At 60.7% G+C, this 45,773-nt stretch carries 47 protein-coding genes and 4 pseudogenes (1 of these 51 cut by a window edge); 28 read left to right on the top strand and 23 right to left on the bottom strand.

Annotation, left to right across the window (positions count from 1 at the left end; genetic code table 11):
• On the bottom strand, positions 1-654 hold the 5' portion of the coding sequence (locus tag HX855_RS12050; protein ID WP_177085487.1) for an oxidoreductase. The gene continues 192 nt to the left of window position 1, outside the view; only the first 654 of its 846 coding nucleotides appear in the window; its start codon is at positions 652-654; its stop codon lies off the left edge, out of view.
• Positions 655-764: 110 nt separating this feature from the next.
• Between HX855_RS12050 and HX855_RS12055 the strand changes: the two genes are divergently transcribed.
• The 9 genes and pseudogenes from HX855_RS12055 to HX855_RS12095 all read left to right on the top strand — a co-directional run bounded on the left by HX855_RS12055 (position 765) and on the right by HX855_RS12095 (position 8,984).
• Positions 765-1,697: a LysR family transcriptional regulator gene (locus tag HX855_RS12055; RefSeq protein ID WP_177085489.1), complete on the top strand. Its 933-nt coding sequence runs from the start codon at positions 765-767 to the stop codon at positions 1,695-1,697.
• A pseudogene (locus HX855_RS12060) lies at positions 1,658-1,945 on the top strand (FecR domain-containing protein); the annotation flags it as partial. The gene HX855_RS12055 and the pseudogene HX855_RS12060, both read left to right, overlap by 40 nt.
• A gap of 533 nt (positions 1,946-2,478) precedes the next feature.
• Positions 2,479-2,631, top strand: a complete 153-nt coding sequence (locus HX855_RS33880; protein WP_375140080.1) for a ParB N-terminal domain-containing protein — start codon at positions 2,479-2,481, stop codon at positions 2,629-2,631.
• 415 nt (positions 2,632-3,046) lie between these two features.
• Positions 3,047-3,300 (top strand): annotated as a pseudogene (locus HX855_RS33035) (GAD-like domain-containing protein); the annotation flags it as partial.
• 3 nt (positions 3,301-3,303) lie between these two features.
• Positions 3,304-3,627, top strand: a pseudogene (locus HX855_RS12075) (polymorphic toxin type 15 domain-containing protein); the annotation flags it as partial.
• A 12-nt stretch (positions 3,628-3,639) separates the two neighbouring features.
• Positions 3,640-4,257 (top strand): GAD-like domain-containing protein, encoded by a 618-nt coding sequence (locus HX855_RS12080; RefSeq protein WP_177085491.1) that lies wholly within the window; start codon positions 3,640-3,642, stop codon positions 4,255-4,257.
• 77 nt (positions 4,258-4,334) lie between these two features.
• Positions 4,335-4,451: pseudogene (locus tag HX855_RS33885) on the top strand (TonB-dependent receptor plug domain-containing protein); the annotation flags it as partial.
• Positions 4,452-4,648: 197 nt separating this feature from the next.
• On the top strand, positions 4,649-8,074 hold the full coding sequence (locus HX855_RS12090; RefSeq protein ID WP_177085495.1) for a hypothetical protein: 3,426 nt from the start codon (positions 4,649-4,651) through the stop codon (positions 8,072-8,074).
• An 85-nt stretch (positions 8,075-8,159) separates the two neighbouring features.
• Positions 8,160-8,984 (top strand): AraC family transcriptional regulator, encoded by an 825-nt coding sequence (locus HX855_RS12095; RefSeq protein WP_177085497.1) that lies wholly within the window; start codon positions 8,160-8,162, stop codon positions 8,982-8,984.
• A gap of 1 nt (position 8,985) precedes the next feature.
• Here the strand turns inward: HX855_RS12095 and HX855_RS12100 are convergent, their stop codons facing one another.
• Entirely contained in the window at positions 8,986-9,573 is a 588-nt protein-coding gene (locus tag HX855_RS12100) for a LysE family translocator (RefSeq protein WP_177085499.1), read from the bottom strand.
• Between the two features lie 102 nt (positions 9,574-9,675).
• A complete protein-coding gene (locus HX855_RS12105; protein WP_177085501.1) occupies positions 9,676-10,386 on the bottom strand; it encodes a FadR/GntR family transcriptional regulator in 711 nt (236 codons plus the stop codon).
• Between the two features lie 289 nt (positions 10,387-10,675).
• Here HX855_RS12105 and HX855_RS12110 point away from each other — a divergent pair, with 289 nt between their 5' ends.
• Together HX855_RS12110 and gudD are read left to right on the top strand one after the other, a co-directional pair.
• Positions 10,676-12,025: an MFS transporter gene (locus HX855_RS12110; protein WP_177085503.1), complete on the top strand. Its 1,350-nt coding sequence runs from the start codon at positions 10,676-10,678 to the stop codon at positions 12,023-12,025.
• Positions 12,026-12,035: 10 nt separating this feature from the next.
• Positions 12,036-13,385, top strand: coding sequence for a glucarate dehydratase (gene gudD, locus HX855_RS12115; protein ID WP_177085505.1), 1,350 nt, complete (start codon positions 12,036-12,038; stop codon positions 13,383-13,385).
• 2 nt (positions 13,386-13,387) lie between these two features.
• On the opposite strand, the gene HX855_RS12120 is transcribed toward gudD, so the two are convergent.
• Positions 13,388-14,275, bottom strand: a complete 888-nt coding sequence (locus HX855_RS12120; RefSeq protein WP_177085507.1) for an NAD(P)/FAD-dependent oxidoreductase — start codon at positions 14,273-14,275, stop codon at positions 13,388-13,390.
• Positions 14,276-14,419: 144 nt separating this feature from the next.
• Here HX855_RS12120 and HX855_RS12125 point away from each other — a divergent pair, with 144 nt between their 5' ends.
• Together HX855_RS12125 and solA are read left to right on the top strand one after the other, a co-directional pair.
• Positions 14,420-14,869 carry an Rrf2 family transcriptional regulator gene (locus HX855_RS12125; RefSeq protein ID WP_177085509.1) on the top strand — a complete coding sequence of 150 codons (450 nt, stop codon included), beginning with the start codon at positions 14,420-14,422 and terminating at the stop codon, positions 14,867-14,869.
• A 35-nt stretch (positions 14,870-14,904) separates the two neighbouring features.
• Positions 14,905-16,077, top strand: coding sequence for an N-methyl-L-tryptophan oxidase (gene solA, locus HX855_RS12130; protein WP_177085511.1), 1,173 nt, complete (start codon positions 14,905-14,907; stop codon positions 16,075-16,077).
• On the opposite strand, the gene HX855_RS12135 is transcribed toward solA, so the two are convergent.
• Positions 16,074-16,691, bottom strand: coding sequence for a TetR/AcrR family transcriptional regulator (locus HX855_RS12135; RefSeq protein ID WP_177085513.1), 618 nt, complete (start codon positions 16,689-16,691; stop codon positions 16,074-16,076). The two genes, solA and HX855_RS12135, sit on opposite strands and share 4 nt — an antisense overlap.
• A 143-nt stretch (positions 16,692-16,834) precedes the next feature.
• Here HX855_RS12135 and HX855_RS12140 point away from each other — a divergent pair, with 143 nt between their 5' ends.
• The gene (locus HX855_RS12140) at positions 16,835-17,275 is read left to right on the top strand and encodes a hotdog fold domain-containing protein (RefSeq protein ID WP_177085515.1); all 441 of its coding nucleotides are present in this window, start codon (positions 16,835-16,837) and stop codon (positions 17,273-17,275) included.
• 164 nt (positions 17,276-17,439) lie between these two features.
• On the opposite strand, the gene HX855_RS12145 is transcribed toward HX855_RS12140, so the two are convergent.
• Both HX855_RS12145 and nudK read right to left on the bottom strand, forming a co-directional pair.
• Entirely contained in the window at positions 17,440-18,642 is a 1,203-nt protein-coding gene (locus HX855_RS12145) for an alpha/beta fold hydrolase (protein WP_177085517.1), read from the bottom strand.
• Positions 18,642-19,229 (bottom strand): GDP-mannose pyrophosphatase NudK, encoded by a 588-nt coding sequence (gene nudK, locus HX855_RS12150; protein WP_177085519.1) that lies wholly within the window; start codon positions 19,227-19,229, stop codon positions 18,642-18,644. Before nudK ends, HX855_RS12145 begins: the two co-directional genes overlap by 1 nt.
• A 252-nt stretch (positions 19,230-19,481) precedes the next feature.
• On the opposite strand from nudK, the gene HX855_RS12155 reads away from it, so the two are divergent.
• The 3 genes from HX855_RS12155 (at position 19,482) to HX855_RS12165 (ending at position 22,654) form a co-directional block, all read left to right on the top strand.
• A complete protein-coding gene (locus HX855_RS12155; protein ID WP_177085521.1) occupies positions 19,482-20,423 on the top strand; it encodes an alpha/beta hydrolase in 942 nt (313 codons plus the stop codon).
• Positions 20,424-20,770: 347 nt separating this feature from the next.
• Positions 20,771-21,559, top strand: coding sequence for a DeoR/GlpR family DNA-binding transcription regulator (locus HX855_RS12160; RefSeq protein WP_177085523.1), 789 nt, complete (start codon positions 20,771-20,773; stop codon positions 21,557-21,559).
• Between the two features lie 39 nt (positions 21,560-21,598).
• Entirely contained in the window at positions 21,599-22,654 is a 1,056-nt protein-coding gene (locus tag HX855_RS12165; protein WP_177085525.1) for a D-isomer specific 2-hydroxyacid dehydrogenase family protein, read from the top strand.
• Between the two features lie 120 nt (positions 22,655-22,774).
• Here HX855_RS12165 and HX855_RS12170 read toward each other — a convergent pair whose 3' ends face one another.
• A complete protein-coding gene (locus HX855_RS12170; protein WP_177085527.1) occupies positions 22,775-22,999 on the bottom strand; it encodes a hypothetical protein in 225 nt (74 codons plus the stop codon).
• Between the two features lie 202 nt (positions 23,000-23,201).
• Here HX855_RS12170 and HX855_RS12175 point away from each other — a divergent pair, with 202 nt between their 5' ends.
• Positions 23,202-23,762, top strand: a complete 561-nt coding sequence (locus HX855_RS12175) for a type 1 glutamine amidotransferase domain-containing protein (protein ID WP_177085529.1) — start codon at positions 23,202-23,204, stop codon at positions 23,760-23,762.
• Positions 23,763-23,816: 54 nt separating this feature from the next.
• Here HX855_RS12175 and HX855_RS12180 read toward each other — a convergent pair whose 3' ends face one another.
• A complete protein-coding gene (locus tag HX855_RS12180) occupies positions 23,817-24,038 on the bottom strand; it encodes a PLD nuclease N-terminal domain-containing protein (protein ID WP_010171737.1) in 222 nt (73 codons plus the stop codon).
• Positions 24,039-24,194: 156 nt separating this feature from the next.
• Here HX855_RS12180 and HX855_RS12185 point away from each other — a divergent pair, with 156 nt between their 5' ends.
• The 4 genes from HX855_RS12185 (at position 24,195) to HX855_RS12195 (ending at position 26,090) form a co-directional block, all read left to right on the top strand.
• The gene (locus tag HX855_RS12185; RefSeq protein ID WP_177085531.1) at positions 24,195-24,752 is read left to right on the top strand and encodes an ATP-dependent Clp protease proteolytic subunit; all 558 of its coding nucleotides are present in this window, start codon (positions 24,195-24,197) and stop codon (positions 24,750-24,752) included.
• Between the two features lie 190 nt (positions 24,753-24,942).
• Positions 24,943-25,419 (top strand): hemerythrin domain-containing protein, encoded by a 477-nt coding sequence (locus HX855_RS12190; RefSeq protein WP_177041641.1) that lies wholly within the window; start codon positions 24,943-24,945, stop codon positions 25,417-25,419.
• Positions 25,420-25,523: 104 nt separating this feature from the next.
• Positions 25,524-25,700 carry a general stress protein gene (locus HX855_RS33270; RefSeq protein WP_256348026.1) on the top strand — a complete coding sequence of 59 codons (177 nt, stop codon included), beginning with the start codon at positions 25,524-25,526 and terminating at the stop codon, positions 25,698-25,700.
• Positions 25,701-25,769: 69 nt separating this feature from the next.
• Entirely contained in the window at positions 25,770-26,090 is a 321-nt protein-coding gene (locus HX855_RS12195) for a hypothetical protein (protein ID WP_177085533.1), read from the top strand.
• A gap of 5 nt (positions 26,091-26,095) precedes the next feature.
• On the opposite strand, the gene HX855_RS12200 is transcribed toward HX855_RS12195, so the two are convergent.
• Together HX855_RS12200 and HX855_RS12205 are read right to left on the bottom strand one after the other, a co-directional pair.
• A complete protein-coding gene (locus HX855_RS12200) occupies positions 26,096-27,295 on the bottom strand; it encodes a lysozyme inhibitor LprI family protein (protein ID WP_177085535.1) in 1,200 nt (399 codons plus the stop codon).
• A gap of 68 nt (positions 27,296-27,363) precedes the next feature.
• Positions 27,364-28,410, bottom strand: a complete 1,047-nt coding sequence (locus HX855_RS12205; protein WP_177085537.1) for a YhcG family protein — start codon at positions 28,408-28,410, stop codon at positions 27,364-27,366.
• A 190-nt stretch (positions 28,411-28,600) separates the two neighbouring features.
• On the opposite strand from HX855_RS12205, the gene HX855_RS12210 reads away from it, so the two are divergent.
• On the top strand, positions 28,601-29,254 hold the full coding sequence (locus HX855_RS12210) for a metalloregulator ArsR/SmtB family transcription factor (RefSeq protein WP_177085693.1): 654 nt from the start codon (positions 28,601-28,603) through the stop codon (positions 29,252-29,254).
• Between the two features lie 122 nt (positions 29,255-29,376).
• Here HX855_RS12210 and HX855_RS12215 read toward each other — a convergent pair whose 3' ends face one another.
• The 3 genes from HX855_RS12215 to HX855_RS12225 form a co-directional block, all read right to left on the bottom strand.
• Positions 29,377-29,877 carry a DUF2165 family protein gene (locus HX855_RS12215; RefSeq protein ID WP_177085540.1) on the bottom strand — a complete coding sequence of 167 codons (501 nt, stop codon included), beginning with the start codon at positions 29,875-29,877 and terminating at the stop codon, positions 29,377-29,379.
• Between the two features lie 126 nt (positions 29,878-30,003).
• Positions 30,004-31,020, bottom strand: coding sequence for a hypothetical protein (locus HX855_RS12220; RefSeq protein WP_177085542.1), 1,017 nt, complete (start codon positions 31,018-31,020; stop codon positions 30,004-30,006).
• A 92-nt stretch (positions 31,021-31,112) separates the two neighbouring features.
• Entirely contained in the window at positions 31,113-32,018 is a 906-nt protein-coding gene (locus HX855_RS12225; RefSeq protein WP_177085544.1) for a LysR family transcriptional regulator, read from the bottom strand.
• 168 nt (positions 32,019-32,186) lie between these two features.
• Between HX855_RS12225 and HX855_RS12230 the strand changes: the two genes are divergently transcribed.
• Positions 32,187-32,954 (top strand): helix-turn-helix transcriptional regulator, encoded by a 768-nt coding sequence (locus HX855_RS12230; protein ID WP_177085546.1) that lies wholly within the window; start codon positions 32,187-32,189, stop codon positions 32,952-32,954.
• Between the two features lie 6 nt (positions 32,955-32,960).
• Here the strand turns inward: HX855_RS12230 and HX855_RS12235 are convergent, their stop codons facing one another.
• From HX855_RS12235 to HX855_RS12250, 4 genes are all read right to left on the bottom strand, one after another.
• Entirely contained in the window at positions 32,961-34,277 is a 1,317-nt protein-coding gene (locus HX855_RS12235; protein WP_177085548.1) for an OprD family outer membrane porin, read from the bottom strand.
• A gap of 176 nt (positions 34,278-34,453) precedes the next feature.
• On the bottom strand, positions 34,454-34,882 hold the full coding sequence (locus HX855_RS12240; protein ID WP_177085550.1) for a hypothetical protein: 429 nt from the start codon (positions 34,880-34,882) through the stop codon (positions 34,454-34,456).
• Entirely contained in the window at positions 34,879-35,382 is a 504-nt protein-coding gene (locus HX855_RS12245; protein WP_177085552.1) for a FadR/GntR family transcriptional regulator, read from the bottom strand. Before HX855_RS12245 ends, HX855_RS12240 begins: the two co-directional genes overlap by 4 nt.
• A gap of 73 nt (positions 35,383-35,455) precedes the next feature.
• Positions 35,456-37,588, bottom strand: a complete 2,133-nt coding sequence (locus HX855_RS12250; protein ID WP_177085695.1) for an FUSC family protein — start codon at positions 37,586-37,588, stop codon at positions 35,456-35,458.
• A 255-nt stretch (positions 37,589-37,843) separates the two neighbouring features.
• On the opposite strand from HX855_RS12250, the gene HX855_RS12255 reads away from it, so the two are divergent.
• Positions 37,844-38,791, top strand: coding sequence for a LysR family transcriptional regulator (locus HX855_RS12255; RefSeq protein WP_177085556.1), 948 nt, complete (start codon positions 37,844-37,846; stop codon positions 38,789-38,791).
• Here the strand turns inward: HX855_RS12255 and ispC are convergent, their stop codons facing one another.
• On the bottom strand, positions 38,792-40,033 hold the full coding sequence (gene ispC, locus HX855_RS12260) for a 1-deoxy-D-xylulose-5-phosphate reductoisomerase (protein WP_177085558.1): 1,242 nt from the start codon (positions 40,031-40,033) through the stop codon (positions 38,792-38,794). It lies immediately after the preceding gene.
• Positions 40,034-40,316: 283 nt separating this feature from the next.
• On the opposite strand from ispC, the gene HX855_RS12265 reads away from it, so the two are divergent.
• Positions 40,317-41,060: an SDR family NAD(P)-dependent oxidoreductase gene (locus HX855_RS12265; RefSeq protein ID WP_177085560.1), complete on the top strand. Its 744-nt coding sequence runs from the start codon at positions 40,317-40,319 to the stop codon at positions 41,058-41,060.
• Positions 41,061-41,165: 105 nt separating this feature from the next.
• Here HX855_RS12265 and HX855_RS12270 read toward each other — a convergent pair whose 3' ends face one another.
• Positions 41,166-42,188 (bottom strand): NAD(P)-dependent alcohol dehydrogenase, encoded by a 1,023-nt coding sequence (locus HX855_RS12270; protein WP_177085562.1) that lies wholly within the window; start codon positions 42,186-42,188, stop codon positions 41,166-41,168.
• A 149-nt stretch (positions 42,189-42,337) separates the two neighbouring features.
• Here HX855_RS12270 and HX855_RS12275 point away from each other — a divergent pair, with 149 nt between their 5' ends.
• Positions 42,338-43,264 (top strand): LysR family transcriptional regulator, encoded by a 927-nt coding sequence (locus tag HX855_RS12275; protein WP_177085564.1) that lies wholly within the window; start codon positions 42,338-42,340, stop codon positions 43,262-43,264.
• Here HX855_RS12275 and HX855_RS12280 read toward each other — a convergent pair whose 3' ends face one another.
• The gene (locus HX855_RS12280) at positions 43,265-43,669 is read right to left on the bottom strand and encodes a helix-turn-helix domain-containing protein (RefSeq protein ID WP_177085566.1); all 405 of its coding nucleotides are present in this window, start codon (positions 43,667-43,669) and stop codon (positions 43,265-43,267) included.
• Positions 43,670-43,759: 90 nt separating this feature from the next.
• Here HX855_RS12280 and HX855_RS12285 point away from each other — a divergent pair, with 90 nt between their 5' ends.
• Positions 43,760-44,689 (top strand): aromatic alcohol reductase, encoded by a 930-nt coding sequence (locus HX855_RS12285; RefSeq protein ID WP_177085568.1) that lies wholly within the window; start codon positions 43,760-43,762, stop codon positions 44,687-44,689.
• On the opposite strand, the gene HX855_RS12290 is transcribed toward HX855_RS12285, so the two are convergent.
• A complete protein-coding gene (locus HX855_RS12290) occupies positions 44,664-45,218 on the bottom strand; it encodes a putative natural product biosynthesis protein (RefSeq protein ID WP_177085570.1) in 555 nt (184 codons plus the stop codon). The genes HX855_RS12285 and HX855_RS12290 overlap by 26 nt on opposite strands.
• A gap of 62 nt (positions 45,219-45,280) precedes the next feature.
• Positions 45,281-45,664, bottom strand: coding sequence for a DUF2946 domain-containing protein (locus tag HX855_RS12295; RefSeq protein WP_177085697.1), 384 nt, complete (start codon positions 45,662-45,664; stop codon positions 45,281-45,283).
• Positions 45,665-45,773: the final 109 nt, after the last annotated feature.

The raw sequence follows: 45,773 nt of genomic DNA on the forward strand, positions 1-45,773 counted from the left end.
CTTGGCCAGCTTGCGCACCTCCCCAGAGGTGGCGGCGTAGTCTTCAATGACCAGGGGCGACTCCACCAGGGAGTTACCGTCCAGGAAGTCGGTACGGAAGTATCCCGGCTCCACCACGGTGACCTTGACGCCCAAGGGGGCGAGTTCTGCGTGCAGCGCCTCACTCAAACCCTCGACGGCAAACTTGGTCGAGCAATAGGTGCCAAATCCAGCACCGGAGCGGAAGCCGCCCACCGACGAGATATTGATCACATGCCCACTGCGCGCCTGGCGCATGAACGGCAATACACCCCGCGTGACGTTAAGCAGGCCGAACACGTTGGTTTCATACAGCCGACGAATCTCATCGGCAGACGCCTCCTCCACCGCACCCAACAAGCCGAAACCGGCGTTATTGACCAGCACATCGATACGCCCGAAGTGCTCGACTGCGGCGCGGGCCACGTCAGCGGCCTGGGATTCATGGGTCACATCCAGTTGCACCGCCAGCAAGCCGGGCTGCTCGCCAAATCGTTCAATCACCGCTTGAGCATTGCGGGCCGTCGCCACTACCGCGTCGCCGTGGGCCAGCGCCGCCGCGACGATTTTTGCGCCGATGCCCCGGGAAGCCCCGGTCACCAGCCAAACACGCTTGAAGGAATGTGCCGTTGTCATGATCCGTACCTGATGGAGTGAAAGTGAGGTAAAGGTACGCCTCCGCATTAGCCTGAAAAACCCGCTCGTGCTACAAGCACTATGAATCTGAATTTCATAATGGAAATCCGATGAACCTTGATCCATTCAATGGCTTGACCGAATTTCTCGCCGTCGCCGAACTGAAGAGCTTCACCCAGGCCGCCGCACGCCTTGGGGTTACGCCGACGGCCGTCAGCCACGCAATAAAAACCCTGGAGACGCGCACGGGCGTGGTGTTGTTCCAGCGCACCACACGGCGGGTGGCGCTGACCGAAGCCGGGATGACGCTTTACGCCCGCTTGCGCCCCGCCGCCGGGGAAATCGACGACGCCCTGGCAGCCCTCAGCGGCTACCGTGACCGGCCCATGGGCACCCTGCGCCTCACAGTGCCGCGCCTGTCCGGCAAGCTGCTGATCGAGCCATTGATCCCACGCTTTCGCGAGGCATTTCCGGATGTAGTGCTGGATATTTCCCTGGATGATGCTGCCGTGGATCTGGTGACCCAGGGCTTCGATGCCGGGATTCGGCTGGGGGAATCCATCGACAAAGACATGGTCGCCGTGCGCCTCACGCCGGACTTGAACTGGTCGGTGGTGGGTGCTCCCGCCTACTTCGCCAAGGCTGGCACCCCGGCGACGCCCGAGGCGCTGACCGGCCATCAAACCATCGGCTATCGCTTCCTCACCGCCGGCACCGCGCACCGTTGGGAATTCGCGCGGGCGGGCCGAGTGTTCACGGTCGGCGTTCAGGGCGGGCTGATCGTCAATGATCGCAACCTGATGATCGCCGCCGCCCGGGCCGGCCAGGGCCTGGCCTATGTGAGTGACTTTGAGGTGGTGGATGACCTGGCATCGGGCGCCCTGGTGCAGGTCCTGCAATCTTTTGTGCCACCCAGCAGCGGGCTGTACCTGTATTTTCCCTCCCGTACCCAGAACCAGCCGAAACTGCGGGCCTTTATCGATTTGGCGACCGCCTGGGTCGCCTCGAGACCGCCCGGGATCCAGGCCGCCCGTTCCTGGTAGACACCGAACAGGGCCGCCTGCGGGCGCTGGGCACCCGGTTCAGCGTGTTGCAGGACGGCGACAGCACGCTGCTCAATGTGTTTGAAGGGTGAGTCGAAGTGCGCACCGCCGCGAGCCATCAGGTGCAAATCACCGAGGCCGGGCAACAAGTGTTTTTCACCCGTGACGGGTTCACTGCCCGCTTACCGGCGTCCGCCACCCGCGAAGCCTGGGGCCGTGGCGTGTTGCTGGCGGACAACCTCCCGCTATAAGACTAGCGAACGAAAAACCTTGGAAGAAACTTAGTATAGGCAGACCGAAATGGTACGAACTCGAAAAGTCGAACGCGATTTAAACACGGATGAAAACTTTGAATTTAACTACATCAAGGACAATAGCCCTGTAAGTGGGATTGTTCTTAAAGAAAACTCCTACATACACCTATAACTTTCAAAAACAAAACAACATCAAAAAAAGACTCGGTGCCATTGGGTAACTGTATAAAACGACTAGCCTATCAATCCACTCCTTATCTTATCTGCCGTATCTATTGATTTATCACTCCATTATTCCCCATACTCCGACGAGGTGATGATAAACACATTATCAGGGATAAAGGCTGAAACGCGTAAAGGGGCGATAGGCTCACAAGAAACACCTGCCCCAGCGCCGTCACCTCGCTCTGATACTCATTCTCCAAGGGGTCTTAAACCGAGGAGATCATACGAGAATCCTGGGAATCTGATTTCAACACAAACCAAGTCTGAGATGTCCGGGTCGCAGATTAATCGCCTCACGAAAGATATGGAAAAAAAATGGCTTCGATCCAAATCATCCCGTTGATGTCTGGAGGAATCCCGGCACGGAGCGACTGGAAACTCAGGACGGACACCATCGGGCGGCGGCAGCAAAAAAAGCGGGTATTGAAAAGATTCCGGTCGACATTTGGGAGTGATGTAATGACTAAAAAATATAAAGCTGCGTTTATAGTCCCTATCCGGGCCAGCAGGATGCTCGGAGAGGATGGTTGGGAGTTTGAAAGCTCTGTGCGTCTATCAAAAAATATTGGCGATGACTTAATAGAAACCCTGAGGCTTACGTTTCTAGAAGAGTATTCCGGGATAAGGAAATATGCAGGCGAAGGCATAGGGATGTCTATAGTGTTCGACGATAACCAAGAGGTGGAAATGATTTATTTTCAGTTGTCGGACGGGGCATTAGCATCGCTGTCCGAGATATGCCAACGCATTGATGTCTCGTCTGAGGCAGAGATTTTCGTGCCTTGAAAAAGCCAATATTTTTGGCTGACTCTAAAGGGTATAAGCTGCGCGGAATGAATTACCGGGTCGCTGACATTGGGTAGGTGTCGTTTGGACAAGGTATTTTCTAGATTCCTAAAAAGTTTGGTGGCCCAGTTGATCGTCAGGAAGTGCCAGCGTCGAGTATCGAGCGTTATAGGGGGAAACTGCCCAATCAGCTTCTGGAATATTGGGCTGAGCACGGCTGGTGCGGATACGGTGATGGAATTTTCTGGATAGTTAATCCTCAAGAGCACGAAGGAGTAGTTGCATCTTGGCTTGAAGGGACAATCCTTGAAGAACGTGACACGTACCACTTAATTGCTCCAGCCACACGAGCCAGAAAGGATTTACAAGATAAATTACAAGGACGGTTTAACGAAGAGTTTTTACAAACTCTGACCCCCAAAGATGCGAGAGTAGAGAGTCTAAAAAAAGCTAAAGAAACGATGTCAAACCTTGCTGGCCTGCATAACCCCGACTTGAGCGCTGGCGGCAAGGACATTATTGCAGACTTTGGTGACAGACAGGTGAATTCAAGCATTGGTCCACAGTGGAAAAATAAAATAGAAAACCTGAAAAGTGTAGCTGAAAACATATCAAAACCAATGAGAGAATCAACCTTCCTCAATGTAAGGCTCCATAAGTATTAAAGGTGATGAATAATGGATGAAGTATTTTCAATTTTTTTAGAAGAGTTCGGCAATATCATTGACCGACAGGAAGTGCCACCGTCAAGTATCGAGCGATATAAAGGCAAATTGCCCAATCAACTTTTTGAGTATTGGGCTGAACATGGCTGGTGCGGTTACGGCGATGGCATCTTCTGGTTAGTGAACCCGCAAGAGTACGAGGGGGTGATAGGGGCTTGGCTTGAAGGAACGAAATTTGAAGCCTTTGATACCTACCATCTGATTGCCCGTAGTGCCTTTGGCGATCTGTATCTTTGGGGTGAAAAAACGGGGGCGTCCCTTAAAATAACTAGTATCCTTTCTCGCTATACAACACATTCATCTATATATACAGGGGAGCAAATGGACAAAGGGCTCCGCTCTTTTCTACTATCCAGAAATTTTGACTCTAACGATTATGGCGATCTGTTCAAACCAGCGAAGAGAAAGCTGGGGGTTTTGCGTCATGACGAGATGTATGGCTTTGTTCCAGCGTTTATGTTGGGCGGGTCAGACACCCTTGGTCATCTTGAAAAAGTAAAAGCAGTGGAGCATTTGATACTGCTTTCACAGATTACAGAGCTTCAGCCTTACAGTTTTTCAGACCTTTAAGACAAGGGTATCAATACCAACTCGCAAGGGAGGTGGTGACTTATCTGGCATGATGGGTAAATTGACGAATGTACTTTGTTATGGTCATCACCCGCCAGCAAATGGACGACCAAGGTTCCAACAGCATCGCCGACACCCTGCGCCGCGCGCCCGGTGTGAGCGTGCAGAACTACGACAGCGAACGCTGGGAGTTTCCAGCCCCTGCAATTGGCGACCCGCTGGGACTTTTGAGTGAGCCACGGCAACGCCGTCGTGGCCCCCACCACGGCGGTTGATTGAAACTACACGGCATCAGGAAGGTACCTCTTTTGTCGCCCCCCAGGGGCGCGGGACGATGCAGGTTCTGGCCGCGCGAAGACTCTCGGGCGGCCTCACACCGAGCACGACTGCCATGGATGACCAGCCTTTCCTTTCCCATATGCTCAAAAGCATATCCCCTTCAGCCCTCAATCTGATCCGGCGCGAAGCCTTGCGCCTGAAAGACGACGAGGTATTGCTCGCCGAGTTGATCGCCGGGTTGTCGACACTTGTCGAACAACGCGCTGCGGCGTCCGCCGAAGCCCCCAGGATTCAGGTTCCGGATTACACGATGCTGGGACAATGGTCAGCGATTTACTGCAAGGCGCTCCATCGCCCCGCGTTCGTCAACTGGGCCGCCAGCGAACATCTGCAACTGAGCAGCCTGACGCTGCGCCACGGCACACTGCAAGCCAATGCAAACACCAACGGCGCCTCAACCTTGAAGACCTTCGTACTGAGCAACGACTCAGGTTGGTGGGAAGTCAGCGCGCCGCTCATTGATGCCGCCAGCGTGATCGACACCGGCAACGTCGGTTTACCCTATTTGCCGGAGCTCACCGACCATCATCACCGCGAACTGCCGCTGGCCCTGGTACTGCCTTTTTATGGCTACCCCGTGCCCGGCAATCACTTCCAGGCCCAGGTGATCCTGGACGAAATCATCGCCCTGGAGACGTTACCGAGCATTGATGACAGCGGCCGGATCAAGTCCACCCTGCGCGATAAACTGGCCGGGGAATACCAGGACCATCAAACATTGCTGACGACGCTGGAAAACTGGCTGGCCGAACCGGCTGAAGCGTTCGACTGGTTGCAGGTATACAGCCGACGCCTGGTGCTGGACACCGGTTCAATGCTCTCGATTACCCTCAAGAGCGCCGCACAACTGTTGACGGCGGTGACGCAAGAGGCCGAGTTTCTCAGCCTCAACCCTATCGACCCGACGTTTCCCCGGTCTTATGTCTATTCCCTGGCGGACCACGCCATCGTTTCAGGCGAGCTCGGCCACAAAGTGATGACGGTGCCCATCGACCGCTCCACGGATTCCGCGCTGAACCGGCAGTGGGACGAGCTGAATCGCCTTTCTACGTTGTTGCAGATGGACATCGTGCTGGATGCCTCCCTCAGCCTCGCGGCGCTGATGAGCGCCTACGGGTATCCACGCCCCATAACGCTCCTTGAAGTCAGGGCCCTGGTCGATCAATTGCGCCAGCGACCACACCCCTCCTTTCCCTATGTCAACGAAGTGGCGTACTCGGTCGTTGCCGCAGGCAAACATCAAAAATACGTAGCGGTACTTAACGACCGCTACACCCTGCAACAGGGCCTCCACTCTACGCTCCCCGGCCCGTTGAACGACAGGGCCTTTGATATACCCCTGAACCTGGACCCTGATTCCCCCTTCTGTGAACTGGTGAACAAAGGTACCCGGCAGTTGCTGGACATACTTCAAGACCCGGCGTTTCAGGAGGCACGAACCGAACACCGCGTCGACACCGGGCACCGCGTCGTGGTGACCGCCAGCGGGCGAATCATTGCGTATGGCGCCGAGGGCAAGCCCACGACCCTGGCAGTCCGGCTCAAGCAGATCACAACCGGCAGCCAGCGCGGTTTGCTGATTGGGTTGGCCAGACAGTCCGGCGGTGAGGTCAGCAGCGACGGACGAGTCAGCCTGCGACAGATGCTCAACCTGTACAAAGTCCTGATTCCGGACAGCATCGACAACGTGCGCGTTACCGCTCGCCTGCTGGCCATTCCCGCTCTCAAGGCCCCTACCCACGGCAACTACTGGACTGCCCTGCAAGTCATGCCGCTTCAGCCAAGCCAGCGACGACAAATCCTCCAGGCGCTCGCGACCTTCCTGCCGAACCCGTACGTCACGCTGTTTGATTACCTGGGCGAGGGCATCGTCGGCGAAAAAACCAAAGACACCGTGCGCGCCGAAGCCGACCTGTTGCTGGGCCAGTTGCTGGCATCGCCCCGCGCGCAGCTACTCGCGACCACCCTGTCACACAACGTGGCCTGGTACGGCGAGCACGCCAGCGCGGCCAACACCCGAGCCAGTCGCAGCGCGCTGGTACTTGCCGCATTGATCCTGAGTGTCGACCCGCAGGCCGGGATAAAGCGCGCCCACGTCCTGACCTACGACCTGACGGATCAATACAACTGGGGGTTGAGCTTCAGCGAGGTTCGACGCGTGGTGGAGGCGATGGTGCAGATAAAGGTCAACCGGTCGAATCTCGTGCCGCTGGCCACGCACCTGCTGCTGGCCGGGGTGGCACCAGAGTTCCTGGTGCGGGGCATTCCCGAGCAGATGCCTTACATGAGTTCGCACACCTGGGTGCATTTCAAACAATACGTCGACGTGCTGGAGCAGGACACACCAGGCGCTTCGCGGGCCATGACCTTCAATGATTTCATCAGCCTGATTTACCTCATTCCCCCGGCCAGGCGCGTGCGCCGGGGCAATGTCCCGATTGTCGACTGGGCGGTGGCCAACGGTGTTTTGCCCAAGAGCGAAAAGGCCCGCAGCTCCGGCGAGACAAACCGTGCAATTGCGGCACTAAATGAGCAAATCGGCCTGTTGCACAGCACAGCCGACATCATCAGCGCACCTGAAATCAGCCTGCGGGAGGCGGCTCTGCAGGACTTGCGCAAGGTGTACCCCAACAGCCAGCACCTCGAAGACCTCATCTGGATGTGGACACCCGATGACCGCACGCCACAACCGTCCTCGACGGACCGCATCGTGATCGGCAGAGCCTTTTCACTGGTCGAACTGCACATGGCCGGTCGGCTGGATAGGACCTCGGAAAATTGGCATTCAAGCAATCCAGCCATCACCTGGGCAGCACTGGCACAGGGTTTTTCCCAACTGGCCGACCTGCCGACGGTGTTTGGCACCATGTTCGACACCCGGGTCGCAGCCTTGCATGGCGCCCATGTCCTGGCGACCCGGTATTGGCTTTCGCAACTGACCCAACCCAGCCGAGAAGCACTGGAATATGGCCGCCTGGAATTCTTCCGGCTTTATCCGCCCCCCCTCCCGGCTGTGGTCGGCAGCGATACTCCGGAAACAGTCGGCCGGTTTGGCACTCTGGTGTGCTGTCACTACCTGGGAGATGTGCGCTTCTATGAGTTTTTCCCCAAGCCCATGCTGATCATTCCTCGCAACGATCTGACGCTGGAGGCGCTGCAGGCCGGCACCGGCCCGGGGTTCGATTGGGAGGCCTACAACATTGGACTGACACCGACTGTGGCCCGCCGAGCCGGACTGGTTGCCGAAAGTTTTGCACGCCTCCCCAGGGTGTATGGCGACAACCCGCAGGTGCCCTGCACCTTCACGTCGGCCAGAAGCCTGGAGATTGCATCGACCCTTGTTGCCAAGCAACTGATGCAGGGTAGCGCCGAGCTGAGCCTGTCGGCGAAGCGGGTGGCGTCCCTGGCCACGGCCATCAGTGGCCGTGACCCATGGTCGGAGTTTCTCTCCCGGTTGGTGCCGCAACACATCAAATGATCACGTGCGGGGGCAGCCCTGGCGCACATTCTGTGCAATCATCGTCCACGTCGTGCCCCGCGCATGCTTCTGTAAACGGTCGATCATGGCACTGAACCCGCAACGTACTGCCCCCGCTTTCTGGCGCGACGAACACCTGCCGTTTATCGAGGCGCGCACCATCGCCGACGGGCGCAAGGTCTGCTACACCCGCCACTCCCACGAGCATTTCTCCATCGGGGCGATCACGGCGGGGCGCAGTTTGTATATTCATGGCGCGTCCACCTTCCAGATCAGCGCCGGCACCGTGGTGCTGATGAACCCTGGCGATGTCCACGCCTGCAACCCCCTGTACGATCAGCCCTGGTCGTACCACATGCTGTACATCGACACGGCCTGGCTGACGGACCTGCAGCACCAGTTGGGCTTCAGTACCGAGCTGGGTTTTCGCCCGTTTACGGCCACGCATACCCGCGACGTCGTGCTGTATAGCAGCTTGATCGAGCTGTATGAGGTATTGGTGGACGCGCAGGCCGAGCACCTGCACAAGCAAAGCGCGGTGGTGAGTTTTTTCACCGAGGTGCAGCAACGGCTCAACCCGCCCACAACACGGGTGCGCGAGGTGAATCACAAGCTGGAACGGGCCGCCGAGTACATTCGTGAACACTGCACCGAGGCCTTGAAGCTGGAGGACATTTGCCTGGCCGCCGAACTGTCGCCGTCGTACCTGATCCGGGCATTCAAGCAGTATTACGGCATGACGCCCCATGCCTTCCTGGTCAACCGGCGCGTCCAGTTTGCCCGTACCCAGTTGCGCAATGGCGAGCTGATTGCCGACGTGGCACTGGCCGCCGGGTTTGCCGACCAGGCGCACTTCCAGCGCACGTTCAAACAGCACCTGGCCGCCACGCCCGGGCAATACCGCGGCTGACTCAGGCCAGCAGCAAATACCCCACGCTGGCCACCAGCAACGCAGCCATCGAGCGATTGAACAGGCGCACGCCCTGAGGGTTGCTCAGGTAGCGCCGCAGGAAGGTCCCGGCGTAAACCCAGCACGCCACCGACAGGTAGCAGATCACCAGGTAAATCGCCGCAAACAGCCAGACCTGCTGCGGATCGCCATCGGCCACGAACAACCCCATGCCCGCCACGCACGCCAGCCAGGCCTTGGGGTTAAGCCACTGCATGATCGCCCCATAGAGCATCGACGGCGCCGTGGCCGTGCCGTCAGCCTCCAGGCGCCCGTCGTCCACCGCCAGTTTCCAGGCCATATACAACAGAAACGCCACCCCGCCCCATTGAATCAACTGGGTCAGCAGCGGCCAGCGCACCAGCACCTCGTGCAGTCCCAACCCGATCAGCACCAGCAGCAAGGTGAACCCCAGTGCGGCCCCGGCCACATGCTTCTGGCTGGCGGCAAACCCGAAGCGCGCCCCGGAACTGATGGCCACCACATTCACCGGTCCCGGCGTGATGGACGTGGCCAGGGCGAAGGCAGCCATGGAAATGATCAAGCTCATTGCAGTTCCTTTTTGTTGTGCAGGTATGAGCTGAACCTTAAGGGGAAGAGTGACCCAGGTATTGAAGAAAATGCCCCTGGCCAGAACGTGTTTTGGGTCTGGCTACTCCCCTGTCATGCGCTCCAGGCTGTTGCTCAAGTGCAGCAGCATGGCCGCCCTCGCCGCATCCGGGTCCTGGCGGCGGATGGCTTTCAGGATCGCTTCGTGCTCGAGGTTCGCCACACGCCCCAACTCCATCAAGTCCACGTCCCCGCGCTCTTCGGCGTTGATCCGGGTGCGCGGAATCACCGAGTTGCCCAGGTGATAGATCACGTCGGTGAAATAGGTATTGCCGGTGGCCTGGGCGATCAGGCGATGGAAACGCACGTCGGGCTCCACCGCGCTGTCGTTGTTGGCCAAGGAATCCTGGTAGTCATCCAGCGCCTGTCGCATCTGCTGCAATTGTTCATCGGTACGGCGCAAGGCCGCCAGGGCGGCTGCCTGGGTTTCCAGGCCCAGGCGCAACTCCAGGATGCCGCGCACGCTGGCGGCGGTGTCGTGGGTCAGGTGCAGGCCCTGGCGTTCGTCGCGCTCCAGCACGAAGGTGCCGACACCGTGGCGGGTTTCCACCAACCCGGCCGCCTGCAATTTGGAGAGCGCTTCGCGTACCACGGTGCGACTGACGCCGTACTCGCCGACGATGGCGGACTCGGACGGCAGCTTCTCACCCGGCGCCATCTGCCCCAAAAGAATCTGCTGGGTCAGCGCGGTGACGATGTCGTGGGCAAGGCCTGGGGAGCGCTTGCGATGAGGTGCCGAGGTTGGGTTTTGCATCTGGAATTCCATTCAGGGGCGCCTGGCGATACTAGCATTTTTATGCACACCAACTTGTATGACAACAAGCGAATACCTGTAGGAGCGAGCTTGCTCGCGAAAAAACCGACTGCACCGTAATTCTTCAACATAACCGCGTAATCGTTGACGTTTTTCGCGAGCGAGCTCGCTCCTACAAAGTGTTGCTATCTGTGAAATTGCAGTTGTATGATGTCTATCAAGTTGTCAGACAACTCCGGCAACCCGAGCCTATCCCCCGCACAACAATAATCAGTGGGAGTTTTACCTCGTGACCCCTTCAAGCCCTGCGACAGCTGCGCCTGCCACCGACCCGGTCCTGGCCCGCGCGATCAAGAAAGTGAAGAGCCATGTGCTCCCGCTCTTCGTGATCATGTTCATCGTCAACTACATCGACCGCGTCAACATCGGCTTTGTGCGTACCCATATGGAGCACGACCTGGGCATTGGTGCGGCCGCGTACGGCTTCGGCGCCGGGTTGTTTTTCATCGGCTACGCGCTGTTCGAAGTGCCGTCCAACATGCTCCTGCAAAAAGTCGGCGCGCGTATCTGGCTGACCCGCATCATGTTCACCTGGGGCATCACCGCCACGCTGATGGCGTTTATCCAGAACGAAACCCACTTCTACATCCTGCGCTTCCTGCTGGGAGTGGCCGAAGCCGGGTTCTTCCCTGGGGTGATCTACTACTTCACCCGCTGGTTGCCCGGTGTCGAGCGCGGCAAGGCGATTGCGATTTTCCTCAGTGGCTCGGCCCTCGCCTCGCTGATCTCCGGCCCGTTGTCCGGCGTGCTGCTGCAAATCACCGGTTTTGGCCTGCATGGCTGGCAATGGATGTACATCATCGAAGGCATGGCCTCGGTGCTGCTGTGCTTTTTTGTGTGGTTCTGGCTGGACTCAAAACCCCATGACGCCAAGTGGCTGAGCCTTGAAGAGAAGGACGCCCTGGTGGGCGAGATCGACCGCGAACAGCGCGAGCGTGATGCCGCCACCACGGTCAAGCCGACCCTGGGCAAGTTGCTCAAGGACCGCCAGATCATGCTGTTCTGCGGCCTGTACTTTTGCATCCAGCTGACGATCTACGCCGCCACGTTCTGGCTGCCGAGCATCATCAAGAAGATGGGCGACCTGAGTGACATCCAGGTGGGTTTCTACAACTCGATCCCGTGGCTGATCTCGATCATTGCGATGTACGCCTTCGCCGCGCTGGCGGGCAAGTTCAAGTTCCAGCAGGCGTGGGTCGCCGCCGCGTTGTTGATTGCCGCAGTCGGCATGTTCCTTTCCACCACCGGCGGGCCGATCTTTGCCTTTATCGCCATCTGCTTTGCGGCGATTGGCTTCAAGTCGGCGTCCTCACTGTTCTGGCCAATCCCCCAGGGTTACCTGGATGCACGGATCGCCGCCGCCGTGATCGCGCTGATCAACTCCATCGGCAACCTCGGCGGGTTTGTCGCGCCTACCACCTTTGGTTTTCTGGAACAAACCACCGGTTCGATCCAGGGCGGTTTGTATGGCCTGGCAGGCACGTCGATCCTTGCCGCGATCCTGGTGTTTTTTGCCAGGACCCTGCCCGCGCCAAACACCAGCAGCGTGCTGCAACCCGCACCCGTCTTGAGCAAATAAGGAATACACCATGAACACAGAACACCAGCACCACGCCCAAGGCGCCCCGGTCGTCACCGGCCTGCAAGTCATCCCGGTGGCCGGCCACGACAGCATGCTGCTCAACCTCAGCGGCGCCCACGGGCCGTTTTTCACCCGCAATATCGTGATCCTCACCGACAGCGCCGGCCGTACCGGGGTCGGTGAAGTGCCCGGTGGCGAGTGCATTCGCGAGACTCTGGAAGACGCGCGCAGCCTGGTGATCGGCAAGCCTATCGGCCAGTACCAGAGCATCCTCAATGCCATGCGCCAGACCTTCGCCGCGCGGGATTCGGCCGGTCGGGGTTTGCAGACGTTTGACCTGCGCATCACCATCCACGCCGTCACCGCGATGGAAGCGGCCCTCCTGGATTTGCTCGGCCAGTTCCTTGAAGTCCCGGTAGCTGCCCTCCTCGGCGAAGGCCAGCAGCGCGATGCGGTGAAGATGCTCGGCTATCTGTTCTACATCGGTGATCGCCAGCAGACCGACCTGGCCTATCGCAGTGAAGCGCACGCCGAGGATTGGTTCCGCCTGCGGCATGAACAGGCCATGACGCCCGAAGCCATCGTGCGTCTTGCCGAGGCTGCCAAGGCGCAATACGGGTTCAATGACTTCAAGCTCAAGGGCGGTGTACTGCGCGGCGCTGAAGAAATCGAGGCGGTCACTGCGCTGGCCGAACGCTTCCCCGACGCACGCATCACCCTGGACCCCAACGGCGCCTGGTCTCTGAAAGAAGCCATCGCCCTGTGCCGCGACCAGCATCACGTACTGGCCTACGCCGAAGACCCCTGCGGTGCCGAAAACGGCTACTCCGGGCGCGAAGTCATGGCCGAATTCCGCCGTGCCACCGGGCTGCCCACCGCCACCAACATGATCGCCACCGACTGGCGAGAAATGGGCCACGCGATCCAGTTGCAGTCCGTGGATATCCCCCTCGCCGACCCGCACTTCTGGACCATGCAGGGTTCGGTGCGGGTGGCGCAGATGTGCCACGAATGGGGCCTGACCTGGGGCTCTCATTCCAACAATCACTTCGACATTTCCCTGGCGATGTTCACCCAGGTGGCCGCCGCCGCACCGGGTGAAATCACCGCCATCGATACCCACTGGATCTGGCAGGACGGCCAACGCCTGACCAAGGCGCCGCTGAAGATTGTCGACGGTCATATCAAGGTCCCGGGCAAACCAGGCCTGGGTGTGGACATCGACATGGACGCCGTGGCCCACGCCCATGAGCTGTACAAAGGCATGGGCCTGGGCGCGCGCAATGACAGCGTGGCGATGCAGTTCATGATTCCGGGCTGGACGTTCGATAACAAGCGGCCGTGCCTGGTGCGCTGATCTCAGCTGAAGATCATTGAGAAGTGCGCGCCCACCCCGGCGCGCACGCCCTCGCCTACCGCCAGCGCCACCGAGCCCCCGGCCAGGTTGGCATCACCGCAGGCGAACACGCCGGGCACGGTGGTCTGGCGAGTTTCGTTGGTGAGGAGATAAGGCCCGGTAGGTCCTTCGACAAACTCACACCCCAATTGCTCAGCCAACGGGCTGGCCATGCGCGTGCGGGACATCGTGAAAATGCCGTCCAGTGCGATCACCCGACCGTCTGCCAATTCCACGTCCGCGCACTCACCGACAATCCGCCGCACCGCGTGGTTTTCGACGCGAACGCCGCGCCGATCCAGTTGTGCCTGCTGCTCGGCATCCGGCATAAATACGCCGTTGGTGAACAGCGTGGTGGTGCCCCAGTCCGGCAGCAGCATGGCGTGATGCATCGCCAGCGGTGAAGTCGCCAACACGCCGATGCGACCTTGATCCAGCTCATAGCCGTGGCAATACGGGCAGTGGAATACGGACTTGCCCCAGCGCTCTTGCAGGCCTTCAACCTCGGGCAACTCATCCACCACTCCGGAGGCCAGAATCAGCCGCTGAGCGTTAAAGCTGCCATTGCACCGGGTTTGCACCACAAAACCCTGCAGGCCCTGAGTCGCCTCTACCGCCGTGTCCTGCACCCAGGTAACCGTCGGGTACTCCATCAACTGCCCTCGCCCTTCAGCCGCGATCATCTCCGGCGGCTGGCCGTCCTGGCTGAGGAAGCCGTGGGAGGTGGCCGCAAAACGGTTGCGCCGCTGCCCGGCGTCAATCACCAGCACCTGGCGCCGGGCCCGCGCCAGTTGCAGGCCAGCCGACATTCCCGCGTAGCTGCCGCCCACGATAATCACGTCGTAAACCATGAAGATGACCTCTCTGGTGGCCCTTGCATCGGTTGCCGGGCATTCACGACACACCATAAGTTACATAAAAATACTTCGTCAAGCATCTCGCAACTCCAATCGTTACGAACGATACTTTCGCGCAGGAATTCCTGAGGCTTGCATATGAGAAACGACACCCGGCTTTCGCGCATGCTCCATGTGCTGATCCACATGGGCCGCCACGAGGAACGCGCCACCTCGGAAACCATCGCGCAGATGCTCGGCACCAACGCGGTGGTGGTGCGCCGCACCCTGGGCCTGCTCAAGGAAAAGGGCTATGTGCGTTCCGAAAAAGGCCATCAGGGCGGCTGGATGCTCGGCAAACCCTTGGATGAAATCACCTTGCTGGACATCCACAACGCCCTTGGCACGTCGTCGATCTTTGCCGTCGGCCTGTCCACCGATCACCCGCAATGCCTGGTGGAACAAGCCGTCAACGCCGCGCTGAACCAGGCCTTTGATGACGCCCAGGCGTTGTTGCTGCAGCGCCTGGGCGAGGTGACGCTGGCGCAGTTGGCGGATGACTTCGACCTGCGCTATCAGGTGGCGATGACGCCGGCGCCCTGTGCGTGATACGTTCGGCTCCCCCCTTCTGATGGAGCCAGAACATGCCAGCGCAGCACTACGACGTAGCCGTGATCGGACTCGGCGCCATGGGCGCTGCCACGCTCTATCAACTGGCCCGGCGCGGTGTTCGCGCCATCGGCATCGACCGCTTTGCGCCACCCCATGACCAGGGTTCCAGCCACGGCGACACGCGCATCACCCGCCAGGCCGTCGGCGAAGGGGCGGCCTACGTCCCGCTGGTGATCCGCTCGCAACAGATCTGGCGCGAGCTGGAAGCCGAACTCGGCGTGAGCCTGTTCGAGCAATGCGGTGTGCTGGTCATGAGCAGTGGCGAGCCCGCTGCGCCGCAGCACGGCGTTGCCGACTTCACCCGCCAGACCCTCGCGCTGGGCAAGGCCTATGGCATCCCCCATGAGGTGCTGAACGCCGAACAGATCCGCGGGCGCTTCCCGCAATTTGCCGGTGTTGAAGATAACGCCGTGGGCTATTTCGAACCGGGCGGCGGCTACGTCAAGCCGGAACGCTGCATTGACGCCCAACTGACCCGCGCCCGCCAACTGGGGGCCGAGACGCTGACGGGCGCGGTGGTCAGCCAGCTGCAATCGGCCAACGGCGAAGTGACCATCAACACCAATGTGGCCAGCGTGCGTGCGCGCAAGGTGATCGTCTGCGCCGGTATGTGGAGTGCCCAGTTGCTCGGTGCACCCTTCGATACACTGCTGACGGTCTGCCGCCAGAACCTGTACTGGTTCAAGCTGGCGCAGCCGTCGGTTTTCCCCGCAGGCTCACCCACCTTCATCCTTGCCCATGGCTCGGGCGAGGACGACAACTGCTACGGCTTCCCGCCGATTGCCGGGGAACACAGCATGAAGGTCGCCTGCGAGCAACGCGCCGTCGCGACCACGCCCGACGCCGTGAATCGTCAAGTCAGCCCGGCCGAGTGTGAAGCCATGTTCAGCACCCATCTCGCGGGCAAGGTTGCCGGTGTGACCGCCCAAGTACTGAAAACCGCCGTGTGCACGTACACCCTGACGCCGGACCACGGCTTCATCATCGACCAGCATCCCCACCTGGAAAACGTGACGGTGGTCAGTGCCTGCTCCGGGCACGGTTTCAAGCACTCGGCCGCGATCGGCGAAGCGTTGGCGCAGCAGCACGTCGAGGGTAAAAGCGCCCTCGACTTGTCGGCGTTCTCGCTGCGCCGGTTTACCTAATGGCCGCCCACCGAACGCCAGGCTGCCTCGGCCAGGGCCTCGCGGTAAACCCTCGGGCTGCTGGTCACGCGCCCGGCCAACCAGGCACGGCAGTAGCTGTCGGCCTGGCCGATGATCAGTGACGTCAACAGTTCAGCGGGTACCTGACTGAGCTGGTCGCCACGCCCGGGCAGCGCCATCCAGTCCTTCAGCACGGCATTGCGCGACTGGTTGCGGCTGTCCAGTTCTGCGGCAAACGGCCCCTTGGTCACGGCAAAACGCGCGTGGTATTGAAAGCGTGCCCATTGCGGTTCGCTGTCTACCCAATCCACGTAGCTGTGGACCAGCGCGTACACGCCCTCCTTCGCGGTTTTCGCCGACTCAAGATAGCGCCCACGCAACTCGGCCTGATCCTCCAGTGCGGTAAAAAACAGCGCGGCGACCAAGCCTTCCTTGTTGCCGAAGTGGTGGTAGATGGCGCCAACGCTGGTGTCGCACTGTGCGCGAATCATCTCGATGGTGGTGGCTTCAAGGCCTTGCTCGTTGAACAGATCGAGCGCGGTCTTGAAGATATCGCGCTTCAATTCGGCCCTTCGACCGGGGAAGCAGCGCTGAAGCAGATCCGGGGTTTGCATACTGAACAGGCACTCAATCAGTGAGAGGGATGCGTCGGGGCAGCTTGACAGATTTCCCACGGACAGAATACTGTTCCGTTACAGAACATTATTCTGTAACGGAACAACATTCCGTAAATCCGAACCACCAGCGAGGCACTTTCATGAGTCAGTTCCTGAGTATGTTCAACAGCGCCGGCCCCGAAGCGTTCAGCAAACTGGCGTGCCAGATGGCGCCCTACTTCAGCACGATCAACCCGCTGATCACCCAACTGCGCCCGGGTTTGGCGTCGGTGGAGGTGCCCTTCAGCAAGAGCATCACCAACCATTTGGGGACCGTGCATGCCATCGCCATGTGCAACGCTGCGGAGTTGGCGGCGGGCACCATGACCGACGTGTCCATACCGCCGGGAGCGCGGTGGATTCCCAAGGGGATGACCGTGGAGTACCTGGCCAAGGCCAAAAGCAGTGTGACGGCCACCGCCAATGGCGAGGGGATTGACTGGCACACGCCGGGGGACAAGATCGTGCCGGTGGAAATGCTGGATGCCGAGGGGAAACGGGTGTTTACCGCGCGGATTACCATGGACGTCAAGCTGGGGTGATGGTGGTTGCACGGCCCTGATGTGGGAGCGGGCTTGCTCGCGAAGGGGGTTAACGATAACGCGGGCATCCTGAATAAACACGGCGCCCTCGGGTTATTCGCGAGCAAGCCCGCTCCCACATAAGGCGGCTCTGCTGTTGGTTTTGACCCAACCGCCTGCGACCCTCAGTCCCCACAATTCCCGGTAATCACCTCACCGGCAAACGCCTTGCGCACGAACGGCGTCGAGTCCGCCAGCGAGCCATTTACCGTGGCCGAATGATCAAGCTCGGGATAGAAATGCCATTCGATCCGGTCGCCTGCCTTGCACGCGTCCCTGACCAACGCCTTCTGCCCCGGCACAAACACATCCCGGTCCTGGCCGCCGGTGCCGACGAACACCGGAATATCGGTCTTCAGCGTTGGATACGCCGACTCGCGATAGACCCTGTCGAGGGCTGCTTTGGGCGAGCGCTTGAAGCTGTCGTTGAAGGTAAGTTTATCCGCCACCACCCGCTGCTCGATGGCATGCAAGCAATCGCGCTGACTGATCTCAAACGCTGGCATTGCGCGCTCGCTCAAGTAGTCGGCAGGGACAAACGACGGATCAAACAAGGTGGCCGTACTCAGCCGCAGCAGGTTATAGGCAAAGGTCGGCACCACCGAGCTGCGGGCCTTTTCCAGTTCGGCACTGTCACCCGTTTTATGGGTGGCGGCGTAAGGCGTACCGGTTGCCACTACGCCGACGATGTTCAATTCCGGCGCGTAGTCTTTGGCGTAGACCGCTGTGGCAAACGCGGCGCGCCCGCCCTGGGACTGGCCGAACACCACGATGTTTTTGGAGAGTTCAAACTCATCCGCCATCACCGCACGAATGCTGTCGAGCACACCGTAAGCCAGCGGGCTGGTCAGCCCGTAAGGGTGCGGGCCGGGCGTCCCGAGCCCTTGATAATCGGTGGCGACGATGGCGTACCCCTGCTCCAGCCAATAATTGAGATAGCGGGTGTCCCGCAGGCTGCGCGCGGTGAACGATGGCGCGCAGATGTCGGCACTGCCCACGGTGCCATGGGCCCACGCCATCAGCGGCCATCCACCCGGCGGCGGTGTGCCTTCGGGCAGGAACAACGCACCGGAGACCACCACCTGTTTGCGGGAGTCGAGACCGTCGGTGGACGTGTACAGGATCCGGACATTCTGCCCCGCCTCGGCCAGGCTTTGCGCGGCCGTCAACGGCTCGCTGCGCAGCATCTGCCCGGGTGACGCGGGCATCTTGTCGGCCCAGGTATAGAACGCGGGAACGCCACCGTCGCCGACCTGCGTTTGCGCAGCACTCGCACCACCGCATCCGGCCAAAAACACTGCCAGCACCACCGACAACCGACGCGACATCACCAGCCCTCTTTCAACATCCGCAATTCAAGATACTGCAACAGCATGATGGTCTTGCCGTCGACAATCTCGGCGCTTTGTACCATCGCCAAAGCGGCCTCAAACCCCAGCTCCAGCACCTCGATATCCTCGCCCTCCTCTTCCAGCCCGCCGCCCTCACTGACCCGGTCGGCCGGCTGATATTCGCCGATGAAAAAGTGGATGCGCTCGGTCACCGAGCCCGGGCTCATGAAGGCCGAGTAGATTTTTTCCACGTGGCCCACACGGTAGCCCGTCTCTTCTTCCGCTTCGAGACGAATGCGTTCCTCGGGGCTGGCATTGTCCAGCAGGCCGGCGGCGGATTCGATCAGGTAGCCGTGGTAGCCATTGACGAAGGTGGGCATGCGGAACTGGCGAATCAGCAACACCGTGCGCCGCTCGCGGTTGTACAGCAGGATGGTCGCACCATTGCCCCGGTCATAGATCTCGCGGGTCTGGGACTGCCAACTGCCGTCGCGGCGGCGCAGGTCGAAAGTGTACTTTTTCAGCACGTACCAGTTATCCGAGAGCAATTCTTCGGTGTGGATGCGAACCGGGCTGTTTTCCATGGCAGGGCCTCTTTTCGGAAGGGCGCCGAGCATGTCTCTACCCCGGCCTATCGTCAAGTTCAGGGCATTGATGCGGGTCGATACCTCACTGCTCCTTTATGGCGCCCCATGCAGCCGCTGCGTAATCGGCATGGGGCGTCTTGACCCGCCGTAACACTTTGCAAGCAATACCCGGTGACGACTGTCTAAATATTTCCTGCACGGCCAGGGCATCTGTTAAAACCCGTGCTTTGCCCCTGTCCTGGAACCTTCATGCTTTCACGTTTTATGTCCCGTCTCGGCCTGCGCTGGTTTCCCCTGCTGTGCATGGCTGCCGTGATCATCGGCCTGCCCGTGGGTTGCGCCGTGCTGCAGCACAAAGAGCGCGAGCTGCTGTTTCGTGTGGAACCGGGTACTGCCAGCTGGTACAGCGGATTGCCCCGGGACGTGCAGGAGTTCGACCTGAAACCCGCAAGTTTCAAGTCCGGGCAAAACATTCATGGCTGGTGGTGGCCGGCTGCGCAGAAGGACGCGCCAGCGATCCTCTATTTGCACGGCGTACGCTGGAACCTCACCGGCCAGCTGTTTCGCATTGAGCAACTGCGGGCCCTGGGGTTCTCGGTACTGGCCATCGACTATCGCGGCTTCGGCCAGAGCCAGGGCGACTTGCCTTCCGAAACCAGCGTGTACGAAGACGCGCGCATTGCCTGGGAACGCTTCCAGATGCTGCAACCCGACCCCGCCAAACGCCTGATCTACGGGCACTCACTGGGCGGCGCGGTGGCCATCGATCTTGCGGCAGAGCTGGGCAAGCAGGCCGCGGATAACCATATGCCGCCGCCGGTGCGCGGGTTGGTGATCGAGTCCACATTCACCTCATTGGCGGATGTGGCCACGGCGGTGGCCAACACTTCACTGCCGGTGCGTTGGCTGCTGTCGCAGAAGTTCGACTCCATCGACAAGATCGCCGATATCCATATGCCCCTGCTGGTGGTCCACGGCCTCGCCGATGCCTTTGTGCCACCCCGCTTTAGCCAGCAACTGTTTGATGCCGCACAAGAGCCCAAACACCTGTTGCTGGTGCCCGGAGCCAGTCATAACGACAGCATGCGACTGGGCGGCAGCCGCTATCGCCAGGCACTCGACAGCCTGATGCAAACGAAGCGGCCCGCACAGATCGCCGGGCCCTCTACCCTGCACCCAAACAACTCGTAGTTTTGTATTCCGGCACCGGTTTCGCCGGTGCCTGTCAAGGCGAAAAGCCTGCCCATACTGGCTATAAACAGCCACTGATCAAATATTAACCGCGGGTTAAATCGCCATACCCGCCGGGCTCAAGGGAAGTTATCCACAGAGATACCCACGGTTTTCGTGGACAACTCTTTTTACTTTTTTACGATTTTTTTGCTGAGGAACGTCCTGCCGTAACGGTCCCACACAGCAAAATCTCCCGCGTCACCCCGGCATCACGGAGCACCCTCAGCTCGTACAAACGCGGCACCCATTGCGTTTAATCCTGCGCCTGATTAATCTTGCACAAACACGCACTAACGAGCAAAAACATGCATAACACCCACGCCGCCATCGACCTGCCCTCTTTGCGCAAACAGAAAATCCTGTTGCTGCTGGAGCGCGATGGCAAAGTCACCGCCTCGGACCTGGTGGAGCATTTCGCCGTTTCCCAGGACACCATCCGCCGCGACCTTGGCGAGCTCGCCTCCGCCGGCCTTCTGCAACGGGTGCATGGCGGCGCGTTGCCGAGACCCAAGGACACCGGCAAAGACTTCTTCACCCGTTTTGGCGAAACCACGGCGACGAAACGCCACCTGGCGCAACTCGCTGCCGATCGCGTGGAAGACGGCCAGATCGTGCTGTTCGATTCCGGCACCACCACCCTGCAAATCGCCCAGTCCTTGCCGCACGGCATCAGGCTGACCGCGGTTACCCACTCACCGATGATCGCCATTGCACTGTCCGAACACCCCAATGTGACGGTGATCCTTGCCGGTGGCCAGCTCAACCCGGTCACCATGGCCGCCAGCGGGCACGAGGCGCTGCGGCTGGTTCAAGGCATCAAGGCAGACCTGCTGTTCACAGGCGTGTGCGCACTCCACCCACAGGTGGGCATCAGCTCGTTGCACTTCGAAGAAGTTGCGGTGAAACAGGCGATGCTCGACAGCGCTTCCCACGTGGTGGCTGTCACCCTGGCCGACAAGCTGGGTGCCGTAGAGCCATTCGTGGTAGCGCCGTGCAGCCGTATTCACACGCTGATTACCGAGTGGCACGTGCCGCCGGGCAGTGTCGAGGCTTATGAATGCCTGGGGCTGGAAGTGATGCAAGTGGATGCGTGAGACAGGCTCGGCCCGATAGCTTTGCAGAGGAATAGACCCATGGCGTTTCCCGTCCTGATTCTGGATGCACCCAACCCGCCCTTGCTGCATGACGAAATCGAGCGATGCCTGGCATACGGGCTGGAAATCACCCTCAACCTGCACTACTTCGCCGACCAGGACAGTATCCAAACGCACTACGCCGGGCGCATTCAGTTCGTGGATATCAATTGCCACGACACGTCTTCACTGATCGGTGCCGTGGTAGAGGCCGGCGGCTACAGCGTGCTCAAGACCCGTTTGAACATTCCGCTGGGGGCTGCGCTGATCAACGCCGCCGCGTCGCCGGATCTAGGCAGCCCGTTACAGGCGATCGCCCAGGCGGGTGCCGGGCTTAACCATATCGACTTGAAAGCCGCCGCCGAACGTGGCGTGGCCGTGCTCAATACCCCAGGCTCCAACGCGACCGCAGTGGCTGAATATGCATTGGCACAAACGCTGTTCCTGTCTCGTGACCTGAATCGCTACAACGCCAAGACCCATCAAGGCCAGTGGTCAAAAGGCCTGCTCGCACCCGCGCCACAAATTGCCGAGTTGACCCTGGGGCTGGTGGGCACCGGCAGAATCGCCCAGTCGCTTGCCCATAAGGCACGCGCCCTGGGCATGAACGTGATCGCCACCGGCTCCGAGCGATTCACCCAACAGGCCGCTGCGAACCTGGGCCTGCAATGGCGCGCCTCACTCGACGAGTTGCTGGAGGAGGCGGACGTGGTGTCCATTCACACGCCACTCACGGCGCAGACCAAAGGTTTGTTCGACACAGCCGCCTTCACGCGGATGAAACCCGGGTCGATCCTGATCAACACTGCCCGTGGCGGCATCGTCGACGAGGGCCAGTTGGCGACGTTCATGCAGCGCTTCCCCGGCCATATCAAGGGGGTCGCCATCGATACCTTCGCCCGGGAAAAGGACCCGTTCGAATCGCCTTTGACTGGCGTTGCCAACGCGATCCTGACCCCGCATATCGCCGGTAACACACGCACCGCAATCAGCGAGGCCTCAATGCAAATCGTTGACCACATTCATGCCTTTCGCCAGGCAATGCTTGAGGGTTAAGCGCATCGGCATCAGAAGAGCACCGACGCTGCATCCCTCATGAAAATCTCCACGGTCTTCGGCCCGATGCCCGCAAAACGCACTGGCGCTGATGGATCGGCCTATGACTGCCTCCGTCCCTCACTGGCCCAGTTTGCGCTCGGCTTTTGCGGCCTGTTCGTTGATCTGATCGGTTTGCCGCTGCGTGTCCTTGATAGACGTCGGCGTGATCACCTTATCGACGGTTTCAGTCTTGGGGTTGGGGCGCTGCAGGGGACTGTCCTGCTCATCCACCTGGCGACCTTTCTGGGCCTGTTCGGAGCTGATGGCATCGGGCGTTTTATCGGCGCTTTTTTCGGTACCCATGGGGTGTTCCTCCTGTTGAAAACATAACGCTCCACCACGGAGCCGTTATGCAGCAGAGCCCTTGGTTTTTCGATAGTTCAAGGAAATTGTCCCGGGCAGGGTCACAGAAAATAAGCGCAAATTAATTTAAACCTTTTGCCCAGGCATCCGCTCAACAGACCGGTAGCAGCACTCGCACACCCTACTCAGGAGATAGTCGACCATGAGTTCGCAACTGCACGGCAAGAAGATTCTGATCATCACCTCCAACACCGGCATCGAGCGCGACGAGCTGCTCAAGCCGCTGGAAGCCTTGCGTGGTTTCGGTGCAACGGTGACCCACGGCTCCAGCAAAGGTGGTAGCACCCAGACCTTTCTCAAGGACACGGAGAAAGACCGGACCGTGGAGTCCGATGCCAAGCTCTCAGAACTGAACGGCAGTGACTTCGATGCACTGGTCATCCCCGGCGGCACCGTCAACGCCGACACCCTGCGCCAGGACGCCGACGCCTTGCGGCTGATCAACGATTTCGTCAAGGCAGGGAAAACCGTCGCCGCCATCTGCCACGGCCCGTGGGCCCTGATCGATGCCGGGGTGATCGGCGGCAAAACCCTCACGTCCTATAAAAGCGTGCGCACCGACCTGGTCAATGCCGGGGCAGAAAACTGGGTGGACACTGAGGTGAAGGAATGCCCTGCCAACGGCTGGACACTCATCACTTCACGTACACCGGATGACTTGCCGGCGTTCAACCAGGCCATTGCCAAAGCACTGGCGGCTTAACGCCAGCCCATGCAAACAGGCGCCCTCGGGCGCCTGTTTTTTTCCAATTCTGTATCAGCCTTTGCCATGCCCGGTGGCATGGGTTGCACGGTTGACGCCCTTCGGTCCAAACAGCGCCCATAGTATCAGTCCCAACAGCGGCATGAAGATCAGCACCACCAGCCATAAACCCTTGGTTTCCCAGCCACTGCCACTGCGCAGCACGCTGTTGATCGCCCACAGCTCCAGCAGTACCAGAATCACTGCCAAGCCAATCCAGACATATTCGATTTGCATGATTCATCCTCCTGAGGTCGTATGGGTTAGGTCAATCAACACGCCTGAGGGTTCATTAAAATTGCAGCGGATGGCTCTCGCCCAACGGTTGCGGCAGGCCTGCCGTAACCTTCTAGAATCAAGGGAAAGTCACCTCTTGCCCCACGGAGGCCCAGGATGACCGAGCACATCATCCACTTTCACTGCCAGATCGATCAGGGCACCACCGAGCGCTTTCGTGACTGTTGCCTCGAAGCCATCGAGCAAGGCGCCACCTCGTTACTGTTGAATCTTTCCACCACCGGCGGCAGCACCAGTTTCGGCTTTACCCTCTACACCTTCCTCAAGTCGCTGCCGGTACCGCTATGTGCGATCAATGCGGGCAATATCGAGTCCATGGGCATCATCATGTTCCTGGCCGCCAATCGCCGGATCACGACGCCCCACTCACGCTTTTTGATCCATCCGATGAACTGGTACTTCAGCCAGAACTCCGTCGACCACCAGCGCCTGCGCGAATACCTGTCGAGCCTGGACAACGACCTGGCGCGCTACGTGAAAATCTACGAACTGGAAACCGCCACGGCAGAGACGCACCTGGATATTTTCAAGTGCCTGTCAGCCGAAGAAAAAGTGATTGCCGCCCACGAGTCACTGGCCTACGGGATTGCCCATGAGGTTGAGCAGATTGTGTTCGCGCAAGACGTCAAGCACTGGAAAGTCAGCGGTGGATAGGCATTGTTTAATGCATGCACGTCGCCCCTCGACCGTGCAAGCTGCACGACAAAATCTCGCTTTAACGATCAATAACTCATTGTTTTATATAAAAATAAACATTTAGTTCAATTTGGCACAACTCGTGCTGTAGAGCTCTGGACAGGCAGGCATTTCGACCCGCCCTTCCGCTACCCGTGAGGTGTCACCCATGAATGCCATTGATCTTCTCAAGGCCGACCACGAACGCGTCAAAGCTATCTTGAGCCAACTGAGTGAGTCGACTGAGCGCGGCGTCAAGAAGCGTACGGAGCTGCTGGCCAAACTGGAGATGGAAATCAGCCTTCACACCCGGCTTGAGGAAGAAATTCTCTACCCGGCGTTCCGCAAGGCTGGGGGCAAGGACCAGGAAATCATGTACCACGAAGCCAAGGAGGAACATCGTACTGTCGACTCGCTGGTATTGCCGGACTTGAAACAGACCTCCCCGTCCACCACCGAGTTTTCCGGGCGCGTCAAAGTGGTCAAGGAGCTGTTGGAGCACCATATCGAGGAAGAAGAAAGCGAGATGTTCCCGCAGGCGAAAAAGCTGCTGGGCAAGGCGTTGCTGGAGGAGCTTGGCGCAGAGATGGAAGCGATGAAAGCGGCGCACAAGAAGGCCCTCGGCGCCAAGCCAATGGCCGCTTGATGCCCATTCGTCGCTTGCAGGCAAATTTTTTCAAACTTTGATTTGGCTGGCGGATTCCCAATTAGGCAACACCATTGATTCGCTCATCACTGAGGGATTTAAAAATGGCTAATAGTGGAAAAACCACCCCAGGGGCTGGTCACAAGGACCAGCAAGATACTCCTCGTAAAAGCGGCGGCCAGGGTTCCGGCGGCAACGTCGCCAATGACCGCGCAAAGGCTTCTGAAGCCGGTAAAAAAGGCGGGGCCCAAAGCCACGCCCCTGGTTCCAGGAAGTCTTGATTGAGGCGTTGCCGAAGCCTGGAGATGTTCCGGGCGTCGGTCCATACCGCCAACAAGAGGGATTGAGTCATGAAGACCAGCATTTCCCAAAGGATCGTACTTGCCGCCAGCCTGACGTTCGTACTGTATGCCCCGGCGTACGCTGCCTTCGGCGCCAACACCGCCCCCGAGGCACCCGCCTTGAGCGGCAACAGCGCCCCGGGCTCGGCGCTACCTCCGGGCACCTATCCCAGCAGCCCGTCCGGGGCCGATAGCAGCGGCAGCAAAGGTGCTGAAACCAAGGCCCCGGCGCCGTCAAAAGACGCGAAGAGCCCGCGCCAGAAAAGCGCCTCGACCCGGCCCCCCACTAGCAAGACAGGCAAGAAAGCCGCTCCCAAATCGGGAAGCTGATAAGGCTATTGCTCACTTGGGCCGCCAATAAAGTCCAGGCGCAGGTTCAACCACTGCCGAACGATTTCCCGAGCCGCTTGCCGGGCGTCATCAGCCGAAAAGCCGCGCTCGCGCTGCAACCAGTCGCTCGTCGCTTGCCGCGCTGGCTCAATGGCCAACAGCGTCTGCTGGCGTTGCTTGGCAGGCCACTGCTTATCAGTGCCCCACTGACGCAGGGTTAGTTCAGGGTCCTGGGTCGGCCCGGCGGTGCCTGGCTGGAGAAACAGCCGAGGCGATGCGGTGCCCTTGAGCGAAAGTGCGCTCCAGTCCGCATAGCTGGCAAAACGGATGGTGCCCTCGTTCTGCCCTGCCGTGGACAATGGCTCGGACAAACTGTCGTCCAGTCGCTTCCACGCCGGTTGTGCAAACAGATCACCTTGCGGGGCACAAATCGGCGCGAAGCTGTCGCGGGTAGAGCCGTACAGCGAGCCGAACGACTCATACGCGACCTCGCCCTGACGACTGAAAACAAAGCAGTGCACATAGGGGCGCTGGTCGGCGAACAACTCATACTGTTGGCGCTCAATCATCATGCGCAGCAAGGTCAACGTCACCCGGTCCCGGCTGACCGCGGGATCGTTTTGCAGGTCCTGCCAAATTGACCAGGGAAAATTGTCTTCCTTGAGCGTCGTAAGGACCTGCTTGCGATTCTCCTCGGCCTCATTCGCCGTGACGCCACTGTCAGGTTCAAAACGCGCCAGGTAGACCAGCCAGGCGGCGGCCAGATCATTCATCGGGTAACGCCTGAGCCCTTGTGCGGCGTCTGCCGGGTGGTACGGAATACTGGCGATAACGGCGTCGAGGGCCGCAGTGTCTTTGTGGGTGATCGTGCCCACCTCAACCACTCTCTGGCTCAGCCGGGATTGCAGGCATCCGGGCAATTTTTCCGGCTCACCGGCACAGGCATTGCGCGTCTGCAGCCAGGTGCGCTGGCCACGGCGCAATTCGTCCCGCTGATCGGGTGCCAGCTTCGCCATTGCCTGGCTGTAGTAAACGCCCAACGTGCTGTCGAGTTCGCTCAATTCCGGACTGGCGCAAATGGCCTTTTCCACCGCCGTGGTAGCCTTTTTACACGCGAAGGAAGCGGCATGGGCGGGCATGCCTGCGCCCATCAGCACGCCAGCGAGCAACAACGTTGGGTAGACGGTATTCATACGGCGGGCCATGACTTTCCTTGGGATGAATTCCTTTCAAGGCGCCCATTGTGCCGAGGCGCTTGCCAATGTCCAGTCTGTCAGCAGCGTGACGAATCACTTGCCAGCTCACGCTCAATCTGTTCGATGCTGGGCAAGCTGGTTTGCAACTCTGCCGGCAGGGATTCCACCAGTTGATACTCGGCCACCCCAATGGGACGGGAGCTGTCACGCAAAGCGTATTCGGCCACCACTTCGTTCTTGCTCTTGCACAGCAGCAGGCCAATGGTGGGGCTGTCTTGTGGGTGCTTGAGCTGGGCGTCCACCGCCGCCAGGTAAAAGCCTAACTGCCCCAGATGGTCGGGTTTGAATTTGCCGGCCTTGAGTTCGATCACCACATAGCAGCGCAGCTTGAGGTGATAAAACAGCAGGTCGACGAAAAACTCCTCGCCGCCCACGTCCAGCAAGACTTGCCGCCCTACGAAGGCAAAACCTGCACCCAGCTCCAGCAAAAAATCGGTGACATGTTTGACCAGCGCGTTTTCGATTTCACGCTCCTGCGCATCGAGCGTCAGCCCGAGAAAGTCGAAACGGTAGGGATCCTTGAGCGATTCGCGCGCCAGGTCGGACTGGGCTCTGGGCAGCAGCTCCTCGAAGTTGCTGACCGCATTGCCGCTGCGCTCCAGCAGGCGACCTTCGATTTGCATTACCAGGACGTTGCGCGACCAGTTGTGCTCGATCGCCTGGGCGGCGTACCAACGGCGGGTTTCAGGCCCGGGCAGCTTATCCAGCAGCGCCAGTTGGTGATACCAGGGTAATTGTGCAAGCACCCCTTGCACAAATTCGGGATCCGGCCACGCCTCGGCAAACGCCCGCATGTACTTCAGATTGCGCGGCGAAAAACCCTTCATCTCCGGAAAGGCTGAACGCAGGTCCTGCGCCAGTCGCTCAATCACCTTGGTCCCCCAGCCCTGCCGCGCTTGCAGGGTCAAAATATCCTGGCCGATCTGCCAATACAGCAACACCAGCTCCCGGTTGACCGCCAATGTGGCGCGTTGCTGGGCCGAGTGGATTCGACCCTTGAGGTCGGTCAGCCAGTCGCTGTACCCCACGGGTGGCGTGGTCAGGCTTTGGCAGGTCTCACTCATTCCTTTTCCCTCATGGGTTTGGCAGGCGGCCGATGGTAGCGAGGGAAAAATGCGTAATGGGCCAGCAGAATGCTTTCGATACAAATCAGTTGGAACCCGCCATCAGCGCGCCTTAATGCAGATCAAGAGGTGCCCCGGCGTGCCTGCTGTGGTCAAATGGGCCGGTCACTTCCACGGTTATTCCCGATCTATGAACGTCACACCCACCGACGACAGCCAGGCATCCACCGGGGACCGCATCCTGTTCCTGCTCAAGACCCGTGGCCCACTGAAAACCACGGACCTGGCTGCGCTGTTGGACATCACCTCCGAAGCCGCCCGCCAGCAGATCCAGAAGTTACAGGTCGCGGAGCTGATCGTCGGTGTGGCGGCCCCTATTTCGGGTGCCGGCCGGCCATCGCTGAAGTGGACACTGACCGACACCGCCCAGAACAAATTTCCGGATTCCCACAGCGTGCTGACGTTGCACCTGATCGACTCCATCGAAGGGATTTTTGGCAGCGAAGGCGTGGAAAAAGTCATCGCCAGCATGGAGGCGACCGCCAAGCACGAATACGTCCAGGCCTGCGCCGCCGCCTCGACCTTGCAGGAGAAAGTCGAGATCCTGGTGCAGATTCGCGAACGCGCCGGGTACATGGCGCAGATGGAGCCGCTGGACGATGGCTGGCTATTGGTGGAAAACCACTGCCCCATCTGCGTGGCTGCGCGCAAGTGCCAGGGCTTCTGCCGCTCGGAGCTGCAGATTTTCCAGGCGGCGCTGGGGGATGAGAATGTGGTGGAGCGCCAGGAACATCTGATTTCCGGGGACCGGCGCTGCGCCTATAGCATCCGGCCCCGCAAGTAAAAAGAGGCTGCGGTGGGCTGCGCAGCAACCGTAATTCCATCACCGCAGTGTCCCGGATACACCAACGGTTCAGGCTTCACGAAAGCTGCGCAGTCCATCGCAGCCTCGGCCTCAAGCCAAGGTCAGGCCCCTTGCTGATTGAACAAGGCAAATGCCAACAGCGCCCAGACCAGCAGCACCAAATGCGTCAGCTGCAAGCCCTCCTGGCGAATCCAGTAGCCGAACCACAAGCCGCCCAGCAGCATCGTGAAAACGAACGCCGAGAAGCCGCTGAGGGCGAGATTGAGCCATGGCCGGGCCGCCGCCAGGCCGTCACCGAGGACTAATTGGTAGCTGCCGGCCCACGCCGCCACTGCCGCGACAACTTGCAGGGCCAGCACTATCAGCAGTGCCCACTGATGGAGGCGTGGCGAGCGCACCGCACGCCTCAACAAGGGCGTGTCGATAGCCGGAGCTTGGTGCAGCGGCGCCATGGCCATCGTGGCGCCCACGGCACCCACCGAGCTGCGAAAAGCCTGCCCGTTGTTAAGCACCGCGACGGTCAGCCAGACACTCAAGCCCAGGGCCTGCGTCCCCAGGAACAGACCGGTGGAACCACCCGGCAGCAATGCGTCCACGCTCATCCAAACCTCCATATTCGCTGAAAGGGCAAATCGGGCTTTAGCCATATACACAAGAACTTGCTTGGATAATACGGTGAGCGCTTTAACTTACACAAGACATTACTTTTTGCATGTGCCGCCAACGGCCTAAACCCGCACACCGAGCATGCCGCTGGTAATGATGATCGTGACCACACCCCCCAGCCCAATCACCCACCAGGTCGCCAGAGCACTGCGCAACTCGCTGACGTTGTGGTTGCGCAACACCCCCCGCAAACCGCACGCCAAATGCGCAATCAGCAGGAACACCGCCAGGGAGTAATGCGGCAGCAGCCGAATGCTCCACGGATCCGCCAGCAACCCCACCGGTTCGGCCACGGCCCAGGCGTAATCGGTGTCGGTGCCGAAGTAACGCGCCAGGGTAAACACCGAGTTGATATGGGACGCGATAAACAGCGACAGATAGGCACCGGACGCGGTCTGCAACGCGTCCAGCAGATCGGCGCGGGTGACGGTTTTCGGGCGAATCAACACCAGCCCGCTGAGAATCTGGAAGAAAAACGTGACGATGATCACCGGCTCCAGCACGCCATTGCGATACACCACCCGCAACGCCTCCATCACCGACTTATGCACATCGGTGCCCAACACACCCAGCAGGTGGTTGAACAGGTGCGGCGCCAGGAACACCAACAGGATCGCCACCGAGGCGATGCCGTGGGCGACACGCAGCTTGATATAGGTCTTGTCCGAGGTCACCAGGCTGATGCTCGGGCCCGTTGACGACACCATCGCAAAAAAGCCCGTCAGTGCCAGCCACAGCCCGCTCCATACCGCGATGTCGTGGCCGTAGATTTTCATCAGGTACAGCACGACGCCCATCAGCGTATACGCAGGAGGCGCCGCCACCGCCAGGCACGACAGGCGCCGCGCCAGGACCAGGCGTGCACTCATCACCGGCTGAACACCGGTGACATACACGCAGGCAAACGCCAGCAGCGGCACCGCGTACGCACTCAGGATCAGCGCCAGAACAAGCGGGGCGCCAGCGCCTGCAACATGGGCCTGGTTGCTCCACGCCAATGCCCACGGGTAGTACAGCGCCGCCGCAAAGGGCAGCAGCCACAGCCATTCCAGCCAGGGTTTGATTGATTTGCTTAACATATTGATTTCCCGCTGATAAATATCACGGGATAGTGCCCAGCCATCGCGCCCCTCGACAATTAGGCACCCTGGCAAAAGCCTTTACCCAATGGTCATGCCTGGAAGGCCTGCACCAGGTAGTCGACGAACAATTTGACCCGCAGCGGCGTCTTGTCCCGCTGGCGATAGCAGATGTAATGCCCCCTGCCCCGCGCCCGCGCCGCATAGCCCGGCAACACCACCACCAGGCGCTGTTGCGCGATCAAATGTTGCGCCTGATAGCCGGCAAGCTGCGCTATACCGCCACCGGCCACGGCCGCGAGCGCCACCAGTTCAGGGTCATTGAACAACTGGCTGTAGGGCAACGGCAGCCCCATGAACTGCCCATCGACTTCAAACTCCCACACATGGGGTTTGCCCGACTGGGCCAGGCGAAAGGCGATGGTCTTGTGCGCCGCCAGGTCGTCCAGGGTCTGCGGGTAACCGGCCCGTTGCAGATACTCGGGCGCCGCGCAGGTGACGAAACTCATCGGCGCCAACTGCCGGGCAATGACGTCGGCGTCTTCCAGCCGACCATTGCGGATCGCGACATCCACCCGGCCTTCGGCGAAATCCACATGACGATCGTTCAGGTCAAATTCGAGGGTGATGTCCGGATGGGCCTGGCAGAACCCAGGCAATAGCGGCGCAATGCACTTGCGTCCAAAGCCCACGGTGGAACTCACCCGCACGACACCGGACGGCGCCTGGGTGGATTGCTTGAGCGCTTCGGTGGCGCGCAAAAGATGCTCGACGCTGGGCAGACACTCTTCGAAAAAACGTTGCCCTTCCTGAGTGACGGCCACGCTGTGGGTCGTACGTTCCAGCAGCTTGATTGCCAGTTGGGTTTCCAGGCGCGTAATGCTGCGGCTGACCGAAGGCACTGAAATGCCCAAGTCGCGCGCCGCCTCGCTGAAGCTTTCGCTGGCCGCCACTTTCATGAAGGCAATAACGCCGGCGAAGTTTTTTCCGATGGACATCGGTGAGTTTCCTTGAATAGCGCACGTCAAAAGCCTCGACAGTACCCAACCGGAAAACCAAATGCCCTAGCCAATCCGACGGTTTTTCAATAGACCAACCCTTCCCTTTACAGCCCATTTTATCTGGCACAAAATTCCGTCTTATTCGTAAAACAGCGGAATCGCGCCATGCTTGAACATCCCTCGATTGAGTTTGGCGCAGCCCCCGTACAAGGTTTGGCCCGGGAGTATTTGCCCGGTTTGCGCGAGCCCCATGTGCACGAAGAACACGCGCAAATCATGTACGCCATCAAAGGCTCGATGACGGTGCTGACGGCCGAAGGCATTTGGGTTCTGCCACCGCAGCGGGCCCTTTGGATACCGCCGGGGGTTAGCCATACCTTCAAGCATTCGCGCCAGGTGTCGTTGCGTACGGTGTATGTGCGTCAGGGCGCGGCCAGCATTCCACCGTGGGCTCACTGTTCGGTGTTGAACGTCGGGACGCTGGTGCGCGAGCTGATCCTGGCCTGCGCGCAATTGCCCGGCGAGTACCCCGAGCACAGCCGTGAAAGCCGCCTGGGCACCGTGCTGCTGGACCATTTGGCGCTGCTTGAGCAAGACGCCTTTTACCTGCCGGAACCCACGGATAAACGGGCGGTGCGCGCCGCCAACCTGATCAAGCAAAACCCCAACGACACCCGGCCGCTCAAGGAGATCGCCTTCGAGGTGGGCGCCAGCGCACGCACCCTGGAGCGGCTGTTTGCCGCCCAGACCCGCATGGGTTTCGGTGCCTGGCGCCAACGCTTGCGGATGATGGTCGCCCTGGAAAACCTCGCGGCCGGGGAAAGCGTCAGCAGCACCGCCGCCGCCATTGGCTATGAAAGTTCCAGCAGCTTTATCGCCGTATTCCGCTCGGTATTCGGTTGCAGCCCGGCCAAATATTTCGCCCAGCGTTGAGCCGGCCTACAGCAAGGGAATGCTGTAGCTGACCATGAACCGGGCTTCGTCCTTGTCGGCGCTGTCATTGCCCCGAAGCACCGCACCGCGCCACATGAACCCCAACCCTTTGAAGGTGCCGGTGGGAATCACATAGTCAACCCGCAGGTCGCGCTCCCACTCGGTGTTGTCGCGACCCGCCGTGCGGATATGGGTGCCGTGGATGTAGGTGACGCTGGTCTTCAACCCCGCCAGGCCCAGATTGGCAAAGTCATAGGCATAACTGCCCACCGTGGCCTGTTCCCCGGCGTTGACGAACTTCAGCGATTGGGAGTTGGTGATCAAGTAGACAGACCGGCCCTGCCCCTGGTTGATGTGCGGAAAGTCACTTTCACCGGTGGTTTTCTGATACCCCAGGCTCACCGAATGGCCTTGCAACGCATAGGTAAACAAGGCACTCCACAGGTTGTTGTCAACCTTGCCGTTGTTGATGCCCGGCCCGTAATAGCCCGAGCTGACGTAGCCCTCGGCACGCCCCGCCGCGCTGGAATTCTTGCCGTCCGACGTGCTGTGGAAGTAGCGCAGGTCACTCTTGAACTGGCCCACCGGCAACTGCCAGTCGTGCACCAGGCCGATGAAGTGTTGCTGGTAGAAGTTCTCCAGGTCGGCGTAGTAGTACTGCAGCTGCAACTGCTTGTTCACGGCGTAATCCACACCGCCGTAGTAGAACTGGTTGCTGTCTTTGCCCTTGAGCGGATCATTCGCGCCGGCGATGGACAGGCCCTGGCCATTGCTGGAGTTACGGTCAAGCACCTGCTCGATTTTGCCGGCAACGAAGTTGAAGTCTTTCAGGTCTTTGGAGTCCACCTGGTAGCCACGAAAGGTCTGGGGCAGCAACCGGCCGTCCTCATACATCAGCACGGGCAGACGGGGCATCAGCGTGCCCACTTTCAGCTGGGTCTGGGAGATGCGCATTTTGCCGGTGACGCCAGTCTTGCTGAAGTCATTGGCGGCCTTGCCATCAGACAACGGGAAGACACTGCCGGGGGTGTTGTCCTCACCCGCTTTGCCGGCACGCCCCGACGCATCCAGGCGCACGCCATACAGCTCCTGCAGGTCCAGCCCCAGGCCAACCACGCCTTCGGTAAAGCCAGACTGATAATTGAACATGAAGGCCTGGCCCCACTCCCGGTCCGAGGCTCCCTTGGCGTTGCGCGTGTCCTGGTTGAGATAGAAATTACGCAGGTCCAGGGTCGCTTTGCTGTCGTCGATAAAACCCGACGCAGCCGCCTGCTGCACAGCGCCGAAGGAAACGGCCAGGGCGAGGTAAGTCTTGTGGTTCATGAAGGCTCCGAAAAGTGAACACGGCTGTCCCGTCGACCCTCTGATGCCAGCCGTTTTTTATTGTGTGCTGCGGTTTTTCGTTCGACGGGAGGGGCGCACGATATAGGCCTGGCCGCTGGGAAAACAGCCGCCAAAACGGGCATTCACTTTTTCGGTTTCAGTAACAATGCAGGTGTCTACGACGGGCTTTTGACGAGGGTCGGACGGCGATTGAACAAGGGCCTGGATTTAAGGTGCACCGCGCACTCGGCCAAGGTGTGGCCACACCGTTCGATCAAGGGGTGAAGCACCTTCGGTAACCGATGTTGTGGCGGCAAATGCCCGTCACTGGACTTGCGCGAGATCTGCGCCAGTGCGGCCAACAGATCGAGTTCATCGGGGCTGATATACGGCGACCCGGGCCCTAGCAGGTCGAACACTGGAGCTCGCGCCAGAAGCGCCGCCACCAGTGCCTCGAACACCACCAGGCGCGCCGGTTCAATGCCGATTCGCGTCAGCAGTTCCATCGCCTTTTCCGGCTCCGTCCAGCCAATCGCCCTGAGGCCCTTGAGCAAACATTGCTCCACCGGTGAACAATGATTGGCACACACAATCACCCGCTTCACAGGGCCGTACCCTCGCGTTCCGACAGCCAACTGAGGGTGGCCAGCATCGGGTCGAACATCGCGCGCACCGCCTCGACCGCCGCCTCCTCATCGCCAAAGATAATCGCCTGGACGACTCGGGTGTGGGCCTCAAGCCCCGGTTCATGCAACTCCTTGTCGGCAAAAATCGCCAGGTATTGGCTGTGAAACGACGCGCTGAACGAGCGGTACATCGACTGCAACACCACGTTGTGCGACGCCACGGCTACCGCACCGTGCAAGGCCTGGTCGCGGTCGACGAAATCGTCCAGCTCGTCACTGAGGCAGTACTCGCCACGCAGCGCCAGGGCGTGCCACAACCGGTGAATATCCTCCAGGGTGCGGCGGCGCGCAGCGAGTCGGGCGGTTTCGACTTCCAGCAGGTACTGGGCCTCCAAATGGTCGCGGATCGCGCTACGTTGTTCACGAATGCCATCGATGATCGAGGCGACCCAGGCGTGATTGCAAAGACCGACGTACATGGACAGCTCCTGAAAGATAATGCCCGGCCAGTATGAAGATTGATTCTCATCTGGACTCCTGCCAGCCCGCCAACTAATCGTTCGATTGCGCCACATCGCCTCCTGGCCGGCGGTAGCGGAGCAACGGCGATTGCGGGTCCAGCAGCGAGGTGCGGATAAAGTGCAGGTAGCTTTCCACTCGCCTCAGGGCCGAGGTTTCAAAGTGCCCGGCGAACGGCTCGTCGGTCTGTTGCACGCACTCGATGGCGTGCTCGACCGCCGCCAGCGCGCGCTGCAAATGAACGGGCCCAGGCTTCACGAACAACCGCACCAGTGCGCGCCCCATGGCGCGGATGGCGAGGCGCCAGGGCATGCTCTCGGCGTAACAGTCTTGCGCGGGCAACCGGGCTTGTTCACGGCGCAACTCGATGATGGCGTGCCCCACGTCCAGCACCACGAACGTCCAGCGCAGCAAGCGGTGCTGCACCGATGGCTGGCCTGCCGCAAAGTTGTAGGCCTGGTTGAGCAGGTCGCGGGTGCCGCTTTCAAAACCGGACCCCAGCGCCGGCAACGGCGCACTGATGGCGACCACCACCTGGCGGCGCAGATCCTGTTCCAGCCGGCGCCATAGCCAGGGGCTGTTGGGCGGCAGGATGATCGCCCCCGCCGCTGCGCACACCAACATGCCAAACACCATGGCGAGGTAGTCATTGATCAGCCCGTAGGGGTTGTACAGCGTCAGGTTGGCGGGCACTGAACTGGTGCCGAAAAACACCAGCATGCCCAAGCCGTAGCCGGCCCATTGCGGCCGCGCCAGCCAGAACGAACCGAGTACGATCACTGGCGCCATGACCACGCACAGCAACGGAAAACCGTCGATCATCGGGTACACGAAAAACACCTCGAAAATACCGATCACTGCGGCCAGCACGGTGCCGCAGGCGATCTGGAATGACATGCGCCTGGGGTTGGTGGAGAACGCCGACAGGCCTACGGTCAGCGCCGACACCAGTGTCATCGCTGCACCGCTGGGCCAGCTCGTGGCGATCCACAGTGTGCTGAGCACCAGCAACACCACGGCCGCGCGCAGGCCGGCTGCCGTGGCGGCCAGCCAGTTGGTCCGGGGTTGGAAGGGTTCGTTCCACTGCTCTCGCACATGGTGGTGATCGGCGAGGGACGCATGGGTCTGGGCATAGCTGTGCAGCTCGTCGACAAAGCGGTAGAGCAGTTCATAGGCGGTGTGGAAATCCAACAGGTCATCGGCGGCGGGGGCGGTGTTGTGCAACGCGCCGCGCAGGCGCCGAACCCGGGCTGGCAAGCCGGCTTTGTAGGCTTCCAGGTCGGCGGACAGCACGGCCGCGTCACGGTCCGTCAATGGGTGCCCGGCAAAGGGCTTGAGCAGCTCGACTAACGCGATCAACCCCGGATCGACCGCCTGAACCACCGCCACGCCACCGCGCAGGCGAACGCGGTCAAGCAGTTGATGCAGTGCGTTGAAACGCGTGGTGATCGCCATGAACTCGCTGTTGAGGCGGTTGATTCGTCCATTGCGCCGGCGCATGTAAGGGTCTTCGAACACGCTGACGCTGCGCATCACTTCCAGGCCAACGGCCTCGGCGATAAACCCCAGGTTGGCACGTTCGAAAGCCGCCTGGTCGCCAGTGTCCCGCAGGCGATGCTGCATAAACCCGGCGAAGCGGCCAAAGCGTTGGTACAGCGTGTTGCGCATCGCCACGCTGGAGGTTTTAGGCAATACCGTGGCGCTGATCAGCGTCGCGCAGACGATCCCCAAAGTGATCTCCAGCACCCGCCAGACGGCCGCCATGAACACCTGCTGCGGATGGCCCACCACCGGCAGCCCGACCATCACCGCCGTGTAGCCGGCCAGCACAAACCCATAGGCGCGAAAGTTACGATTGCGCGCGGCGCCGCCGGAACACACCCCCACCCACAGCGCCAGGCCACCGAGAAACAGCTCGGTGCTCTGGGCGAACAGGGCCATCAACAGCACCATGAACGAAGAGCCCACCAGGGTGCCGATGAAGCGGTAGATACTCTTGGCCAGGACGTGCCCGCTGTGGGGCTGCATCACGATAAACACCGTGGTGATCGCGGTGCTCGGTTGTGGCAGTTCCAGGCGCATCGCCAACCACAAGGTCAGGTACGAGGCGATCAAGACCTTGCCCAGGTAAATCCACATCACCCCGTCGCTGCGAGCCCATTCCATAAAGCCCCGGCGCCAGGGCAGCGACACCAGCCAGCGGCCCGCGCTACCGGCAAGATTGAAACGACGAACAGTGAGTCGAGGCACGGGAACTTCCGCCTGGAGGGAAATGGGGCGGCGACTCTAGGAGCTTCTACACGATGCGGTAAGTCATCAAAATCGTGAATGACTGTTACCTAATCCTCCACAATAAATAGCGTTTACAGCGAAGGATGAGTTCGTGCCACACTAAAAAAACGTTCCACCTGGAGAACATTGATGGACATCCTGCAGAACATGCGCATCTTCCGCTGCGTCGCCGAAGTGGGCAGTTTCACCGGCGCGGCGGCGCAGCTGAACAGCAACACCACCCATATTTCCCGTTCCATTTCCAACCTTGAAACCCACCTGCGAACCCGCCTGTTCAACCGCACCACTCGCCGCACCGCGCTGACCGAATCGGGCAAGCGCTACCTGCTGCGCTGCGAGCAGATTCTGCATTCTGTCGAGGAAGCGGAGCTGGAAGCCGGTGATGCCCACACTCGCCCGACCGGCCAGTTGAACGTGCACTCGATGACCGGCATCGGCCAGCATTACGTGGTGGACGCCATCGCCCGCTACCGCAAGCACTACCCGGACGTGACCTTCAACCTGAGCATGAGCAACCGCACGCCGAACCTGGTCAGCGAAGGGTTCGACGTGTCGATTGTGCTGGCCATCGACCTGCCCGACTCCAGCCACGTGTCGCAAAAGCTCGGCACCACCTACAGCATCGTCTGCGCCTCTCCGTCCTACATCAAAACCTACGGTGCCGCGCAAAAACCCCAGGACCTGCTCAACCACGCCTGCCTGCGGCTGATCAGCCCGGTGATCCCGCTGGACCACTGGACGTTCGACGGCCCTGACGGCCAGGAGACCGTGACCATCAGCAGCTCGCCGTTCCTGGTGGACTCTGTGGATGCCATGAAGACCGCCATCAGCAACGACATGGGTGTGGGTATCCTGCCGGTGCATGCCGCGATCAAAGGGCTGCGCAACGGCACCCTGGTGCGAGTCCTGCCCCGGTACCGCCTGGAAGAATTGAGCCTGTACGCCCTCTACCCTTCCCGGCACTACCTGGATGCAAAAATCAAAACCTGGGTGGAGTACCTGCGCAGCTCCCTGCCGGAAGTGCTGGCCGACCACAAAGCCGTGCTGAAAATTCGCGACCGGGTCAGCTACGGCTGATCATCGCTGATGGTTGCGATTGAGCCAGCCGAGCGCCCACCGGCGTGCACTGGCGTCAGCCTCCATGACGCCATACAAATCCGTCACCGCCACCACCGGTTCCTTGTCCAGCACATGCCGGATGCAATCGGCGATCTGCATAAAGCCGATGCGTCCGTCGAGAAAGGCCTGCACCGCAACCTCGTTGGCCGCATTGAGCAGCGCCGGTGCGGTGCCGCCCACGTCGGCCACCTCGCGGGCCAGGGCCAGGCAGGGAAACCGGGCATCATCCGGCACCTCAAAATCCAGGCGGGCCACCTTGAACAAATCCAGCGGTTCAACCCCTGAATCAATGCGCTGCGGCCATGCCAGCGCGTGGCTGATGGGCGTGCGCATGTCCGGGTTGCCCAACTGCGCCAGCATCGAGCCGTCGACATAGTCCACCAGCGAATGGACCACGCTTTGCGGGTGGATCACCACCTCGACCTGGGACGGCCTGGCGCCGAATAACCAGCAGGCCTCGATCAACTCCAGGCCCTTGTTCATCAGGGTGGCCGAGTCCACCGAAATCTTGCGGCCCATGGACCATTTCGGGTGCGCGCAGGCCTGGTCCGGGGTCACGTTGTGCAGGTGCGCCATCGGGGTTTGCCGGAACGGCCCACCGGAGCCGGTCAGCAGGATGCGCCGCACCCCCGCCTGGGCCAGGCCGTGCTGGGCGTGGGACGGCAGGCACTGAAAGATTGCGTTGTGCTCACTGTCCAGGGGCAACAGCACCGCGCCGCTGCTGCGTACGGCCTGCATGAACAACGCGCCCGACATCACCAGCGCCTCTTTATTGGCCAGCAGGATTTTCTTGCCGGCCTCGACAGCGGCCATCGTTGCGTTCAAGCCCGCCGCACCGACGATGGCGGCCACCACTGTGTCCACGTCACGGTGGCCGGCGATGAATTTCAAGCCGCTTTCACCGCCCACGACCTGGGTGTGCGAGCCCGCCGCCACCAGTTGCAGCTGCAGCATCGCCACGGCTTCAGGCGTGGGCACCACGGCGTAGTCCGGGCGGTGCAACAGGCATTGTTTTTTCAACAGCTCCAGTTGGGTGAACCCGCTGAGGGCGAAGACTTTATAGCGCTCGGGGTGACGGGCGATAACGTCCAATACGTTGACGCCCACCGAACCGGTAGCGCCCAGCACGCTGATGGTTTGCAGGCGTTGACGGGTGGCAATCACCTGGCGAATGACTTTTTTGCGCGGAATAAGCGACATGACGTAATGAGCCTGACGTAGAGAAAACAGCCGTCATTAACCAAGGAAAGCGCCAGCGTCGTCATCGCGATAACGCCAACAACTGTCGCGAACGAGCCAAGCCTTCAATCGGGCCCGCCGCGGCCTCGAGTCATAACGACTACAGCACGTCATAACGACTACAAAAATCCCGCGTCATATCGACTACAAAATCCATATCTGATTGATTTATATCAATTTATTTAATGGCACGAACTCTGATCTGTGCAGCGCGCCCCCTTTGGCAACCTATAAAGAGATCTCCATGAACAATGACTTCAACCACCGCCTTGCCGTAGTGACTGGCGCCCGTTCAGGTATCGGCCTGGCGGTCACCCAGAGGCTGCTTGAACAAGGTGCGCAGGTTATCGCCATGTCGCGACAGATTGGCGAATTGGGCGCGTTGGCAGAGCGCTTTGGCGAGCAGCTCTACTGGTTGCCCGGCGACGTGACCCAAGCTGCCGATCAGGCGCGCCTGGCGCAGTTGGCGGCGTCCATCGGCCCGGTGGATTACCTGGTGCCCAATGCCGGGATCGCACAGTTGGCCGACGGCCTGGACCTGGCCGCCTTTGATCGGCAATGGGCCGTCAATGGTGCTGCGGCCCTCAACACCTTGAGCAGCCTGCGCGGGCAGTTGGCCGCCCAGGCATCGGTGGTGTTTATCGGCACGTTCCTCGAGCTGGCGACCTTCCCCGGGCTGGCGGCGTACATCGCGTCAAAGGCCGCGTTGCGCGCCCAGGTGCGCACCCTGGCGGTGGAGCTGGCGCCCCACGGTATACGCCTGAACATGGTGTCGCCCGGCCCCACCGCCACGCCGATCTGGAGCACCCTGGGGCTCAGTGACGAGGCGCTGGGCGGCGTTGCCACCACGGTCAATCAACGCCTGCTCACGGGGCAGTTCCTTGAGCCGGGCGCGGTGGCCGATGTGATCCTGTTCCAGTTGAGCCAAGGCGCACGCAGTGTGTTTGGCCAGGACTGGGTGGTCGACGGCGGCTACACCCTGCGTTGAACGTGACCCCGCAGGCCTAGTGCATAGCGCACAGGTCTGCGGGCAATGCCTTGGCGCCTCCGAACGCCAGGGTGTACAGGCCGAACAGATCCGGAATGAGGTCGATCACCGGCCGACCTCGATCACGATCTTGCCGAAGGCGCCGCGCCCAAGATGGGCAAAAGCCTCGGGCACTTCATCGAAGCCGTAGGTGTGATCAATCACCGGCTGGATGCCATGGCGGTCGATCACGCGAATCAGGTCTTCCAGCGCACGACGCGGACCTACCGCAATGCCGGCGATGGACGCACGCTTGGCGAGCAGCGCCATCACTGGGGCGTTCAATTGATCACTCTCCAACAAGCCGATCACCGAGATACGCCCGCCATTGGCCACCGCGTGCAGGGAACGCATGAGGTTGTCGCCGCCGGCCATTTCCAGGATATGTTCGGCGCCGCGCCCACCGGTCAGCGCCAACACCGCCGTGTGCCACTCCGGCACCCGGCTGCGGTTGATGCCATGGGTGGCACCCAGTTCGATGGCGCGCGCGATCTTTTCATCGCTGCTGCTGGTGATGATCACGCGGGCACCATTGGCCGCCGCCAGTTGCACCGCAAACAGCGAGACGCCACCGGTGCCCTGCACTACCACGGTGTGGCCGGCGTGCAGGTGGCCCAGTTCGAACAGCGCCATCCACGCCGTCAAGGCGGCCACCGGCAAGGTGCTGGCCTGCCCTGCGGTGAGGCTCAGGGGCGCGTGCACACACCATTCGGCAGGCGTTGCCACGTACTCGGCGAGCATGCCGGGGAGCGGGCCACCCTGGGGCGGCGCCTCACTCCAGGACAGCGGGGCACCGTCGATCCAGCCGGCAAAGAACGTGGACAGCACCTTGTCGCCGGCCTTGAAGCGTGAGACGCCCTCGCCCACGGCGACCACCGTGCCCACCATGTCAGAGGCCGGTGTGAACGGGAATGTAAGGTCGGCGCCCATGCTGTTGTCCACCACTTCACCGTCGCGGTAATTAAGCGAAACGGCCTCGACGCGCACCAGCACTTCACCCGCCTTAGCTGCGGGGCGCGGCGCCTCCACCTGGCGCAATGTGTGTAATCCCAGTGCAGGTATTTCCCAGCGTTTCATGGTGTCGGTCATCTTGGTATTCCTCGTGAAGGGGCAATGCCACAAGGATAGGAGCCTGGCTCCACGGGATTAAGGGGGAGCCCGCTCCACTGTCTACGGAGCTTTTGTTCCGCAATCGGGATAAGGTAGCCAGGCACGCCCTCAGCCAAACCGGAGCCTCGATGGACAGCCTCAACACCCTGAATGTGTTTGTGCAGGTCGCCGAAACCCGCAGCTTTGTCGCTGCCGGGCGCGTGCTGGGGGTGACGGCCTCGGCGGTGGGCAAGAGCGTGGTGCGCCTGGAGGAACGCCTGGGCGTGCGCCTGTTTAACCGCAGCACCCGCAGCGTCACGCTGACCGCCGAGGGCGAGCTGTTCCTGGAACGCAGCCGGCGCATCCTGATGGAGATCGAGGAGGCTGAAGCCGAGCTTTCGCAAACCGTGTCGACCCCCCGTGGGCGGCTCAAAGTCAGCCTGCCGCTGGTAGGCCATCCGTTCTTGCCGGTGCTCGCGCAATTCAAGAAGACCTACCCCGAGGTCGAGCTGGACCTGAGCTTCACCGACCGTCGCGTGGATGTGGTGGAAGAAGGCTACGACGCGGTATTGCGCAGCGGCGAAGTGCCCGACTCGCGCCTCACCTCACGCCTGCTGGGCGGTTATCGGATGCTGTTGGTGGCGTCACCGGCTTACCTCGCCGAACGGGGCACACCGCACCGGCCAGAAGACCTGGCCCAGCATGCATGCATCAAATTCCGCTATCCCAACACCGGCAAGATGCAACGCTGGCCCCTGCGCCAGGACGGGGTGGAAGCCGATTTCCCGCTGCCGGCCGCGATGGTCTGCAACAACCTGGAAGCACGTATCTGCTTTGCGGTGCAAGGCATCGGTATCGCTTACCTGGCGGATTTCGCCATTCGCGAGTGGCTGGACAGCGGGCAGTTGGTGCCAGTATTGGAAGACTGCTCAGAGACAGAGAACTTCCGGATCATGTGGCCCTCGGGCCGGCATCCAACGCCCAAGCTGCGGGTGTTTATCGACTACCTGCATGCCCATCTGTTTCCCGAGGATGGATCCGGCAGCACACGGGCAGACTGCCGGCCCACGCCCTGATCATGGCGCCTGTTCAGCGTCAAACCGGTCCCGCGAGCGCCTGAATTCATCGGCGTTTTCCACCACCCAGGTCCACAACGGAATCATGTGCACCAGCAGCTGCTTGCCCAGCGCCGACAGCTGGTATTCCACCTTCGGCGGCACCTCGTGAAAGTCATGGCGCACCACCAGGCCGTCGCGCTCCAGTTGGCGCAATGTGCGCGTGAGCATGCGCTGGGTGACGCCTTCCATGCGCCGGCCAATCTCGGCGTGGCGCAGTCGCCCGTTCACCCCCAACAGGTGCACGATGCCCAGCGACCAGCGGTTTCCCGCGTGGGTCAGTACCTGGCGCTTGAGCCCGTCTTCATCGGCGCTGAGGGCGTCGCAGGCGGCTTGTGAGCGCCTGATGATCTCGTCGTTATCCACCTTCTACTCCCGGTATCACTGGTGTGCCTTCTTATGCGCGGTCGGCAATTCTGCAAGCATGGCACGACTTTCACCTGAACCGAGAACCCTATGACTGCTTCGATCCTTGTACTGGGCGCCGGCGAACTGGGCCTGGCGGTACTGCGCCAACTGTCCCGCCTGGCCACCCCGCAAAACGTGCCGGTCACCGTGTTGCTGCGCCCCGCCACGCTGAACTCGAGCGACCCCGCCAAACAACAGGAAATCACCGAGCTGCGTGCCCTGGGCATCGAGCTGCTGGCCGGGGACCTGGCCAATGACTCGGAGGCCGAACTGGCTTCGGTGTTCGCGCACTACCACACCGTGATCAGTTGCATCGGCTTTGCCGCAGGCAAAGGCACCCAGCGCAAATTGACCCGCGCCGCCATCGCCGGCGGCGTGAAGCGTTATGTACCCTGGCAATTCGGGGTGGATTACGACGTGATCGGCCGCGGCTCGGCCCAGGACGTATGGGATGAACAACTGGATGTGCGCGACTTGCTGCGCGCCCAGCAAGGCACGCACTGGGTGATCGTCTCCACGGGGATGTTCACCAGCTTTCTGTTTGAACCGTCCTTCGGTGTCGTCGACCTGGCGCAAAACACCGTGCACGCCCTGGGGGACTGGGACACCGCCGTCACCGTCACCACCCCTGAAGACATCGGCCGGCTGACCGCACGCATCCTGTTCAGCGAACCACCGATCACCAATCAGGTGGTGTACACGGCAGGCGACACCCTGACCTATGGCGAACTGGCAGACACGGTGGATGCCCAACTGGGTCGCACGCTGAAACGCGAACGCTGGTCGGTGCCCTACCTGGAGGCCGAACTGGCCGCCGTGCCCGAGGACAACCTGATGAAGTACCGGGTGGCCTTTGCCCACGGCAATGGCGTGTCCTGGGACCCCGCCATCACCTTCAACGTGCAGCAGCAGATCGCCGTGACCAGCGTTGCGCAATGGATCGGGCAGCACCTCAAGGCACCGGCAACCATCCGCTGAACCGTCCCTGGCTGTCCAGCGTGCACCAGGCGAAATCCCAGGGCAGTGGCGGCAACCCTTGCAGTGGCGCGCCACTGCCCTGCTTCCAGTCCACCACCGGAACGGGTGAGCCTTGCCAGGCCAGGACCACGCCCCGGGCCGGGCTGGCGTCATCGCTGACCCAACGGGCTGCCGCGGCCGTCATGAACGCTTCGATGGGTTCTTCATCGATCTGCGTGCGATACACCGAGCCCAGCAACCAACGGCACACGCTCACGTGATAGGTCCAGCCCAGGGACGGACGGTTGCGGTACGCCCAGGTCATGAAACTGCGAAACAGGTTCAAGCCTTCTGGGGGGTCGAGCTTGAGCAAACCGGGGCAGATGTCGAACAAGGTGTGCCAGTACGGCAGCAAACGTGCATCCAGGTGGACGAAACAACGGGCGTTACTCGGGTATTCGACCGACGGTAACCCCCCTTCCCCGCGGGGCGGACGGCGCGACGCCTTGCTGACAAGACGGCCTGCGCCGGAAGGCAAAACATGGCTCATGAAACGCACTCACACTCGTGACGATAGAACGCCTCCTGGTATCAGGAAGCCCAGAGCACACGTCAGAATGCAGGGGAAGCGCGAGGGTTGGCCGAGGGCCAGGAATACCGCGGAGGGGCCTTGTTGCGCCGCTCATGGGCCGGGCGCGGCTTTTGCCCAAGGCCCAACAGCCAGGCCAGGCAAAACAGAAAGACAATGCTCAGGGTCACCGCGGAACAGACCGGGCAAGCGAAGAAGTTCGACCAACTGCTGGCGGTCGGATTGCCAAGGCCTGCGTCCGAGGCCGGCGCCTGGGTGCCCTGGCTGGAACAGAACTGCCCGCCCAGGCCGTTGAGCTCCAGGCCCATCATCTGCCCATGGCCCAAACCGCAGACGAACACATTGAACAGGACGCAAAAATACAGGGTCCAGGCAACGAGTGAACGGTCCGGGCGGGTCAGTTTCATGGCGGCGACTTTACCACTCCCGCTGTAGGAGCTGTCGAGCTTTAGCGAGGCTGCGATGCAGGCGCTGCGGTCTTGCAGGGGTACCGAGGCGATCCCTTCGCAGCCTCGC

It is taken from the genome of Pseudomonas sp. IPO3778, assembly GCF_013386825.1.
Taxonomy (GTDB): domain Bacteria; phylum Pseudomonadota; class Gammaproteobacteria; order Pseudomonadales; family Pseudomonadaceae; genus Aquipseudomonas.

Coding starts and splice junctions, on each gene's coding strand:
- HX855_RS12055 (WP_177085489.1), top strand. CDS start 765: ATGAACCTTGATCCATTCAATGGCTTGACCGAATTTCTCGCCGTCGCC.
- HX855_RS12080 (WP_177085491.1), top strand. CDS start 3,640: ATGGATGAAGTATTTTCAATTTTTTTAGAAGAGTTCGGCAATATCATT.
- HX855_RS12090 (WP_177085495.1), top strand. CDS start 4,649: ATGGATGACCAGCCTTTCCTTTCCCATATGCTCAAAAGCATATCCCCT.
- HX855_RS12095 (WP_177085497.1), top strand. CDS start 8,160: ATGGCACTGAACCCGCAACGTACTGCCCCCGCTTTCTGGCGCGACGAA.
- HX855_RS12100 (WP_177085499.1), bottom strand. CDS start 9,573: ATGAGCTTGATCATTTCCATGGCTGCCTTCGCCCTGGCCACGTCCATC.
- HX855_RS12105 (WP_177085501.1), bottom strand. CDS start 10,386: ATGCAAAACCCAACCTCGGCACCTCATCGCAAGCGCTCCCCAGGCCTT.
- gudD (WP_177085505.1), top strand. CDS start 12,036: ATGAACACAGAACACCAGCACCACGCCCAAGGCGCCCCGGTCGTCACC.
- HX855_RS12120 (WP_177085507.1), bottom strand. CDS start 14,275: ATGGTTTACGACGTGATTATCGTGGGCGGCAGCTACGCGGGAATGTCG.
- HX855_RS12125 (WP_177085509.1), top strand. CDS start 14,420: ATGAGAAACGACACCCGGCTTTCGCGCATGCTCCATGTGCTGATCCAC.
- solA (WP_177085511.1), top strand. CDS start 14,905: ATGCCAGCGCAGCACTACGACGTAGCCGTGATCGGACTCGGCGCCATG.
- HX855_RS12135 (WP_177085513.1), bottom strand. CDS start 16,691: ATGCAAACCCCGGATCTGCTTCAGCGCTGCTTCCCCGGTCGAAGGGCC.
- HX855_RS12140 (WP_177085515.1), top strand. CDS start 16,835: ATGAGTCAGTTCCTGAGTATGTTCAACAGCGCCGGCCCCGAAGCGTTC.
- HX855_RS12145 (WP_177085517.1), bottom strand. CDS start 18,642: ATGTCGCGTCGGTTGTCGGTGGTGCTGGCAGTGTTTTTGGCCGGATGC.
- nudK (WP_177085519.1), bottom strand. CDS start 19,229: ATGGAAAACAGCCCGGTTCGCATCCACACCGAAGAATTGCTCTCGGAT.
- HX855_RS12155 (WP_177085521.1), top strand. CDS start 19,482: ATGCTTTCACGTTTTATGTCCCGTCTCGGCCTGCGCTGGTTTCCCCTG.
- HX855_RS12160 (WP_177085523.1), top strand. CDS start 20,771: ATGCATAACACCCACGCCGCCATCGACCTGCCCTCTTTGCGCAAACAG.
- HX855_RS12165 (WP_177085525.1), top strand. CDS start 21,599: ATGGCGTTTCCCGTCCTGATTCTGGATGCACCCAACCCGCCCTTGCTG.
- HX855_RS12170 (WP_177085527.1), bottom strand. CDS start 22,999: ATGGGTACCGAAAAAAGCGCCGATAAAACGCCCGATGCCATCAGCTCC.
- HX855_RS12175 (WP_177085529.1), top strand. CDS start 23,202: ATGAGTTCGCAACTGCACGGCAAGAAGATTCTGATCATCACCTCCAAC.
- HX855_RS12180 (WP_010171737.1), bottom strand. CDS start 24,038: ATGCAAATCGAATATGTCTGGATTGGCTTGGCAGTGATTCTGGTACTG.
- HX855_RS12185 (WP_177085531.1), top strand. CDS start 24,195: ATGACCGAGCACATCATCCACTTTCACTGCCAGATCGATCAGGGCACC.
- HX855_RS12190 (WP_177041641.1), top strand. CDS start 24,943: ATGAATGCCATTGATCTTCTCAAGGCCGACCACGAACGCGTCAAAGCT.
- HX855_RS33270 (WP_256348026.1), top strand. CDS start 25,524: ATGGCTAATAGTGGAAAAACCACCCCAGGGGCTGGTCACAAGGACCAG.
- HX855_RS12195 (WP_177085533.1), top strand. CDS start 25,770: ATGAAGACCAGCATTTCCCAAAGGATCGTACTTGCCGCCAGCCTGACG.
- HX855_RS12200 (WP_177085535.1), bottom strand. CDS start 27,295: ATGGCCCGCCGTATGAATACCGTCTACCCAACGTTGTTGCTCGCTGGC.
- HX855_RS12205 (WP_177085537.1), bottom strand. CDS start 28,410: ATGAGTGAGACCTGCCAAAGCCTGACCACGCCACCCGTGGGGTACAGC.
- HX855_RS12210 (WP_177085693.1), top strand. CDS start 28,601: ATGAACGTCACACCCACCGACGACAGCCAGGCATCCACCGGGGACCGC.
- HX855_RS12215 (WP_177085540.1), bottom strand. CDS start 29,877: ATGAGCGTGGACGCATTGCTGCCGGGTGGTTCCACCGGTCTGTTCCTG.
- HX855_RS12220 (WP_177085542.1), bottom strand. CDS start 31,020: ATGTTAAGCAAATCAATCAAACCCTGGCTGGAATGGCTGTGGCTGCTG.
- HX855_RS12225 (WP_177085544.1), bottom strand. CDS start 32,018: ATGTCCATCGGAAAAAACTTCGCCGGCGTTATTGCCTTCATGAAAGTG.
- HX855_RS12230 (WP_177085546.1), top strand. CDS start 32,187: ATGCTTGAACATCCCTCGATTGAGTTTGGCGCAGCCCCCGTACAAGGT.
- HX855_RS12235 (WP_177085548.1), bottom strand. CDS start 34,277: ATGAACCACAAGACTTACCTCGCCCTGGCCGTTTCCTTCGGCGCTGTG.
- HX855_RS12245 (WP_177085552.1), bottom strand. CDS start 35,382: ATGTACGTCGGTCTTTGCAATCACGCCTGGGTCGCCTCGATCATCGAT.
- HX855_RS12250 (WP_177085695.1), bottom strand. CDS start 37,588: ATGGAATGGGCTCGCAGCGACGGGGTGATGTGGATTTACCTGGGCAAG.
- HX855_RS12255 (WP_177085556.1), top strand. CDS start 37,844: ATGGACATCCTGCAGAACATGCGCATCTTCCGCTGCGTCGCCGAAGTG.
- ispC (WP_177085558.1), bottom strand. CDS start 40,033: ATGTCGCTTATTCCGCGCAAAAAAGTCATTCGCCAGGTGATTGCCACC.
- HX855_RS12265 (WP_177085560.1), top strand. CDS start 40,317: ATGAACAATGACTTCAACCACCGCCTTGCCGTAGTGACTGGCGCCCGT.
- HX855_RS12270 (WP_177085562.1), bottom strand. CDS start 42,188: ATGACCGACACCATGAAACGCTGGGAAATACCTGCACTGGGATTACAC.
- HX855_RS12275 (WP_177085564.1), top strand. CDS start 42,338: ATGGACAGCCTCAACACCCTGAATGTGTTTGTGCAGGTCGCCGAAACC.
- HX855_RS12285 (WP_177085568.1), top strand. CDS start 43,760: ATGACTGCTTCGATCCTTGTACTGGGCGCCGGCGAACTGGGCCTGGCG.
- HX855_RS12290 (WP_177085570.1), bottom strand. CDS start 45,218: ATGAGCCATGTTTTGCCTTCCGGCGCAGGCCGTCTTGTCAGCAAGGCG.
- HX855_RS12295 (WP_177085697.1), bottom strand. CDS start 45,664: ATGAAACTGACCCGCCCGGACCGTTCACTCGTTGCCTGGACCCTGTAT.